Origin of the sequence: Coleofasciculus sp. E2-BRE-01 (assembly GCF_040221695.1) — a bacterium.
In the GTDB taxonomy this organism is placed as follows: domain Bacteria; phylum Cyanobacteriota; class Cyanobacteriia; order Cyanobacteriales; family Coleofasciculaceae; genus Coleofasciculus.
The window spans coordinates 1-57671 of the sequence record NZ_JAVKEA010000141.1; the positions used below are offsets into that span (position 1 = coordinate 1).

General features: G+C 44.9%; 50 protein-coding genes (1 of these 50 running past the window's edge). 35 read left to right on the plus strand and 15 right to left on the minus strand.

Going from position 1 to position 57671, the window contains the following annotated elements:
• The first annotated feature begins 542 nt into the window (after positions 1-542).
• A complete protein-coding gene (locus RIG66_RS17010) occupies positions 543-815 on the plus strand; it encodes a hypothetical protein (RefSeq protein ID WP_446379959.1) in 273 nt (90 codons plus the stop codon).
• Here RIG66_RS17010 and RIG66_RS17015 read toward each other — a convergent pair.
• Both RIG66_RS17015 and RIG66_RS17020 read right to left on the minus strand, forming a co-directional pair.
• Positions 799-1668 (minus strand): sugar kinase, encoded by an 870-nt coding sequence (locus tag RIG66_RS17015; protein ID WP_446379960.1) that lies wholly within the window; start codon positions 1666-1668, stop codon positions 799-801. The two genes, RIG66_RS17010 and RIG66_RS17015, sit on opposite strands and share 17 nt — an antisense overlap.
• Before the next feature lie 105 nt (positions 1669-1773).
• Positions 1774-2349, minus strand: a complete 576-nt coding sequence (locus tag RIG66_RS17020) for a hypothetical protein (RefSeq protein ID WP_446379961.1) — start codon at positions 2347-2349, stop codon at positions 1774-1776.
• A 257-nt stretch (positions 2350-2606) separates the two neighbouring features.
• On the opposite strand from RIG66_RS17020, the gene RIG66_RS17025 reads away from it, so the two are divergent.
• From RIG66_RS17025 to RIG66_RS17050, 6 genes are all read left to right on the plus strand, one after another.
• A complete protein-coding gene (locus RIG66_RS17025; protein WP_446379962.1) occupies positions 2607-5807 on the plus strand; it encodes a cyclic nucleotide-binding domain-containing protein in 3201 nt (1066 codons plus the stop codon).
• A gap of 89 nt (positions 5808-5896) precedes the next feature.
• Positions 5897-7249 carry an MFS transporter gene (locus tag RIG66_RS17030; RefSeq protein WP_446379963.1) on the plus strand — a complete coding sequence of 451 codons (1353 nt, stop codon included), beginning with the start codon at positions 5897-5899 and terminating at the stop codon, positions 7247-7249.
• A gap of 302 nt (positions 7250-7551) precedes the next feature.
• Complete coding sequence (locus tag RIG66_RS17035; protein WP_446379964.1) at positions 7552-11376, plus strand: tetratricopeptide repeat protein; 3825 nt, start codon at positions 7552-7554, stop codon at positions 11374-11376.
• A 647-nt stretch (positions 11377-12023) separates the two neighbouring features.
• A complete protein-coding gene (locus RIG66_RS17040; RefSeq protein ID WP_446379965.1) occupies positions 12024-15152 on the plus strand; it encodes an MFS transporter in 3129 nt (1042 codons plus the stop codon).
• Between the two features lie 249 nt (positions 15153-15401).
• A complete protein-coding gene (locus RIG66_RS17045) occupies positions 15402-15668 on the plus strand; it encodes a UPF0175 family protein (protein WP_446343423.1) in 267 nt (88 codons plus the stop codon).
• Positions 15665-16135 carry a DUF3368 domain-containing protein gene (locus tag RIG66_RS17050; RefSeq protein ID WP_446379966.1) on the plus strand — a complete coding sequence of 157 codons (471 nt, stop codon included), beginning with the start codon at positions 15665-15667 and terminating at the stop codon, positions 16133-16135. Before RIG66_RS17045 ends, RIG66_RS17050 begins: the two co-directional genes overlap by 4 nt.
• A gap of 64 nt (positions 16136-16199) precedes the next feature.
• Here RIG66_RS17050 and RIG66_RS17055 read toward each other — a convergent pair whose 3' ends face one another.
• Positions 16200-17288 (minus strand): hemolysin family protein, encoded by a 1089-nt coding sequence (locus RIG66_RS17055; protein ID WP_446379967.1) that lies wholly within the window; start codon positions 17286-17288, stop codon positions 16200-16202.
• Between the two features lie 263 nt (positions 17289-17551).
• Complete coding sequence (locus RIG66_RS17060) at positions 17552-17692, minus strand: hypothetical protein (protein ID WP_446372777.1); 141 nt, start codon at positions 17690-17692, stop codon at positions 17552-17554.
• 289 nt (positions 17693-17981) lie between these two features.
• On the opposite strand from RIG66_RS17060, the gene RIG66_RS17065 reads away from it, so the two are divergent.
• On the plus strand, positions 17982-18938 hold the full coding sequence (locus tag RIG66_RS17065; RefSeq protein WP_446379968.1) for an SGNH/GDSL hydrolase family protein: 957 nt from the start codon (positions 17982-17984) through the stop codon (positions 18936-18938).
• A 222-nt stretch (positions 18939-19160) separates the two neighbouring features.
• Here RIG66_RS17065 and RIG66_RS17070 read toward each other — a convergent pair whose 3' ends face one another.
• Positions 19161-20231, minus strand: coding sequence for a Gfo/Idh/MocA family oxidoreductase (locus tag RIG66_RS17070; protein WP_446380015.1), 1071 nt, complete (start codon positions 20229-20231; stop codon positions 19161-19163).
• Between the two features lie 478 nt (positions 20232-20709).
• Between RIG66_RS17070 and queC the strand changes: the two genes are divergently transcribed.
• The 8 genes from queC to RIG66_RS17110 all read left to right on the plus strand — a co-directional run bounded on the left by queC (position 20710) and on the right by RIG66_RS17110 (position 29313).
• Positions 20710-21393 (plus strand): 7-cyano-7-deazaguanine synthase QueC, encoded by a 684-nt coding sequence (gene queC, locus RIG66_RS17075; RefSeq protein ID WP_446379969.1) that lies wholly within the window; start codon positions 20710-20712, stop codon positions 21391-21393.
• A 26-nt stretch (positions 21394-21419) separates the two neighbouring features.
• A complete protein-coding gene (locus tag RIG66_RS17080) occupies positions 21420-22781 on the plus strand; it encodes an extracellular solute-binding protein (protein ID WP_446379970.1) in 1362 nt (453 codons plus the stop codon).
• Between the two features lie 18 nt (positions 22782-22799).
• Positions 22800-23165, plus strand: a complete 366-nt coding sequence (locus tag RIG66_RS17085; RefSeq protein WP_446379971.1) for a Lin0512 family protein — start codon at positions 22800-22802, stop codon at positions 23163-23165.
• Between the two features lie 286 nt (positions 23166-23451).
• Positions 23452-23841 carry a nuclear transport factor 2 family protein gene (locus tag RIG66_RS17090; protein WP_446379972.1) on the plus strand — a complete coding sequence of 130 codons (390 nt, stop codon included), beginning with the start codon at positions 23452-23454 and terminating at the stop codon, positions 23839-23841.
• A 273-nt stretch (positions 23842-24114) separates the two neighbouring features.
• Positions 24115-24681 (plus strand): cytosine deaminase, encoded by a 567-nt coding sequence (locus RIG66_RS17095; protein ID WP_446380016.1) that lies wholly within the window; start codon positions 24115-24117, stop codon positions 24679-24681.
• A gap of 114 nt (positions 24682-24795) precedes the next feature.
• Positions 24796-25740 (plus strand): SDR family oxidoreductase, encoded by a 945-nt coding sequence (locus RIG66_RS17100; RefSeq protein ID WP_446379973.1) that lies wholly within the window; start codon positions 24796-24798, stop codon positions 25738-25740.
• Between the two features lie 344 nt (positions 25741-26084).
• Complete coding sequence (locus RIG66_RS17105) at positions 26085-27770, plus strand: vWA domain-containing protein (protein ID WP_446379974.1); 1686 nt, start codon at positions 26085-26087, stop codon at positions 27768-27770.
• Between the two features lie 247 nt (positions 27771-28017).
• Positions 28018-29313, plus strand: a complete 1296-nt coding sequence (locus RIG66_RS17110) for a protein kinase domain-containing protein (protein ID WP_446379975.1) — start codon at positions 28018-28020, stop codon at positions 29311-29313.
• Between the two features lie 97 nt (positions 29314-29410).
• Here RIG66_RS17110 and RIG66_RS17115 read toward each other — a convergent pair whose 3' ends face one another.
• The 3 genes from RIG66_RS17115 to RIG66_RS17125 all read right to left on the minus strand — a co-directional run bounded on the left by RIG66_RS17115 (position 29411) and on the right by RIG66_RS17125 (position 32745).
• The gene (locus RIG66_RS17115; RefSeq protein ID WP_446379976.1) at positions 29411-30751 is read right to left on the minus strand and encodes a flavin-containing monooxygenase; all 1341 of its coding nucleotides are present in this window, start codon (positions 30749-30751) and stop codon (positions 29411-29413) included.
• On the minus strand, positions 30741-31562 hold the full coding sequence (locus RIG66_RS17120; protein ID WP_446379977.1) for an SDR family NAD(P)-dependent oxidoreductase: 822 nt from the start codon (positions 31560-31562) through the stop codon (positions 30741-30743). Before RIG66_RS17120 ends, RIG66_RS17115 begins: the two co-directional genes overlap by 11 nt.
• A gap of 193 nt (positions 31563-31755) precedes the next feature.
• Positions 31756-32745 carry an SDR family NAD(P)-dependent oxidoreductase gene (locus RIG66_RS17125; RefSeq protein WP_446379978.1) on the minus strand — a complete coding sequence of 330 codons (990 nt, stop codon included), beginning with the start codon at positions 32743-32745 and terminating at the stop codon, positions 31756-31758.
• Positions 32746-33058: 313 nt separating this feature from the next.
• Here RIG66_RS17125 and RIG66_RS17130 point away from each other — a divergent pair, with 313 nt between their 5' ends.
• Positions 33059-33661, plus strand: coding sequence for a hypothetical protein (locus RIG66_RS17130; RefSeq protein ID WP_446379979.1), 603 nt, complete (start codon positions 33059-33061; stop codon positions 33659-33661).
• Positions 33662-34083: 422 nt separating this feature from the next.
• Here RIG66_RS17130 and RIG66_RS17135 read toward each other — a convergent pair whose 3' ends face one another.
• The 4 genes from RIG66_RS17135 to RIG66_RS17150 form a co-directional block, all read right to left on the minus strand.
• A complete protein-coding gene (locus RIG66_RS17135) occupies positions 34084-35373 on the minus strand; it encodes an alpha/beta hydrolase fold domain-containing protein (RefSeq protein ID WP_446379980.1) in 1290 nt (429 codons plus the stop codon).
• 107 nt (positions 35374-35480) lie between these two features.
• The gene (locus RIG66_RS17140; RefSeq protein WP_446379981.1) at positions 35481-38135 is read right to left on the minus strand and encodes an EAL domain-containing protein; all 2655 of its coding nucleotides are present in this window, start codon (positions 38133-38135) and stop codon (positions 35481-35483) included.
• 638 nt (positions 38136-38773) lie between these two features.
• Complete coding sequence (locus tag RIG66_RS17145) at positions 38774-39151, minus strand: hypothetical protein (protein ID WP_446379982.1); 378 nt, start codon at positions 39149-39151, stop codon at positions 38774-38776.
• Between the two features lie 80 nt (positions 39152-39231).
• Positions 39232-39483 carry a hypothetical protein gene (locus RIG66_RS17150; protein ID WP_446379983.1) on the minus strand — a complete coding sequence of 84 codons (252 nt, stop codon included), beginning with the start codon at positions 39481-39483 and terminating at the stop codon, positions 39232-39234.
• A 118-nt stretch (positions 39484-39601) separates the two neighbouring features.
• Between RIG66_RS17150 and RIG66_RS17155 the strand changes: the two genes are divergently transcribed.
• The 4 genes from RIG66_RS17155 to RIG66_RS17170 all read left to right on the plus strand — a co-directional run bounded on the left by RIG66_RS17155 (position 39602) and on the right by RIG66_RS17170 (position 40713).
• A complete protein-coding gene (locus RIG66_RS17155; RefSeq protein ID WP_446342566.1) occupies positions 39602-39838 on the plus strand; it encodes a helix-turn-helix domain-containing protein in 237 nt (78 codons plus the stop codon).
• A 142-nt stretch (positions 39839-39980) separates the two neighbouring features.
• The gene (locus tag RIG66_RS17160; RefSeq protein ID WP_446379984.1) at positions 39981-40223 is read left to right on the plus strand and encodes a helix-turn-helix domain-containing protein; all 243 of its coding nucleotides are present in this window, start codon (positions 39981-39983) and stop codon (positions 40221-40223) included.
• A gap of 49 nt (positions 40224-40272) precedes the next feature.
• Positions 40273-40509 carry a helix-turn-helix domain-containing protein gene (locus tag RIG66_RS17165; protein ID WP_446379985.1) on the plus strand — a complete coding sequence of 79 codons (237 nt, stop codon included), beginning with the start codon at positions 40273-40275 and terminating at the stop codon, positions 40507-40509.
• A 12-nt stretch (positions 40510-40521) separates the two neighbouring features.
• Complete coding sequence (locus tag RIG66_RS17170) at positions 40522-40713, plus strand: hypothetical protein (RefSeq protein ID WP_446379986.1); 192 nt, start codon at positions 40522-40524, stop codon at positions 40711-40713.
• A 119-nt stretch (positions 40714-40832) separates the two neighbouring features.
• Here the strand turns inward: RIG66_RS17170 and RIG66_RS17175 are convergent, their stop codons facing one another.
• Positions 40833-41036, minus strand: a complete 204-nt coding sequence (locus tag RIG66_RS17175) for a hypothetical protein (protein WP_446379987.1) — start codon at positions 41034-41036, stop codon at positions 40833-40835.
• A gap of 159 nt (positions 41037-41195) precedes the next feature.
• On the opposite strand from RIG66_RS17175, the gene RIG66_RS17180 reads away from it, so the two are divergent.
• The 12 genes from RIG66_RS17180 to RIG66_RS17235 all read left to right on the plus strand — a co-directional run bounded on the left by RIG66_RS17180 (position 41196) and on the right by RIG66_RS17235 (position 53738).
• Positions 41196-41402 (plus strand): helix-turn-helix transcriptional regulator, encoded by a 207-nt coding sequence (locus tag RIG66_RS17180; RefSeq protein ID WP_006105643.1) that lies wholly within the window; start codon positions 41196-41198, stop codon positions 41400-41402.
• A 208-nt stretch (positions 41403-41610) separates the two neighbouring features.
• Positions 41611-42822 carry an RNA-guided endonuclease InsQ/TnpB family protein gene (locus tag RIG66_RS17185; protein ID WP_446379988.1) on the plus strand — a complete coding sequence of 404 codons (1212 nt, stop codon included), beginning with the start codon at positions 41611-41613 and terminating at the stop codon, positions 42820-42822.
• A 306-nt stretch (positions 42823-43128) separates the two neighbouring features.
• Entirely contained in the window at positions 43129-44304 is a 1176-nt protein-coding gene (locus tag RIG66_RS17190; protein ID WP_446379989.1) for a DUF262 domain-containing protein, read from the plus strand.
• Positions 44305-44307: 3 nt separating this feature from the next.
• Positions 44308-45360, plus strand: coding sequence for an MAE_28990/MAE_18760 family HEPN-like nuclease (locus RIG66_RS17195; protein ID WP_446379990.1), 1053 nt, complete (start codon positions 44308-44310; stop codon positions 45358-45360).
• A 210-nt stretch (positions 45361-45570) separates the two neighbouring features.
• A complete protein-coding gene (locus tag RIG66_RS17200) occupies positions 45571-46596 on the plus strand; it encodes a serine/threonine protein kinase (RefSeq protein WP_446379991.1) in 1026 nt (341 codons plus the stop codon).
• Between the two features lie 203 nt (positions 46597-46799).
• Entirely contained in the window at positions 46800-47462 is a 663-nt protein-coding gene (locus tag RIG66_RS17205) for a TIGR00266 family protein (protein ID WP_446379992.1), read from the plus strand.
• Between the two features lie 97 nt (positions 47463-47559).
• Positions 47560-48237 carry a TIGR00266 family protein gene (locus RIG66_RS17210; RefSeq protein ID WP_446379993.1) on the plus strand — a complete coding sequence of 226 codons (678 nt, stop codon included), beginning with the start codon at positions 47560-47562 and terminating at the stop codon, positions 48235-48237.
• 78 nt (positions 48238-48315) lie between these two features.
• Positions 48316-49014, plus strand: coding sequence for a TIGR00266 family protein (locus tag RIG66_RS17215; protein WP_446379994.1), 699 nt, complete (start codon positions 48316-48318; stop codon positions 49012-49014).
• A gap of 155 nt (positions 49015-49169) precedes the next feature.
• Positions 49170-49784, plus strand: coding sequence for an REP-associated tyrosine transposase (locus tag RIG66_RS17220; protein ID WP_446379995.1), 615 nt, complete (start codon positions 49170-49172; stop codon positions 49782-49784).
• Between the two features lie 33 nt (positions 49785-49817).
• Positions 49818-50621: a M48 family metallopeptidase gene (locus tag RIG66_RS17225; protein WP_446379996.1), complete on the plus strand. Its 804-nt coding sequence runs from the start codon at positions 49818-49820 to the stop codon at positions 50619-50621.
• A 315-nt stretch (positions 50622-50936) separates the two neighbouring features.
• Complete coding sequence (locus RIG66_RS17230; protein WP_446379997.1) at positions 50937-52310, plus strand: cytochrome P450; 1374 nt, start codon at positions 50937-50939, stop codon at positions 52308-52310.
• Between the two features lie 54 nt (positions 52311-52364).
• Entirely contained in the window at positions 52365-53738 is a 1374-nt protein-coding gene (locus tag RIG66_RS17235; RefSeq protein ID WP_446379998.1) for a cytochrome P450, read from the plus strand.
• A gap of 44 nt (positions 53739-53782) precedes the next feature.
• Here the strand turns inward: RIG66_RS17235 and RIG66_RS17240 are convergent, their stop codons facing one another.
• Both RIG66_RS17240 and RIG66_RS17245 read right to left on the minus strand, forming a co-directional pair.
• A complete protein-coding gene (locus RIG66_RS17240; protein WP_446379999.1) occupies positions 53783-54241 on the minus strand; it encodes a dTDP-4-dehydrorhamnose 3,5-epimerase in 459 nt (152 codons plus the stop codon).
• A gap of 304 nt (positions 54242-54545) precedes the next feature.
• Entirely contained in the window at positions 54546-54752 is a 207-nt protein-coding gene (locus tag RIG66_RS17245) for a hypothetical protein (protein ID WP_446380000.1), read from the minus strand.
• A 77-nt stretch (positions 54753-54829) separates the two neighbouring features.
• Between RIG66_RS17245 and RIG66_RS17250 the strand changes: the two genes are divergently transcribed.
• Together RIG66_RS17250 and RIG66_RS17255 are read left to right on the plus strand one after the other, a co-directional pair.
• Complete coding sequence (locus RIG66_RS17250; protein ID WP_446380001.1) at positions 54830-55312, plus strand: hypothetical protein; 483 nt, start codon at positions 54830-54832, stop codon at positions 55310-55312.
• A gap of 1065 nt (positions 55313-56377) precedes the next feature.
• On the plus strand, positions 56378-57671 hold the 5' portion of the coding sequence (locus RIG66_RS17255) for an ATP-binding protein (protein ID WP_446380002.1). Its footprint extends 545 nt past the window's final position; the window shows 1294 of its 1839 coding nt (coding positions 1-1294); its start codon is at positions 56378-56380; its stop codon lies off the right edge, out of view.

Here is a 57671-nt window from a genome sequence, read left to right on the forward strand (position 1 = left end):
GAACCGACTCCTGTACAAAGGAAGGCTTTAGATTTATTGGGCGTCAGCCTGATTTGTACCCAGTGACGCCCAAAGCCAAATCGCCCTAAGCCAAGATAGGCATACGGTGTAGCGATTTGTCAAAGGGGAACTTCAGTTTAAATGTATGGCATCACCTTGCTCAGGAAAAATGTACCCTTGCTCCCCCAACTCCCAGACGTGCCATGGCACGTCTCTACATTGGCTTCCCCAGCTTCAAGAGCTCCCCCTCACCACAATACTTATTCAGCAGCTCTTAATTTATAGGTTCCTGTTGCCAGTCAATCCGGATTTAGTCTTACAGTTGACCTTAAACTTTTGTGATCTACCTCACTCAATCAAACGAATTGTAATCACAAAGTTATAGCGTTTTGGTTACACTAAAATCCAAACGTAGTCACTTTACTAAGGAGACTTGAATTACCTTAATATTTGATGATTATCACTAATCAGATAAAATGTCAATCACTTTAGTTCGAGAACAACTATCTCATAGTAGAAGGGTTGAATTTATGCGGAGTAACATGAAACTTCAAGTCCAACTTATACCGGGTGCGATCGCGGATTTATTTGCTCAAGTCAGTTGTTCGGGCAAAATTACGCTGGCTGATCGATATGGACTCATGGCAGCTATGTTAGAAGACTCGATCACACAGGAAGAGAGAGAGTCCATTGATAGACTGCTGCGGGCGTTTCGCAAGGGACGAATGCAAATGGTTAATGAGATTTCAGCACAGCCGTATTGTTCTTGTTCAGAGTCACCTTTAGCCATCGCTAACTTCACGCTGAACCATTAAACGCCATCCACTGGCGAGTGCCAAAAAATTGGCAAGAGTGGGCAGCAACGTTTGCTGAAGCGGCTAGGGCATCAGTAAAGGTATGCTTAAGGATAGAGTGACAGAATGCTCCATGAAAAACATCACCAGCTCCCAATGTATCAACCGCATCAACACAAGGTACTGATAATTGACCCGATGTTCCACTGGAGAAATACTCAATTGGTTTTTCCCCATGGGTAATTGCAATGTGGGGAATTCCAGCGGCGCGAAGATAAGCGATCGCGTCTTGGTGAGTATCACAGTCTGGGGGATAAAAATTCGCCGAGCAAACGGCATAATCGACAAAGGGCAAAAGATTCTCTAATCCAGGTTTCCAACTCCCCCCATCGAGGACAACTGGAATCTGACGGGATTTTGCCGATTGCGCGATCGCACGACTCACTTCCATTTGATGACCATCAATCATCACAATGGTAATATCTTGGTCAATATCCGGCGGTACTTGCTCAATCCCTGCTTGAATCTTCGCCGCATTAATCGAAACCACCGCGCGATCGCCACTCCCTTGAGTAACAATAATTGAAGAGATGGGTGGGGGATTGGTTGCTGTCGGATCTAAATCCGCAATAGTTACCCCCTGATCTTGCAAATCGGAACGGATCAGGGGTGTAATCGGGTGAGTTCCCACCACCCCTAAGATTGTCGCGCGATCGCCTAAATAACTAAACGTAACCGCCGCGTTTGTTGCTGGACCCCCAGCCGCCACGGTATAGTCAGAAGCGGCAATTTTTTCATTTTGACCGGGTAGCTTAGGGCTAAGGTACACCAGATCTAATGTTACCATGCCAACAAAAAGTCCATTGTTTGCCATTGACTATCTTTTGAGAACTATCGGGTAACCAGATAATCATAAGGCTTGACTCGATATCGCATCAATCTGATCTTCCTCATCTTCCTAATCTTCCTAATTTCCCATTCAAGGAATTCGTTGCACAGGTAAACCCGCAGGTCCCAAACCCTCAAATATCAAGACCTCACAAGAGGGTAGCCCTGAAGTCGTATAATCACAAGTATAAGTAGCTAAGGGTTCGGCTCGGTCATTGAAGACTCTGACATTGTAGTTATAGTCTCTAGCAACCGTTCCGAAATGATTAATAAAGCTGTATCGTTCTAAATAGTTGAGCAGTGTCCAAGGTTGACGGCTAACCACCAAATCAACCCGTTGTTTATCTTGGTAAGCGAGCCAGTTCACGAGCAGTTTACCGCCAAATTCATCAAACTGCTCTTCTGCCCACCAAAGGCTAGGAATTGTAATGTTTTGCTGGGATATTGTATTGGCTGTAACTATGTTGGGGGGTAGGATAGTATCGGGTTCTAAGAATTCTGTTTCTAGAGGAACTAAGGACGGTATTGGTGCAGAATTGCGTTGAGCCGTTGCTGTTGGTGTAATGAACAGAAGTGAAGAAATCCCGATGAAGCAAATTTTTAATAGCCCTAATTGACTGAACATAGCTTTGATACTAAGTAGGTTGGTGGAAATAAACTCAACCATGTTAAGTTATGTTAACAAGCCTCAAACCCTTACAAATGACGAATGACGAATGACGAATGACGATCCCCTAATGCTTTTGACAATCACCCGCATTTTAACCGGGTGATTCTTGAGCTGATTCTGCCTCTGGTTACCCGCTTCAACAATTGAATTGGGTAAGCAGCGTTTGTTTCCCCAATTATGTTACGTTATGTAAAACTAGATCAAATCCTGACGAGACTTAACTGGATAATGCAATACTCTTAACCCGAATGCCCATGCTAAGTCAACTGATTGAGCAACGTTGTGGTCTTTCAATTTGGAAGGTACAACGGCTGGCTCATTTATTATTTCTGGGGGTGACGATTCTCACCTATAACATTTTGGCGATGACGATCGCTAATTCCCTGTTTCTGAGTCATGCGGGATCAGAGAATCTGCCCCTGTTTTATGTGCTGATTGGGTTAGTCTCCATGCCCGCTTATGCGGTGTTTTCCCAAGTGGTTGACCGTTTTAGCCGTCCCCAGCTTTTCCGCTATATGTTGGTCTTTGCCATCGCTATGGCGCTGGGAATGCGACTGTTGATCACCCTGGATACATTATGGGTCTATTATCTCATCTTTATCGCGATTTTCTTCCAATGGGATTTGTATAACAATATCTTATTGCCCAACCTATTGATGGATTATTTCACAGCGTTGGAGTACAAACGCTATGCGCCGTTTATGGGGATGGCTCAGGCGGTGGGTATCCTGTTGGGCGGTGGTTTGACCAGTTTGCTGTCCCAGTTTTTCACCACGGAAGATATGCTGCTGAGTTTGCCGTTTGTCTGTGCGGTGGCGATCGCGCAACTGATTTATCTAGAACGCTCTCAACGGCGCATCGAGACAAATCGCAGTCAAACCCCGGTGAACTTAGTGGAAGCGTTAAGGACGTTTCCGGATTTGGTCAAGCGCTACCCAATTATCCTATTTTTGGCAAGTAGTAGCTTTCTGTTAGTGATCATCTATATTACATCAGAGTTTGAATATTTAAGCATTTATGCCCAAACCTTCACCAATGACAGAGAATTAACCAGTTTTCTGGGATTGCTGAGAGTGGCGAATAGTATCCTACAGATGGTAATCCTCTACTGTTTCACTCGCCCTCTGTTGCAACGATTAGGCGTGGGACGAATGAATCTGGTTTATCCAGTGACAACATTAGCCAGTTTACTGGGACTTGCGTTTAACTTTAATTTAAAAGCCGCGATCGCGACCAATGTAAATAGTGATGGATTATATAAAGGGATTAACTTACCCGTCCATCAATTAAACTATAATGCCGTCCCTCCAGAATTCATGGGGCGAGTGCGATCGCTCAGTGATGGCTTATTTTATGCGATCGGGTTGACGTTGGCTGGGGGGCTGTTGTGGATTGTTCAATCCTTTCTCACCCTAGAGCAGATTATTTGGATTGGCATCAGTTTAACCGGGCTATTGCTGGTGGTGCGCTTCTTTTTAGGCAATAGCTATGTCCAATGCTTAGAAGTCATGTTACGCTCCGATGCGGTGAATCTGGATGAAATTGGTGAGGGATTGATGCAGTTACCGCCCCAATCCAGTCCGATGATTCACGATTTGCTCAACAGTGATGAACAGTACACGCAAATTAAAGGACTAGAATTAGCCGCAGGTTTGGGACAACCGAGCCAATTTTTCGCCGATGTGCAGCAACTTTTACCGGAAACCGATCCGGGTATCCGACGCGGAATTGTCAAACTGTTTAGCCATAAATCGGATTTAGACACCATCCATCACTTTGAACGGCTGTTAGACGCCCCAAATCCCCAGGTTCGAGCCACGGCGTTAGAGGTATTAATTGCCAATCAGCAGCCCTTGGAACAGGAACAACTCCGCTCTCGCTTGGGGGATATTAGTCAGGAAGTCAGCCTCTTAGCCTCAGTCGCGGCGACTCAAATGGGAGCAATTAATAATCCCCAAATCAAAACTACCTGCGAACAGTTATGGCAATCGGACTTAGATAGTATCACGGGACAGGCAATTGTGCGGGTGGTGTCTTGTAGTGGTAATCCGGAATTAATTCCGCCCCTGAAACAGATTCTCACCCATGCTACCCCAGAGGTGAAACGGGAGGGATTAGAAACCTTGGCAACCTTGGCGTATCCGGGGGATTGGGAACTGGCAGAATTGGCTGTCTCAGAATTGGAACATCCCGATCCCTGGGTACGGGCGGCGGCGTTTAATTTGTTGGGGATTACGCGCTGTAAAGGGATGTTGCGCTATGTGGCAATTGGTTTGGGCGATCCTCACCCCCAAGTGCGTCGTTGTGCGGCGGTGGCGCTGGCGACGTATGGGGAACCGGGATTGACGTTAGCCCAAGATAGTTTATCTTCGTCTAATGCTGATATTGTAAACGCGGCGATCGCGGCAATTGGTCAAGTGCGGACGAAACAGGCGAGTGATATCCTGTTCGAGTATCTGAGTCCGGATTTTCAGCAGGTGACACACAGCCGTCAATGGCAACAACAGATTCCCCCAAATAATCCCAGTTGGCAACCTTTAGCGATTGCGATCGCGGATTATCATCAACGGCTGATTCAACGGGTTCTCTATATTCTCTCCTGTCTGGGTCATTCCCGTACTGTGAATGTGGTGCAACGGCTGCTCTATTCCACAGATTCGCGGGATTTAGCCAATGCGATTGAAACCTTGGCGTCGTTGAGTCATCGCCGCTTTGTGCTTCCCCTGATGCCTGTTTTGGAACAATTGATTAGTGATGATCAACCTGGAACTCGGATTCGGGTTAATTCTCAGTGGATGCGAACCAAGGGATATCAGCTACTCCTGGAAGCCCTAGAATCGCGCGATCGCTGGATTAAGATTGGCGCGTTGATTGCCTTAGCCGGGGTGCCTTCTGCTTTAATGAAAGATCCAGACCCCTTAGTTAAAGCCGTAGTCCAGCAAGTTTTCCAGCCCCTTGATCAGCAGCCGTCACTCAAGGATTTCTTTATGAGTCGTCTACTTTTACTCAAAAATGTTGCTCTGTTCAAAAATTTATCCCTCGATGAACTGCTTCTGATTGACCAAACCCTAGAACAAGAGCATGTTCTGGCGGGTGAAACCATTTATACTGAAGGGAGTTGGGGCAACCACTTCTATATTATTGGTGAAGGAAGTGTCCGTTTGGTCAAGGATATGGACGAGGTGCAATGTGATCTGAAATACTTATCAGCAGGGCAGCATTTTGGGGAGGTGACGTTATTTGATAATGCGCCGCACTGGGATGGTGCGATCGCGGTGAAGGATTGTACGTTGCTCAAGTTAGAGAAAAACCGTTTCATCAGTTTGATCACCCAACGTCCTCATATTGTATTAGAAATTTGCCGATTTTTGAGTCAGCGCCTGCGAGAAACCGATAAATATCGGCTGGCTAGAAAATTACCCTCATCATTGGAGGTTCCTGTAGAAAGTCGATAATGATCAAAGGCGATCGGGCTATACAGGGTGATTAACCTGAACAGATGATGATGAGCGATCGCCGATTGTCGTCAGACAACTGATTTGTGATGAAAAAACAACCGTTAAATTTTTGGCAGCTCTGGAATATGAGCGTTGGATTCTTCGGCATTCAATTTGGCTGGGGACTCCAAATGGCAAATATGAGCGCCATTTTCGAGTATCTGGGTGCCAATGCCCATCAAATTCCCATTTTGTGGTTAGCCGCCCCCCTGACGGGGTTAATCGTGCAGCCAATTATTGGCAATATGAGCGATAATACCTGGGGACCTCTGGGTAGGCGACGACCGTATTTTTTGATTGGGGCTATTTTGAGTACACTGGCGCTGATTGCCATGCCTCATTCATCGGCATTGTGGATGGCAGCCGGATTACTCTGGATTCTAGATACCTCAGTCAACATTAGCATGGAGCCGTTTCGGGCGTTTGTTGGGGATTTAGTGCCGAGAAGCCAACGGACGATGGGATTTGCCATGCAGAGTCTGTTTATTGGTTTAGGCGCGGTGAGTGCGTCAGCATTACCCTGGATTTTAAATAACATCTTTCACATTCCCTCTCTCAGTAGCAATAAAGGGGCAATTCCCTTAACTGTGGAACTCTCCTTTTATATTGGTGCTGCCTTTTTCTTTGGTACGGTATTATGGACAGTTTTTTCCACAGAGGAATATCCCCCGAAAAATCTAGAAGCCTTTGAGAAACAGCAAGAGAAAAAAGGCGGTTTAATTAACAGTATCCGCGAAGCTTGGATCGCGCTGCAAGAGATACCCCCAGTGATGAAACAATTAGCGTGGGTGCAGTGCTTTACCTGGTTAGGAATGTTCTGTTTCTTCCTATACTTTCCCCCCGCCGTCGCCTGGAATATTTTTGGCGCGACGAACCAGCAATCATTACTTTATAACGATGGGATTGAATGGGCAGGAATTTGCATTGCCTTCTATAATGCTGTTTGTTTTGGCGTCTCTCTGTTATTACCGAGAATGGCACAAATTACCAGTCGTCAAATCACCCATAGTTTTTGTCTCCTCTGCGGGGGTGCAGGGTTTCTGTCATTAATGGTGATTGACAATCAATATTGGCTATTCCTATCGATGGTGGGAGTTGGTATTGCCTGGGCAAGTATTTTGACTCTGCCTTATTCGATGTTAATTGGCGGTTTACCCCCCAAACGCACGGGCATTTTCATGGGCATTTTTAACTTCTTTATTGTCTTGCCTCAGATTGCCGTATCCCTGGGGTTTGGTTGGGTGATGGATAACTTTCTGGACAATAATCGCCTCTTAGCCATAGTCATTGGCGGTGTATTTATGGTGATTGCGGCATTTTTGACCCAACGGGTAGAAACCATTCCCGCACAAGATTTACCGAAACCAGAGGTTCAGTTGTCAGAAGAAACAGCCGTTTAACCGTAGGGGCTTGGTCACCAAGTCCCTAGTTTGATATGACGCAAAGCCTCTATCGTAGGGTGCGTTAGCGTAGCGTAACGCACCATTTTAGCGTAGCGTAACGCACCATTGGCGCGATTGTCGGGATTGTTGGCGGTGCTATCACTGTTGCTGAACAAATTCGCAAGTGGTATCAGGAATACAAAAAAGGCAAAGCTGGGAAAAAAATAGACAAGGTACTGCTAGTTAGAGGAGATCGGCGATTGCTATTGAAAGATGCCACAATTGAGGAAATTAGGCAAATCCTGGAAGACTAAACCGCTGTGCAAGTCCTTCACCTTGACCTCAAACCCGTTGGGGACAATGACGTAGAACTACGTTATTTTTCTGACAATCCCAATGACTATAAGACGCGATCGCTCCCTCTGGCAGAAATCACCGACCTAATTGGGCTAGCGGAACGAGATTACTACGTTCGTTTAGCAGTTGACTATACCATCACTGGGCGTAAATTATACAACTGGTTAGATGGGAGCGATCGCTTTCTGCAACGATTGCTGAATCAATCTCGTCGAGAGGGGATTGTTTTAGCCATCAACGCCGCCGAACAACTGGCACATCTGCCCTGGGAAGTGCTGCATGATGGCAGTAGTTTCCTGGTGCAGAAACTGCCTGCGGTTATTCCTCTACGCTGGGTATCATTGAATACTCGGAAACTGGAAATTGATGCCGCACCCAAAAATCGGGCGCTGAATGTCCTGTTTATGGCAACCTCACCGTTAGGGATAGAACCCGTCTTGGATTTTGAGGCGGAAGAGGGGCGAATCCTGGAAGCGACAGCGCGTCAACCTTTATCGCTAACAGTAGAAGAAAGCGGCTTTTTGTCGGAGTTGGGGTATTTAGTTGGTGATTACGACGAGGGGTACTTTGATGTCTTGCATCTGACAGGTCATGCTACCTTTGTTGATGGAGAACCCCGCTTTTATACAGAAACGGAAATAGGTGAACCTTATCTTGCCAGCGCTGAAGATATTGCCAAAGAACTACAATTTCGACTACCCAAACTGATATTCCTCTCCGGTTGTCGCACAGGGCAAGCCGGGAAATTAGGGGCTATCCCTTCCATGGCTGAGGCATTGCTGAACTTAGGCGTAACAGCCGTTTTGGGTTGGGGACAGAATGTTTTAGATCAAGAGGCGGCAACGGCGGCGGCTGCATTATATCAGGCGTTGTCAGCCGGAAAAACATTAACACAAGCCGTTGCCCTGACGTACCAAGAATTGATTAAAAATAAGGCACGGGATTGGCATTTGTTACGGCTGTATGCGGCGGAAACGTTGCCAGGGGCATTAGTTACACCTGTAAGAACCCGTGGGCGCAAACCTGCACCGCCACCCACTGTGGCTACACAGTTTCTAGACACCGCAGGAACCGTAAAAGTCCCCACTCGTGAAAGTTTTGTCGGGCGTCGTCGTCAGTTACAAAATTGTTTACGGGCGCTGAAACCACCATCTGAGGATATGGGGGTATTGATTCATGGTATGGGTGGTTTGGGTAAGAGTAGTTTAGCAGCAAGACTGTGCGATCGCCTGAGTGAATTTCAACGTCTGGTTTGGGTGGGGAGAGTGGATGAACCTAGTCTAGTGAACAAGTTAGCGGCGGCGTTGGATAGTTGGGAATTAAGGGAAGCGTTACAGGATAACAGGGAAGAGTTGAAGTTTCGGCTGCGACGGCTGTTTCGACTGTTAGAAGAGGATGCCGCAAAGCCATTTTTGCTAGTCTTAGATGATTTTGAGGTGAATCTAGAATCCCGCAATGATGGGTATGTGCTGCAACCCGAAGCGGCAGAGGTTTTAGAGGCGTTAGTCTGGGCAATTCAAGATAATTATGCCCCTCATCGCTTAATTATTACCTGCCGTTACGATTTTGAATCCAGCCAGTTGCAATATTTTTACAAGCAAGTAATGGATTCGCTGCGGGGGGCGGATTTGCAAAAAAAGTGTAATCGCCTCACTGCTTTTAATTCTGAATCTCAGGTAGATGAGGCATTACAGGTGCAGGCGCAACGGTTAGCGGATGGAAATCCTCGCTTATTGGAATGGTTGGATAAGGTGTTATTGAATTTAGAGTCTCCCCAGCTTGCTTTAAATAGGAGGGAAAAGAGTACAGTGGCGGAGATTTTGGCACGTTTGGAAGCTGATCCGGTGGAGTTAAGAGAGAAGGTTTTGGCACAGGAATTGCTGAAACAGATAGATCAGCCGATGCGGGAAATGTTATCGCGGGGATTGGTGTTTGAGTTACCCGTACCCAGGGAGGCGTTTATTGCCGTTTGTTGGGGCGGGTTTAGGGACAAACTTACTGGAAATATCGATAACTCTGAAGCCAAACCAGCCCTGAATAATGTAGATGAATATATTAATCGGGCGATAGCGTTGGGATTGTTGGAGGTTAGTCCTGATGAATCATTAAGAGTACCGCGTATTTTGCCATTGAAGTTGCCGGAAGATGCGGAAAATTTGCACAAGCAAGCGGCTGAGGTGCTGTATCATATTTGGTTTGAAGAAGTAGATAGGATGGAACTACGTTGGCTTGGGAATATTCCTTTCTTATTAAATCCTCCAAGCGATTTTTACACAATTTGTAATAACACATTAAATGGGAAAATTAAAGAAATTAATCGATTAGCCTTTATCGGAAAAGAAAAGAAAATTGTAGTCAAGACAGGCTCGACTATAGCCAAACTGTGGAATAATCATAACCGATGGCATGATGTCGTAAAAATTTGCCAAGAAACTTTGGTGATTGCTGAAGACTATTGTATTTTATATAACTTGGCTGTTGCTGAACAGTTTCTGGGTGATATTGATCAAGCAATTGAACATCTTAAAAAATCGTTGGAATTATGCCCGTTAGAGGATAAAGCAGTCAAAGCATCAATTATTCATGCCTTAGCGAATATCAAAACCAGTCAGGGAAATTTTCAGGAAGCCAGTCTCCTCTATGAGCAATCATTAGCATTAAAAGAGAGTGTCGGTGATGTTGGGGAAATATTAGTGACCTGGGAAAGTCTAGGAACCCTAAAAATGTTTCAGGGAGATATTGATAAAGCTATCGTTCTATATCATAAAGCTCTTGAATTAGAAAATAGTAATCCAATTAGTGATTCAACAAAGGTCAAAGCCTCAATATTACATAACTTAGCAAATGCCTATACTCAAAAACAACAACTGGAAAAAGCATTAGAGCTTCTTTGGGAATCTATTAAACTTTCTGAGATGAGTGGTGATGTTTATTACAAAGCGGCAAGTTTGCATCAATTAGGACGTGTTTGCGATATGCAAGGAAAAGTAGAAGATGCAATTAATTTTTTATGCCAGTCTCTTGAACTAAAAAAAACAAGTGGTGATATTGCTGGAAGAGCGGCAAGCTTATCAACTCTAGGTCAATTATTAGCCGAAGAAAAAGAAGATTTTACAAAAGGGTTAGCCTACTTAAACGAATCACTTGAAATTTACAAAAAATTAAATTTTATCCAGGATATAGACAAGATTAAAACCATTATTTATGACGTGAAGCAGCAACAAGCAGTAACGCTACACAATACAGCAGTTACTAAAGTTCAAGAGGGATGTTTTGATGAAGCTATCGTCCTTTGTCAGAAATCTCTTACTCTTACAGAAAGTATCGATGATATCAAAAATAAGGCAGCCACATTGAGAATGTTAGGACAGCTATTAGCAGAGGTAAAAGAAGATTGGGAAACAGGACTAGATTATTTACAGCAATCTATAGAAATATTGCAGCGTCTCCAATCGCCTAATATCACATTAATGAAAAAAATCACTGTCAGAGTACAAAATGAACTGGCAATAATCAAAGCAAACCGGAAAGAGATATCCGAAGCGCTCATGCTTTTTCAGCAGTCCTTGGCAATCAATGAAAGCATTAGTGATGAAAATGAATATGAAAAGGCAATGACATTGATGTGCTTGGGATGGTTAACAGCGATTGCCCAGGGGGATTATGGCACAGGATTGGATTATTTGCAACAATCCCTAGAAATATTGCAGCGTCTCCAATCTCCCGATGCTGAAGGAGTGAAACAAAGAATCGCTTACGTGCAAAAGATGGCAGACGAGAGGCAATAACCCACATCTAAACCATTCTATCTAATGGTAAGGGCGTTGTAGGGGCGGGTTTAGGGACAAAATTAACGGACAAACCAATAACCTTTCTACAAAACCCGCCCTTCCCCAGTATGTAAGCCAATCGATAACCTCAATTCCAAATCAACCCCGATGTAATAGGCTTTTTTTGAGGTTAATCAACTGTATACCAGGTTCGGATCAGGGCGGGTTTTGTTGTTCAGTTTGATGTCTGTCTGCTAATTTAATTCCTAAACCCGCCCCTACATTTTTTGGATGCGATCGCGCCTGGGATTAGGGTGGGTTTTGTTGTCACGTTTGATGTCTGTCTGCTAATTTAATTCCTAAACCCGCCCCTACATCTTGGGAATGCGATCGCGCCTTGAATCAGGGCGTCATCGAGGTTTAATCCGCCTCAAATATAATAATTATACACAACCTGGTTTTATTTTATTGCCATTTGTACTTGGTAACGCCAAACCCTATTGGGTGACATCGTGGATAGGAATCAGACTTGAGAAGGAGTTAACTTTAGCAGTCTAGCGATAAACCTATAGTTAGGCGTCTTATGGCGTTACAGAAAGACGTGAACAGAGGTGACGATAACGCCACCTTTGCGCCTTCTATTCTATATTAAAAAGGAAAAAACAATGGTTCAACGTGTGGCAATGATGCTGGAGTTGTGCAACACACATCTGTGGCTAGCTAAAGTTTCAGCCGCTCCAACGGTGTCTCCAGTCGCGAATACTCCAGAACAGGCGGCTTTGGTCTTTTCCGGACCGCAGTTTTTTATCGCCTTGATTGCTGGGATACTCATGGCGTTTGCCTTCCAATTTCTGTTAACCAATTTCACCCTTGCCGCAGGCATTTCAGCGGCAGATAATCCATTAGAGGACGCTGAAACCTGGGGTGGCAAGATTAAGGCAGTTGAATTCAAACTAGGAGCATTGGCTTTAGTTACCGTCAATATTGCCTTATTCATCGCCTGTTTTCTGGCGGTAAAACTGACCCTAATTAACAGCCTGACTCTGGGAGCGATTACAGGCGTGGTGATTTGGTCTGCCTACTTCTTGCTGCTACTGTGGGTGAGTTCGACGGCAATGAGTTCTGTTGTGGGTTCCGTTGCAAATACGGCGAGTTCAGGCTTGCAAGGAGTCATCGGTGTAGCCACTACCGCTTTGGGTGGAAGAGCGGCAAATGCTCAAATTGTCAATACAGTTGAGGAATCTGTAGCAGCCGTTCGCCGTGAATTGAGTTCCACGGTTGACCCTACCCGCCTCCAGGAAACTGTACAAGACTACGTGGCAGATTTGCCTATACCCAACCTCGATCTCAAACAAATTCGCAATGATTTGGAAAATTTGCTCAGTGGTTCAGAATTGAGGTCTATCGCTGAAAGTGATATTCTGCAAAACGTGAACCGTCAGACGTTCGTCGATTTAGTCAGCAGTCGCACCGATTTATCCAAACAAGATATTAATGGGATTGCCGATCAACTCGAAGCCGCTTGGCAGAAGGTATTGGGTCAACAAAACCAAACCGAACCCCAGGCAAAACTGCTCAATTTCCTCCAGTCTGCCAGTCCCGAAGAGCTAACCTCAGATCAGCTTGGTGATAAGCTGGGACAACTCGTGGGCGTTGGAGCGGGTAAATCCGATGGCGGTAATGGCAATGGTGGCTTCGGGGAGCAAGCCGTGCAAATGGGTGTCAGCGCTTTAATGAATAGAGTCCTGTCGCGGACGGATTTGTCTGACGTAGATGTGGAAAAGATTTCCAGCCAGTTGCAACAGTTTAAAGATCAAGCCACAGAGCAAGCTAAACATCTTTCCTCTGAGGTGGCTGAGCGAGTCCCTGGACAATCGTTTAGTACGATTAAGTCCGATGTAGAAAACTACCTGATTAATTCTAAGCCTTGGCACTTGAACCGAGAGACAATTAAGCAGGAATTTAAAGACGTTATCTATGACGCGGAAGCTGCTCCCAAGGCAGTTCGGCAGCAATTAGAGCGACTGAATCGAGATGATTTCGTGAACCTGCTGGAATCACGGGATAATTTCACCTCTGAAAAAATAGCGGATATTGCCGATCAGTTAGAAGGTATCCGCCAGGAGGTTCTAGAAACCGTTCAAGATGCGGAGTCGGAAGAACAGTCCCAAGACATCCGCACTCGCGTGGAAAATTATCTACGCCATACCGAAAAGGAAGAACTGAATCCGGAAGGGATTGAGCGGGATTTCCAAGCACTTCTAGATGACCCCCAGGCGGGTATTGACGCACTCCGCGATCGCCTATCCCAGTTTGACCGTGATACCCTAATCCAACTGCTCTCTCAACGGAAAGACTTTAGTCAAGAGGAAATCGAGCAACGGGTTAGTCAACTTGAGAGTACACGCGATCGCGTTTTGTCCCAAGCTCAGGAATTGCAAGACCAAGCGAAATCCAAAGCCGATGAGCTGCGCGGTAAGGTAGAAGACTATCTACGCCATACGAACAAAGAAGAACTGAATCCCGACGCGATTGAGAACGAGTTACAAACGCTCCTGGATGACCCACAGGCAGGATTCTCGGCATTACGGCAAAGGTTATCTCAATTTGACCGGGATACGCTAGTGCAATTGCTTAATCAGCGCGAGGATCTCAGCCAGGAAGAGATTAATCAGGTCATTGACCAGTTCCTAAATGTGCGGGATACTATCCTGAATGCACCACGAGAATTAGCGGATAATGCGAAGGAGCAGTACGAGCAAATCACCCATAAGATTGCTGAATATCTGCGGAACACAAATCTGGAGGAACTCGATCCAGACGGGATTAAGCAGGATTTAGCGAAACTCCTAGATGACCCGAAACAGGGAGCGTTAGCAGTGCGCGAACACCTCGCTCAGGTTGATCGCGAAACCTTGGTCAAACTCCTCAGTCAACGGGACGACTTAAGCGAGGAGCAAGTTAATCGAATTATTGACCAAGTGCAAAATGCGATTCAAAGCATTGTCAAAGCACCGCGACGCTTGGCAAGTCGTGCTAAAGATAAGGTACAGGATGTCCAAGCCAATTTTGAAGCGTATCTGCGGAATACGGATAAGGAAGAACTCAATCCTGAAGCCATCAAGCGGGAGCTACAACAGTTATTTAATCAGCCATCAGAAGGCTGGAAGAATGTGAGCGATCGCCTCTCTCACTTTGACCGTTCAACGCTGGTGGCGCTGCTGTCACAACGGGAGGATATATCCTCCGAGGAAGCGAACCAGATTGCAGATAATATTGATTCTGTCCGCAATCAGTTAGTCGAACAAGCACAAGCGGTTCAGCATAAACTGCAATCGGCAATTGACAGCATTTTTGCCCGAATTCGCACCTACCTCAACTCCCTGGAGCGTCCCGAACTCAACTATGAGGGGATTAAGCGAGACATCCGTAAATTGTTTGATGATCCAGAAGCCGGATTTGATGCGTTGCGTGATCGGCTAGATCAGTTTGACCGAGACACATTGGTGGCTCTGTTGAGTTCCCGCGAGGACATCTCCCAAGCCGATGCCAATCGGCTGATCGAGCAAATTGAAGGGGTGCGCGATCGCGTACTCAGCCGCGCCGAACGCCTGCAAGAGGAAGCTCAAAAACGGGTTAAACAACTCAAGCACAATGCGAAGAAACAAGTGCAAGAAACCCGAAAAGCTGCTGCAACGGCGGCTTGGTGGTTGTTTGGTACAGCGCTGACTTCCGTCGCAGTTGCGGCTTTTGCGGGCATGTTAGCCGTAGGCGGTTTAGCCATGTTTAGTTAGCTTATCAGGGCGGGTTTCGTTGTTCAGTTTAAGGTTTGTCTACTCAGTTAATCCCTAAACCCGCCCCTACATTGTTTGGATGCGATCGCGGAAATAGAAATGACGATTTATAATGTCACCAATCCCACCGTACCGCCGTATTCATCTACGATGATGGCAATATGAAAACGCTGTCGTAACATACAGCGCTACTAACACCGTCAAAAGTCTCCTCTGCGGGGGTGCAGGGTTCATGTCATGAAATAGAGTATGCAAATCACCATTGAAATTCCTGATGAAATTGCCCAACGACTCGACCAAACAAGGGGGAGTCTCTCCCGTCGTCTGCTAGAAGTTATTATTGCTGATGCTTACCACTGTGGCAAAATAAACACGGCTGAAGTGCGTCAAATACTCCAGTTACCATCTCGTCTTGAAACTCATGCCTTTTTGAAGCGGATGAGAGTTTATCTGAACTATGACGAATCTGAATTACAACAGGATCTTAAAACTCTTAAGGAGTTCAGATCTACATGATTGTTATCTCTGACACTTCTCCAATTTGTTATTTGTTGCTAATTAACCAAATTGAAATATTACCAGTCTTGTACAATGTTGTGACCATTCCTCAGACTGTTGCAGATGAACTGAGTGCGTCTGAGTCACCTCCTGTAGTGAAACGTTGGATAGCTCATCCTCCCAGCTGGCTTCAGATCCGGCTACTCAGCACTTCTCAAGGTATTGAACTGGACAAACTTGATCCGGGTGAACGAGAGGCAATTTTACTAGCAGAAGAACTTAAAGCCAATCTGGTTATTTTGGATGATAAAGCAGCAAGACGAATTGCGTTGGAACGCGGATTAAGAATTATTGGACTTTTGGGTATTTTGAAAGACGCGGCTAGAGCTGGTTTACTAGATTTAGAGATAACTTTTGAACAGTTGCGAGAAGTTGGCTTTTGGGTTGCACCAAGTTTGTTGGAACAATTGCTGAAAGATAATTAATTTAAATTCGGTCAATAGTCCTCAAACCTTTACGAATGACCAAGGACAAATGACAAATGACAAATTAGGTTCTAGAACGATTCGGAACCAGGCGATCGCTCTCATCATAAATTTCACCCACCAGTTCCTCTAAAATGTCTTCTAATGTCACTAATCCCACCGTACCGCCGTATTCATCCACGATGATGGCAATATGAAAACGCTGTCGTAACATATCCTTGAGTAAATTCGCCACTCGATTGGTTTCTGGCACATAAATCGGTGGGTCCATCGCAGCCGTCACGGAAATATCCCCTTCTTCTGGTTGGGCGACTCTTAAATACTGAAGCGCTCTCTTCAGGTGAACGATGCCGACAATTTCATCTTTGGATTCTTCCTGAACTGGAATCCGAGAATATCCAGTTTCTAAACAAAAATTAACTAAATTTTGCAACGTCTCCTCGTGGGAAATTGTCCGCATTTCAATCCGGGGTTTCACCACATCGCGAGCGCTTAAATTGTCTAACATCAACGCTTTACTCAACAGTTGATGCTTATCCAGATCGAGAATTCCTTTCCCCCCTAACACCTCAATCATTAACTTAAGATCCCGCACCGATTCCCCCTCTTGGACAATCCCCCCCTGGAAAAAGCGAATCGCTGCCTGGGCAATAGTTTCCAAAAAATAAATAATGCCAAAAAAGGATAAAAATCGCGACAGCCAATAGATCGGGCGAACCACAGTCTGGAACACAGGCAAGACATTATTAATTGCCAAGGATTTGGGCGTAATTTCCCCGAAAATCAAAACAACAAACGTGACAACCGCAGTCGCAAGTCCTAACCCTGCATTTCCCAGCCACAAGGCAAACAGATTACTGGTGAGAATTGCCGAAAAATTATTGATTAAATTATTGCCCACCAGCAGCGTCGTAATAAAGCGTGATCGCTTCTCTAAAACCAGGCGAAATATACCACTGGGATCACCTTTGTCTTTAATCAGCGCCCTCAGTTTCAGATTATCTAATGCCGTGATTGCTGTCTCTGAACCTGAGAACATCCCCGACAGCACAAACATCACAATCAGTACGGCAATATCAAGCCAAACATTGCCCAAAAGAGGACCGATGTCTGACGCCGCAAGTAAATAAATGGGGATTGGCAAGGCAATCATGCTGAAATGGCGAAATTTTGGCGAAGGCTATCTTACCAAACCCTTAGGGAAAATCGGGCAGGGGAAATGGGGCAAACAAAGTAGAGGGCAGAGGGCAGAAGGGCAGGGGGTTTTAGTCCCTTAACGTTTGTTGACATACCGGAATTGATTGGTGCGTATTCGCGATCGCGAGGAACCTCAGCGGCAATCTTTGGGTTGGCAAACAGACAGAGAGTAGGACGTAACGTGATCAGTATCCTACTCCTTTTGCCATAGATTGACAGTTAACCCACATTGTAAGCCGTCTGTAATGCCCACCAAAGTAGGAACCCAATACCCCCCAGAACTAACACCGTCGAAATCACGATCGCCAGAGGACTATCTGCTCCCTTAAACTTCATGATGCCACGATTTAGGTCTGACATATTCTGTTACACACTCCTATTCTGATTGAAGGGATTTCCCAACTTGAATATATCCTGCCTTGACGGTTTTGATCACAAAATTCCATTTAGGGGTTGCTGAATTTTAATCTGTGTCTATCTACTTCTCGACATTTTCCCCCTCATCCCCTAACCCCTTCTCCCAAGCTTGGGAGAGGGGCTGGGGGTGAGGGGTTGAGCTTAAGCACGATAATATCGTACCCCTACACCCTACTCAGGCTAAATTAGGGTCAATAGTGGTCATTGTCGATCAAATGAAGGAGAGGATTGGGTGAAAGCGTTATTAATCATTCTCGGAGTGTTGCTGGGATTGGTGGTGGCAGTAGAAATCGGCTTGCGTTTACTCTTTGGCTTGGGGAAACCGCCAATTTATATAGCCGATGAGCAAATTGGCTATTTATTAGCCCCTAACCAAAAGACGACTCGTATGGGTAATCGGATTGCCATTAACGCCTATTCCATGCGAAGTGATGCGATTACACCAGAGCGATCGCCCTCTACGCTGCGGGTTTTACTCTTGGGTGATTCTATCGTGAATGGGGGCTGGTGGACTGACCAAGACGAAACCCTTTCAGCGCAGCTTGCCACTCAATTGACACCGTTCAAGTCCCAGAAGGTGTTTGAGCAAATCGAAGTGCTTAACGCCTCTGCTAATTCCTGGGGACCTCGGAATGAATCGGCGTATCTACAAAAGTTTGGCACGTTCAACGCCCAAGCTGTCGTCTTGGTGATTAATACCGATGATCTCTTTGCCACAGCCCCCACCCCGATCCCCGTGGGACGCGATCGCAATTACCCCAGCCATAGACCCCCATTAGCCCTGATTGAGGCAATGAACCGTTTTTTGCCTTACGAATCTCCACCCGAAATGGCGGCTGTCCGTGCGGAAAAAGGCGATCGCGTGGGGTTTAACTTAGATGCTATTGGTCACGCTTACAGGCTTTCTCAGGAGGCAGGGGCGGAGTTTCTGCTCGTCATGACTCCCCTATTACGGGAAATTGGCGAACCCGGACCCCGTGATTATGAAATCAAAGCCCGAAATCGCCTGAAAGCGTTTACCGAAGCCCAGCAAATTCCCTATATCGACGGTTTACCTCTGTTCAACAACGCGCCAACCCCAGAAACCTGGTATCGGGATCACATCCACTTAAGTCCCCAGGGTAATCAGCAAGTCAGCGAAGTCATTGCGCGATCGCTTGAGCGTCATTTGTCATTGATAAGTAGGTAGGGGCAATAAAAGTTAACGGCTGAGATCGTCATTCGTCATTCGTCATTTGTCATTTGTAAGGGTTTGAATAACATTCACCGAACTCAACATAGTTCGGTTTATTTCCACCGACCTACTTACAAACCACAGCCTGATTCAGACAAATTGCCGTAACCCTTGTTATACCGTAGGGTGGGTTGAGCGAAGTCGAAACCCACCAGCCTTAATTCAGTACCATTCCGATTAAGACACCGCAATCATGGGAGATTTGAGTTTATCAGTCTCTCGGTCTACCTGATGCCAAACTTGACCATCCAAAGCCATCTGCTCCACTAAACTCGCTAAACGCAGGGCTTTCAGCGCCTGTTCACCACCAACAGAGGGTTGATTTCCGCCACGCACACAGTTGACAAAATGTTCTAACTCGGCGTAAAGCGGTTCGATATTACTGGTGTAAACCTTTTCAATTAACCCATCTTGGCGATAGAGAACCTGACCATAGTCGGTTTCACAATTAGCCGTCGTTTGCCGATGAATCAGAATTTCGTTATTGAGAAAATCGGCTTCTGTGAGGGAATTTTTACAATGGGCGGCAATGCGACGGATTTTGCGATGGGTCACTTTACTTGAGGTAAGTGTTGCCACAATGCCATTAGCAAAAACTAAATTAGCGGTGACATAATCTAAATGCCCCGACTCAGAGGCATTGCTACCACTAGCCGTTAATCGGATGACCGGGGCATCCGCCAATTCCATCAGCAGGTCAATATCGTGGATCATTAAATCCAGAACCACAGATACATCATTGGCTCTGTGGGAATAGGGACTCATGCGATGCGCCTCTAGTGCCAGCAATTTCTCCGTCTTCAAGACTTTGCTAAGTTCTTGAAAGGCAGGATTAAACCGTTCAATGTGACCCACTTGCAGAATACATTGATACTCAGCAGCAGCGTTGACTAGGGATTCTGCCTCAGCGATACTGGCAGCAATCGGTTTTTCGATTAAGGCATGAACCCCTGATCGCAAACAGGTCATTCCCACTTCATAATGTAGTCGGGTGGGTACGGCAATACAAACCGCATCCACATAAGGGAGTAAATCGCGATAATCTTCAAAGAAGCGAACACGGTATTTACTTGCCGTGTCCAAACCCCGTTCTACGTTAATGTCTGCCACGCCTACCATTTCCACGTCTTTCAAAAGACTCAAAACGCGGGCATGATGCTGTCCCATGTTACCAACGCCAATCACGCCAATTCGGATTGGCTGCGGCAGGCTACGTTGGACATGAGTATCCAGATGTCTTTGATACATGCTATCTTGCACTCTTATATGCTCCTCCACCACGGGAACTAAGTCAATTTACTTATGTTGAGCCGCCTTAAACCATCCAGATAGTACCACAGCACCTTTAAATGTGAAGAATTCCAAAGATTGCCCCAATTTGCCAGATAACGGAAGTCTTTCGGACGGCTATTCTGTTTTCATTGTGGGTTTACGGTTACTTTAGGTGTAGGTAAATGTGTCAGTTTTTGGGTTGTCCATTTTGGGCAGAGGGGCAGAGGGGGAGCTGGGGGAGATGGGGAAGATGGGGGAGATGGGGGAGATGGGCGAGATGGGCGAGATGGGCGAGATGGGGGAATTGTAGGGGCGGGTTTTACCGCTAACGTTTGCTTTGCACCCTGATATAACTAAACCCGCCCCCACCTAACCGTTCAATTATCACAAATGACAAATGACAAATGACGAATGACAAATGACAAATGACAAATAACAAATGACGGGGGTAAAGATGTCGAAAGCTGTAGTTTTATTGTCTGGTGGATTGGATTCGTCTACAGTTCTCTATCAAGCTAAGGCAGAGGGCTATGAGTGTTATGCGATATCCTTTAACTATCAACAGCGACATCAACGGGAACTCGAATCCGCGATCGCAATTGCTAAAGGTGCAGGTGTCAAAGACCATCAGGTGGTACGCTTTGACTTAAGCCAGTGGGGAGGTTCAGCCTTAACGGATGATACCCTCGATTTGCCCCAGACGCGATCGCTCCAGCAGATGTCCCAGAGTATCCCCATTACCTACGTCCCCGCACGAAATACCATTTTTTTGAGTTTTGGGCTATCCTACGCCGAAGCGATCGGTGCTACAGCTATCTATCTGGGTGTTAATGCGTTAGATTATTCCGGTTACCCCGATTGCCGTCCTGATTATATCCAAGCCATGCAGGAAGTCTTTCGCCTAGGCACAAAACAGGGGCGCGAGGGAGAGCCGATTCAAATTATCACCCCGCTAATTCAGCTAAAAAAAACAGAAATTATCGAGTTAGGCAATAAACTGGGAGTGCCTTGGCAAGAAACTTGGTCTTGCTATGCTGGGGATGAGGTGGCTTGTGGTGTCTGTGATTCTTGTCGCTTGCGGCTTGCCGCTTTTGCTGAACTCGGACTACAAGATCCCTTGTCTTATGAAAAAGTTTGACCCGTCACCTTGTTCAAGGACAGGTTATGAAAACTAAGCAGCTTGTGAAAAAACTGGGGCAATTTAGCCGACGACTTAATTCCCGTTCCATCTGGATATTCGTTGCCGTTATCCAAGTTTTACTATTATTACTAATCTATTTAACCTGGTCCCCCACGCATTTAACCTTATTTGTTCCGGCTGATGAAGCGTCGGCTTGGCAGTCGTTAATCACGGATTTTCACCAGAACTATCCCAAAATCCGGATTAACTTGAAAACGAGAACTAACCTAGCAGGTGACGTAACCTATCGGCTGAAGGAAGATTTTGTTCGGGAGTGCCAAGCGGGAAATTCACTTTATGATTTAGTCTATACAGATATTATCTGGATGCCGGAGTTTGCTGCCAAGGGGTGTCTGGTTAATCTATATGAATGGACGGCTAAAGATACCCTCATAAACGAAGGATTTTTACCAAGTGCGATTGATGCAGGAGAATATAAAGGTCAGCTCTATCGGATGCCTTTGCGTTCAGATATTGGTCTCTTATACTACCGCAAAAATTTACTGGGTAATACTCAGCCACCTGCCACCTTACAGCAATTGAAAACCCTTGCCCAAAGTTGGAACAATCAAGGGAACTCTCAAGGCGTTTATTTATGGCAGGGATGGCGGTATGAAGGATTGGTTGCTACCTTTGTCGAGGTATTAGAAAGCTATGGCGGATTCTGGATTAAGCCGGAAAGTTTAGAGGTGGGATTGGAGCAACCTGAGGCTGAACAAGCTGTCCAGTTTTTACTCAATACAATTCGAGATAATATTTCGTCGCCAGAAGTTATCTTATACAGCGAAGAGGAATCATTGGAAACGTTTAACCAAGATCAGAATACGATATTCCTGCGCCAGTGGCCCTATGTATGGAATCAATTTACTGATCCCGCTAATATCGGCGTACAAGTCTTGAATCTTTCAAGCAATCCAACTAATAATAATTTACGTCCAAGTGGCTGTAATGGGAGTTGGGGCTTAGGCATCGCGAAGAATTCAAAGCATCAAGATAAAGCCTGGAAAGCGATTCAATACTTTACCAGTCAAGCAGCCCAGAAAAAGTTAATTTTAGAGAAAGGATATTTACCCAGTCGAGAAGCGTTATTTGATGATCCAGAAATTACAGCGAAATATCCCTATTTACCGTCGTTGAAAGAGGCAGTAAAAAATTCAATATTGCGCCCTCCCATTCCTCAGTATGATCAAGCCTCTTTTATCTTACAGAAATATCTGAGTAAATTAATTACCAGAACCGCCCTTGCTCAACGAGTTGATAATAACGAGATAACCAGGTTGATGCAGGAAGCCGCCAATGAAACGCGCCAACTGTTAAATTTAGATGCGATCTCAGTTCAACGTTGAGGTAATCAAGAAAGCACTATGACTCGCAAACGCTTAATTATTGAAATGGGTATGGGGGTAGACCAACATGGACAAGAACCCACTGTAGCTGCATCTAGGGCTGTGCGGAACGCGATCGCGCACAACGCCTTACCCGGTGTCTGGGAAGTTGCAGGTTTGAGCGATCCCAATCAAATGATTGTAGAGGTGCAAGTCGCCGTACCTTATCCGGATCAAGTGCGACAGGAAGAGGTTCTCGCTGTATTACCCTTTGGGCAAAAATCACTCACCGTACAATCTGGGGGAATGGTGGTTCAAGGTCGAGCCATTCCTGAACTCAATGATAAAAATGACGAAATGCTAATTGCTGTTGCCGCCGTTACCGTTTTCGTGGAAACTGAATAGTTGAGTTAACCCAATCAAAATTATGGAGTGAATATCTCCACGACTTACCAACTCAATTTAGAGTCATTCATAAAGACAATATTAAAGACAATATTAATTATCTGTAGGGTGGGTTAGGCGGAAGTTTAATCTAGACAAATAACCCCTTAATTGAGATATCCGCCGTAACCCACCAATAAAAACTATAATTGTGTATTAAGATTGACTTGATCAATCATCCCTGAGTCTTAGTATTTCAATAATACCAATTTTACTCTAGACGTATTCAGCAATGGAGAATAAAACAATGTCAACAAAACCGATTGAAGCACTCGTCAGAACCTATTTTACCAAAGTGGCAGCGATGAATCCCGACGGTTGGCTGGACGACTTTGCTGAAGATGCTGTCAGTTATGATCCGGTAGGACAACCTCCCACGAAAGTTCATGAAGGATTTCAGGAATTTTTTGCTCAGCTACAGGGAGTATTTAAACAACTTGAAGCAACAATCGAGCATATTTTTGTGGCGGGTAATGAAGCTGCCGTTAAGTGGACAATGCAGGGACTCAGTAAGAGTGACAAAACCATAACCTTTGAAGGAATCACCGTTTTTGAGGTGAATGAAGCGGGTAAAATCCAAAGCACTCGTGCTTACTGGAATCCCGCCGATATGATAGCGCAACTTAAAGGAGGTTGAATTGGGGAATGGTTACGGCTGTAATGGATATTGTTGGCAATAAGCAACTCTATTGAAAGAACACGAATCATGAATTTAAAAGAACGGCACGGAGATAAGTTATTTGGTAATCTAACAACTAATGGAAGTGGTTAAATCGAACATGGTAAAAAAAAATTACAGCCGTTCAGAAGGTTAACTGCTAAAATCAAAATTCGTTTAGTCCATCGCAAAACCCAGTGGACTCTGACTATTCAGGGATGGATAGTGACACTGATTTGTATACTTTCTCTAATGCTATTCACCCTCAACACTATCTATCCATTCCTGGCGGTTAACTCTCCCGTGGCGGCTGATGTCATGGTGGTGGAAGGCTGGATACCCGATTACGCCATTAAAGACGCGATCGCACTCTTTCAACGCGGGTCTTATAATTATCTGATTACCACAGGTTTGCCTGTTTCCAAGGGATATTATTTAGCCGAATACAATAATTTTGCCGAACTCACCGCCGCCACCTTTATCACCTTGGGGTTTAATCCAGAACAATTAGTGGCTGTTCCCGCCCCCAATGTGATTAAACATCGGACTCAAGCTAGCGCCGTCGCCCTACGGGAATGGTTATCGACATCCGAATTAGAGGTAAAATCGATTAATCTCTATTCGTTGGGACCTCATGCCCGTCGAAGCTGGATTATATTTAAAGCTGTATTAGAACCAAAAATCCGAGTTGGTGTGATTGCGGCTGAACCTCAAGAGTATGATCCGCAACAGTGGTGGCAATCTAGCGAAGGAGTACGAACTATGATTGGGGAAGCGATCGCCTATCTCTATTCCCTATTTGTCGATTGGCAGACTTAAATTCTCTTTTGGTCAACACTAACACAAAATTGCCGTCCATTATCTAAAATATTTGCGATTACACAAAAGGATAGTTACATTGATTTTAATAAATTTATCAATCTAAAGGCAGCTATGCATACCACAACTAATGGAAAAACCATTCTTAGCAATGATGCTCATGAAATGGCAACGCACGGTGCAGAGTCTCTTGGCTCAGAGCAGCCGCACGGCGATGTTGTTAAGAAGGTGGCAATTATCGGTTGTGGCTACGTGGGAACGGCTGTCGCTTACCATTGGCAAAAACAGGGTCACTTCGTCACAGTAACGACTACGCGGGAAGAGCGCGTTGCCGAACTTGAGGAAGTAGCTGATCAGGTTGTAATTATGCAAGGAAATGACGCCAAAGCTGTTCATTCTCTGGTACAAAACCAGGATATCTGTCTACTAAGTGTTGCTCCAACCAGCACTCGTCAGGTGGAAGCAGAAGTCTATCGGGAAACATACATTCCCACCGTGAAAAACTTGGTCGCCGCCTTGACGAAAACTTCCACATTTAAGCAGTTAATTTACCTAAGTAGCTGCTCAGTATACGGAAACAAGAATGGCGAGTGGGTTGATGAAACGTCTGGGGTAGATACAGATAATGAATATAATCAAGTGCTGTATGAAGCCGAGCAGATTCTGTTAAATTCAGTCCCTGAAGACTTAAGCGTTTGTATCCTGCGATTGGGCGGAATTTATGGTCCGGGTAGAGAGTTGATCAAACGGTTAAGCCGTCTGGCTGGGAAAACTCTACCTGGAAGTGGTGAAAGCTTTGCTTGTTGGATTCATTTGGATGATATTGTGACAGCGGTGGATTTTGCCTATCAAAATAGACTCAAGGGCATTTATAATCTGGTGAATAATTTACGCTGGACTAGCCGAGAATTGTGCGATTATGTTTGCGATAACCAAGGTTTAGAAAGAGTTATTTGGGATGCTACCAAACCTAGTTTTCGCGCTCTGAATGCACGGATTAATAATCAGAAGATTAAAGCCGCTGGTTACCAGTTGATTCATCCAGAGACGATTGTTTGAATAAATAGTCAAGGATAAGTGACGAAAAAGAGCCAGACTCATAATACTCGATATCCTCTTCTGTGAAGTTTAATAATAACATGAGGAAGTTACAGTTACAAAACACTAACTCCAAATTGCATAAGTCGGGAAGCCTGAGAGATAAGTGCATAGGCTATATCATTTAGGGTTGTAACCCGCTGGGAAAGCCGGAATTTTCTGGACTAATCGCCGATGTTACAGTTTTGGCAACCACGGACTCAAATTCCCCGCTTCAATAGTAAAACAAAGAGGTTACAGCCAAAAATGTTTAGTTGTTAAACTTTTGTATAGAACAGACTGAGCCTCAGTCTGAAGGGGGAATCATGAACACCAGACATAGAGCGATCGCAACTTTAGGACTAGCCGCTATATTGGGAGCGCTTACCGTTGCTTGCGAAGGGGGAGAAGGAGGAAACTATACGTCTGAAGCTCCTAGCGAACAGGCTCCCATGAAAGTCTCACCCGAGGCAGCTTCCCTCCCAGAGACTCAATCAGATGCAGAGAACTTGCCGGGGACTAGATTCGCGCCGCAAGCCCAGCAATCACAGAGTTTAGATCGCCTCCAGGGTCTACGTCCAGATCCCGAAGCATCTAACCGCGAAACCTACAGTACCATCCCAGAAAATCCCTTTTTAAGCGCTAACAGCAATCCTCTCTCTACGTTTTCCATTGATGTTGATGCAGCTTCGTATAGTAACGTGCGGCGCTTTATCAATGAGAATCGACTTCCACCCCCCAATGCGGTGCGACTTGAGGAATTAATCAATTATTTTACTTACGATTATCCCCAACCTAAAGAAGATAAACCTTTTTCTATCACCACAGAAGTTGCCGAAGCGCCTTGGAATTCCAAACACAAATTAGTTCACATTGGCTTGCAAGGAAAAATTATTTCGACCGAAAATTTACCTCCCAGTAATCTGGTCTTTTTGTTAGATGTTTCCGGTTCCATGTCGGACGCCAATAAACTCCCCTTACTTAAAGAAGCATTCCGGTTACTCGTAGACCAATTGCGAGATGAAGATAAGGTTAGTATTGTTGTCTATGCAGGTGCGGCTGGGACAGTGCTACCGCCAACACTTGGAAACCAAAAAGACACTATATTAGCAGCAATTGATAAACTCGAAGCTGGAGGATCAACGGCTGGAGGTCAGGGAATTAAACTGGCGTATAAATTAGCTCAAGACAATTTTATCGAATCCGGTAATAATCGCGTGATTCTCGCTACTGATGGAGATTTCAATGTCGGTATCTCTAGCGATGAGCAATTAGTTAAGCTGATTGAAGAGAAACGAGAGCAAGACATTTTCCTTACCGTGCTAGGATTTGGCACAGGGAATCTCCAAGATGCCAAGATGGAAAAAATCGCCAATAAAGGCAATGGCAATTATGCATATATTGACAATATCCTAGAAGCGAATAAAGTCCTAGTCAATGAAATCGGTGGAACCTTACTCACCATTGCCAAGGATGTGAAAATTCAAGTGGGATTTAACCCGGAAAAAGTGCAAGGCTATCGGCTAATCGGTTATGAAAATCGGCGACTGCAAAATGAAGCGTTTGAGGATGATAAAAAAGACGCAGGCGAGTTAGGTGCGGGTCATTCTGTTACCGCCCTCTATGAAATTATTCCCGTGGGTGTGAAGAGTGATGTTTCGTTATCGGATGTTGATCTCGTAGACTCTCAACAGAAAACTGATGAATCGATGACCTTTTCCGGGAATGAGTTAATGCAGGTGAAGTTACGATATAAGCAGCCGGATCAGGATACATCCCAACTGATTACCGCACCTGTTGTGGATAAAGGATTAACCTTAGCCCAAGCCTCGAATAATTTTAAATTCTCCGCTTCGGTTGCTGAATTTGGTATGGTATTGAGAGAATCACAGTACAAAGGGAATGGTAATCTTGATCATGTTTTACAGCTTGCTAGTCAATCTCAAGGAGCAGATTTAGATGGATACCGAGCCGAGTTTATTCGGTTAGTCAAGCGAGCGAAATCGCTATAAGTCGGTGGGCAAAATTAAGGTTAATCGCGGCTATTGTCATTGGTCATTTGTCATTGGTCATTTGTTATTTGTTTTACTCGCGGAAAAGCTAGATTAAGTAAAGGGCGACCCAATTAAATTGAGTGGATACAGTTGTTTAGTTAGACAAGCGGGTCGCCCCTACATCAGCATTAACGGTGATGGGTCGTTTGTCAATATTTAACTGGCTTCAACTTGGATCAAAACTAAAAAAAATATTGATGTCGCCATGAATTCTATTATTCAAAACTCAAATAATAACTACCCAGAATTTTCCCGGCAAGGTTATCTGATTCAGCGGGAATTGGGACACAACCGCAGTAGTGGGCGGGTAACGTACTTAGCCACCCATCAATCTACCGAACAACCTGTAGTGCTTAAACAATTTCAATTTGCCAAAACGGGTGCGAATTGGTCAGATTTTGACGCCCATGAACGGGAAATTACGCTGCTGCAACAATTGGATTGTCCTAGTATTCCTCAGTACCTGGATGCATTTGAAACGCCGGATGGCTTTTGCTTAATTCAGGAATACAAGCAAGCCCCCTCTTTAGCCGTTCCCCAATCCTTTACCCCAGAGGAAGTTAAACAAATTGCGATCGCACTCTTGGAGGTGTTGGTTTACCTACAACAGCAAGTTCCGCCAATTATCCATCGAGATATTAAGCCGGAAAATATTTTAGTTGAACGTTCCCCCCAGATTAAGGTTTATTTAGTCGATTTTGGTTTAGCGCGTGCGTTTGGGGATGATTTGGCGGCGAGTAGTGTGGTGAAGGGCACGTTAGGATTTATGCCACCGGAACAGATGTTTAATCGTCAACTCACGGAAGCGTCTGATTTATATGGATTAGGAGTAACGTTGATTTGTTTACTCACTCAGACTAAATCGGCTGATATTGGCAATTTAATGGATGAGGACTGTCGAATTAACTATAAATCCCTAGTATCGGGTCTGAATCCTCAGTTTATCACCTGGCTGGATAAAATGGTCGCACCCAAATTGCGCGATCGCTTCCCCAATGCGGCGACGGCGCTGGCGGAGTTGTTACCGATTGATGTAGTGGGGAATTCGCCAACTTCGGATCAATTTCAGCGACTCCAGTCTGGGATTACGCCGATGTTGCTGTTGAAAGTTGGGGTATTGGCGGTGATTGGTACAGGTTTCGCGATCGCATCCCGAATTACCAATCCTGTAGCCTTTGAAAATCCTCAAGCCGCAGTACAGCAATTGCAGCAAACGGGTGAATGTGCTGGATGTAATTTGAGTGGCGCTGATTTGAGGGAAATGGATCTGAGAACCGTTGATTTGAGAGAGGCTAATCTGAGTGAAGCTAACCTCCAGGGAGCGAATTTGCAAAGTGCTAATTTAGAGAATGCCAATTTGAATGGGGCGAATTTGATTAATGCGGATCTTAAGGGCGCTTACCTAAAAAACGCTGATTTAACGGCGGCAAAGCTGACAGGGACTAAGCTTAAAAATACGGATCTCAGAGGTGCGATTATGCCTGGTAATTTGACCCAATAGATAAGCCCTATAGAGCCAGTCTACCCTAGGAATTTAGTCCCTAAACGCGCCCCTACAACGGGGGATAAATTCATTGAATTTTTCTGTCTTTTTTGTGTCATTGTTTAGCCGGGAGTGGACGGTTCTCAAAGTTAGGATACTTGGCATCAACTTTAGCAGCTTTTTTAGCAATCCGGTTAAAGAAAAAATGAGCCAGTTTTAGTTGCCTAAAAATCTGCTGCGGATCAGACAGATGTGTCGTTGGTAACTCTTGTCCCATTTCTTTCAACACCAATCCTAGCGGCACATTGATTTCATCCTGGAGTTGCAGGCAACGGGTAAAATAGGGACCGTAAGCTGCTATCAATGAGCCAACCCCGCCCCGCGCTTGTCCCCACCCAATGTAATAGAGTCCCTTGTAATCCTCAATAAACGAGCTACCATAACATTTAACCACAGATCCTTCAACGCGCTGAAGTTCCTCCGGTAAGAAGGGATAGGCAACATGATAACCAGTAGCACAAACAATTAAATCAAATTCCTGCTCGCTCCCATCGACAAACTCGACTTTTTTTCCCTGAAGCCGACGCACTCCAGGTTTGGCAAGAATCCGACCATGTTTAATATAATACGGCACTTCATTATTTAACGTGGGGTGTTTCTCAAAAATGCGATGGTTCGGTTTAGATAAACCATAGTCTTGATGAGTTCCAAACGTCAGACGAATGATGCCGGACATCGCCAGCCGTTGAAACCATTCTGGCATCCACCATCGCAGGAGATCAGCCGTCGGCACTCCCATAAACGTTTTGGGAAGAAACCAGACGGATTCACGCATACTTAAAACACTCTTACGGCTTACCCGTGCGGCTTCGGCGGCAATATCACAGGCTGAATTTCCACCACCAATCACTAGCACCCGTTTACCCCGAAGTTGATCGGGTTTTTTGTAATCTTTAGAATGAATAATCTGCCCGTGAAATTGTCCCTCAAATTCCGGAAACCGTTTGCACCAGTGATGTCCGTTACACAGTAATACACCTTTATAAATCCGTTGTTCTCCATTGGCAAAGGTAACTTCCCAGAGATTGTTTTCAATTGGTCGAACATACTCAACAGTACGATTGAGTTCAATCTGCTCCCGTAACTGAAAATGATCGGCAAAACGATTCAGATAATCCCGGATATGTTGAGCGCTGGGAAAATCTGGATAATCATCGGGCATGGGAAAATGAGTAAATTGGGTAATAGTCCGGGATGAAATAATATGGGCAGTTTCATAAACCCCGTGATACCAATTACCACCGATATCATCACTGCCATCCACCTGATCATAGACAATACCCGCCGCTTTCAGGGCTTGAGCCATACCCAATCCCACAAACCCTGCGCCGAGAATCAACTGCTTGTGACTGGTATTAACCTGCTGTACGGTTGAGCGAGAATGACTAACTTGCACCACGATTTAATCTTTTGGCAAACTCATTACTGATCCAGTCTAATAAGCCAGGAGTGTATCGTTTGAAAAGCTGGACATTTTGCGCGATCGCATCCGGGAAAACGTGCAGTTGCTCCCGCCGAATGCCTTGAAGCGTCGCCGCCATCACCTTCGCCGGATCAGTTGTCCAGGAGTCTGGCACACCTTGATGCCCTTGAGCGAGTGTGCCATGCCGTTTAGCTTGCAGAATGGGGGTACGGCTAAAAAATGGATAAACGGCTGTCACTTTGACATGGTAGTCCTTGACTTCATTGAATAGCCCTTCACTAAATCCCCGTAACCCATATTTACTAGCAGAATAATGGGTCAATCCTGCGAGTGCAAACCAACCCGCGACGGATGAAATATTCACAATATGCCCTTTTTGACGCGCAATCATATCCGCCACAAACAAGGAACTTAAACGCATTGGTGTGATTAAGTTCACCTGCATCAACCGTTCCCATTCCGGTGCTGGAACTTCGTCCATGCGACCAAACAAACCTATTCCAGCATTATTAATCAAAACGTCAACTGGGATATCTAAGGCTTTGACCTGATGATACAGCGCTTCACAGCCCTCACGAGACGACAAATCAGCCTCGACGCAAGCCAGTACCTCCCCCGTGGCGACTTGACGCTGAATATCCGCCACCCGTTGATGTAGCGCGGGTTTATCCAAATCCGTTAAGATTAAGCGGCTACCCGCCATCAATAATTGTCGGGTTAACTCTTGTCCAAAGCCACCGACGGCACCGGTAATCAGAATAACGGCTGAACGTAGCTGGGTCATCTGTTTATTGTAGTAGGTTGGTCATTTGTCATTTGTCATTCGTCATTTGTCATTTGTCATTTGTCATTTGTCATTCGTCATTTGTCATTCGTCATTCGTCATTCGTCATTTGCTCCCTCCGCTTCCCCAGCTTCCCCAGCTTCCCCAGCTTCCCCAGCTCCCCCAGCTCCCCCAGCTTCCCCCACCACAACACTTATTCAACAGCCCCTACTTTCGGTGAGCTGAGTGATTGTAGCAGTAGCAGTGACCAAGGTACATTAATATTAGGCATCAGCCAGGGGTATTTTCTCAGGGCGGGAAAGACAAGAGGAAGTAGGAAACGCAGCGATCGCAACGATACAGGACGTTCCCCGTTTTTGTCTACCAATCCGTAATGTTTAGCCAACTCCGCCACAATCTGCACCCGCCCGGTTCGTCGCATCACCGTGGAATCTGCGGCTAGCGCTGCAATCACTCGTCCGGTGAGTAACGGTGTTTCCCAGTTGTACCTCTCTTTTATCGCGGAGTTTTTCGGGTTAGCCGCCGTACTTTCATCCATATTGGCAGCAAACTGAGTAAACTTTTCTGTACCCACAATTCCGGGCCAAATTGACAGAGATACAATGTTCTGGGGTTTGAGTTCAATCGCCATATCTGCGGCTAGGCGATCGCACGCTGATTTACCTGCACCGTAGGGGGGACTAAAAATATAGGATAAACTACCCCAAGACGAGATAGTACAGATAAGTCCTTGCTGATGGGGGGTCATCATCCGGGCGGCAAAAATACTGGCAACATAGTGGCTCCGCAGCCCGACATTATTGCAAGCATCCCACAAACTCGGTTCACTCTCCCAGAACGGCTTTCCTGAAGCATCCGTTAAGGCTTGTACCCCGGCGTAAGCATTATTAACCAGCAAGTCAAGTTGTCCCTGTTCATCCTGGATACGCTCAAACAGCAAACGCACTTGCTCATCGTCACTGTGATCCACTTGCATGGGAATACATACGCCACCGGCTTCCTCAACGGCGGATTGGGTTTCCTGGAGACTCCCGGATACACCATTATCAGAGGTTGAACGCTCCAGGGTGCGCCCTGTAATATAGACCGTCGCCCCAGCTTCACCAAGCGCGATCGCAATTCCCTTACCTAGACCTCGCGTTGCGCCTGTGACTACTGTGATTTTACCCTCAAGGTGTTTCATAATTGTTTTTTTTAATAAGCATTTTTGGATCGCCGAAACCCTTTATATACCGTAGGGTAGGCACTGCCCACCAGCCTTGTCAGTGCCATTCAACTGAAAGATCTGACCCCTCCCGACGCCTCCGAGAGCAAGGGTAGGGGGACGGAAGGATGATCTAAAAGGGAAGAGGGGGATCTATTCGGGAAGGGGGCTGGGGGGTTAGGTTTTTCGACTTTACCAACAGCATCCAGTATTATCAGTTTACCCAATCATTTTCGCACTATTAGACCCCTAATCCTAGAAAATACGTTCTTCAACATTTAGAATCATTAGTATGCCCTACAGTAAATTTACGCTGAGTAAAGTTGTAGAAGAGTTTCAACTCACAATCATTGAAGGCGAGCGCTTTCTACCAGACGTTCCCCCAGTTCAGCCAAGCCCATTACTCCAAGATACGCTAAACGAAACAATTCCTTGGGCAATCGCCGTGAGCAGTGAAAAGGCGCGTTCGGAAGGGATTATTAATCCAGTCTTATTAGAAGTAAAACGACAACTCAAGGGACAAATTAGTGTTTTTTCTGGGGAAGAGTTCCCCGTGCAGCCAGATGTTGACTTGACGGGCTATGTTGATTTTTTAATTAGTCGCTCTCCCGAACAATTATTTATTAAAGCCCCGGTGATAGTTTTGGTGGAAGCGAAGAAAGAAGACCTGAAACCTGCCCTGGGGCAATGTTTAGCAGAGATGGTGGCAGCTCAACGCTTTAATCAACAGAAGCAGCAGCCGATTTCAACGATTTACGGAACCGTGACGAGTGGTACAGTGTGGCGGTTTCTCAAACTAGAAGGGCAGTCAGTTGTCATCGATTTGACAGATTATCCACTACCGCCAGTTGAGCAAATTTTGGGATTTTTGGTTTGGATGGTGCAGAATGGTTGATAAGTGGGTGGACACAATTAAAGTTAACGGTTGAGATTAGGGAACACCTCGGACTTCGGCGTGAGCGCGGACCCCTGAGCCTGTCGAAGTTCAGTCGAACGCTTCGCTCGGTGTGTCACAGGGAACAGTAAGGAACAGGGAACAGGGAACAGTAAGGGTTTGAGGGCAATTTATAAAACTTAATACAGTACCGTTTTCTTTTGTCCGACTACTTATTCCTATCACCCTAAAGGTTAGGACATTCTGGGCATCTGTTAAACCTGTAATCTGAGTAATATTTATTCCTTGATAAGGGGGTTGAGAAATCAACTCACCAATATTTACTCGACTAAACCTATATTGAAAGTTAATAATCGGATATGATATAACCTGTTAAAACGGGTTTGAGCTTTTAGCGGGAACTTTAGTTCCCAGCTTCATTTTCAAGAAGACTTCAACGCCCAAGCCAGAAATCGCTCCGTGTAGTACAATGCCAACTGATTACTCACACCATTAAAAACCGCATCAAAGGCATGTTCAGCCCAGGGAATTTCTAACCAAACAGCACAATTTCCAGCCGCTTGTAATTGCTTGTAGAGTTGGCGTCCAAACTTTGCCTTAATGATATGATCTCGACCCGCGTAAACCAAGAACGTAGGCGGCAGATCGGATTTAATATAACCAATAGGAGAAGCTTCCTGATAAAGTTCTGGTACTTCATCCGGTGTTCCGGCTAAAAAGGCGCGGAGAATCGCCCGAATGTTGAGCGGGTCAGGAAAGGGCAAGTCATGGTATCCTTCTTTTAAATCAACAGGTCCGTAGTAATTCACCACAGCCCGAATCGGAATTGTATTTAGATGATAAGCCGCAAGTGCTGCCAGTTGCGCCCCTGCCGATCGCCCCATAAGAGCAATTCGTTCCGTATCAATTTCCAACTCATGAGCATGGCTTTGGATATAGGATAAAGCTGCCTGTACATCCTCCAGTTGAGCCGGAAAGTGATATTGGGGAGCATGGCGGTAATCAATAGCGATCACAGAGTAGCCCTGATTTGCCATGTATCGGTTAAATGTCTCATTATTATCGGGAGTTCCAACTTGCCACGCCCCACCATAGATTGTAATAATCGCTGGATATTTACCAACAGTCAACGGTCGGTAAACATTAAGTTTAAGGTTGACCCCATCCGGCTGAGAAAATATAATCCCTCGGTCAATGCGAACCTCCGCGATCTGCTGAAAGCAGCAGCGCTTCGCTATCGCAATCCCCCGAAACGCATCGGCTAAACTAAAAGGCTGGGGACGCATGGGTGTCGGTGCATCCTGATGAATTGTTGCCCAATCCTCTACACCCAGATCCCTCTGCATTTGAGCCGCGATTCGTGCATTCACTCTTGGAAACTGAATTAACGGCAAAAGGCTGAGAATTAAACCAATCAGGCTACAGATTACGGCAAAATTGTCAAGTCCGCCTTCGTGTAAATTTAAGATAGCTAGTATTAGTGCGATCGCATTCACACCCAGCAGCCAAGGACTCGCTTCTGGTGCAGCCACGGCTAGCGGTAACATCCAAAACGTAGGTGCTGGGACAATCACCCAGAGACTCAGAAACACTCCGACTCCACTCAGGAACAAAGGAAAAAACAGCGAGAGTAGGACTATGCCTAACAAAACCAGTGCTGTTTTCCCTTGGATGCTTTGCCGTGTGCTTTTGTCCCAGTTAGCTTGAAGCATGGGATGAGAAATCGAGGATTACATTCTTATCCTATATCTGCTATGTACAACGAATACAATTCCAGACATAAAAATTCGGCTCATGTCAGAAAACGGAGATAAGATTATTATCCTAGATCATTCTCTATAGATACAGAAGTTTTGACTTCATTTTTAACGCTCACTGAATGACTCAACTGACGCTCCAACTGAACCGATTTTCCTCGAAGTAATTCTCTAGCGCAATCACTGTCTACAGGTTTTGAGAATAAAAATCCTTGACCATAGTGACATTGCAACGCCACTAAAGGCGACACCTGTTCCAATAACTCAATTCCCTCAGCAACCACATCCATACTCATAGTTCGGGCGAGGGTGATAATCGCTTGAACTATTTCTGAGTTCTCTCCTAACGCACCAATCCTACTGATAAACGAGCGATCAATTTTTAGCGTACTAATCGGAAAATTATGCAGGCGACTTAAGGAAGAATAGCCAGTGCCAAAGTCATCAATACACAGGTGAATTTGCCGTTTTTTCAATTCCAACAGTAAATCTTTGACCAGTTCCGGATTATCGATGACCACACTTTCGGTAATCTCCAACTTTAAACTACCAACCGCAATATTAGTTTCCTCTAATATTTGGTCAATTTGCTCCAATAAATCCGATTGCGTAAACTGTTTACAGGACAAATTCACATTCATCGTCAACGGTTGAGGACTGTGAAATTGCTGCTGCCAAATACTGAGTTGGTGACAAGCTTCCCGCAGTATCCACCACCCCATAGGAATAATTAATCCGGTTTCTTCGGCGATGGGAATAAATTCGGCGGGAAAGACTAACCCGCGTTGCGGATGTTGCCAACGTAATAACGCTTCAAAGCCAGTAATCTGATGAGTGAGTAGGGAGACAATGGGTTGATAATGAACTTGAAATTCTTGCCGTTCGATCGCACGCCGCATATCGGTTTCTAGCTGTAATCGATCAACCGTGCGACTCAACATCTGGTTATCAAAGATAGCATAGCCCGGTTTGCCTTGGGAACGGGCGCGATGCATGGCGGTATTGGCGTTACGGAGTATATCTTCAGGCGATAAAATCCTGCGATCGCGATTCGTATTTAGGGCAATGCCAATGCTGGTTGTCATGAACACGTCCCGCCCTTCTAGATTAAACGGTAATGTCAAGGTTTGCTCGATCGCATCTGCCACTTGAATGGCATCACAAACCCCCTGAATCCCCTCTAGCAGGATAGCGAACTCATCTCCGCCTAAACGGGCAATGGTATCCGTGGGACGCAAGCAGTTTTGTAAGCGCTGTCCAAACTCTTGCAGCACTTGATCCCCCAAATGATTCCCCAAACTTTCGTTAACCACTTTGAAGCGATTGAGATTGAGTAACACCACGGCAAATCGATAGGATGGAGAATCCCGGTTCTCCCCTTGACTCGGTTGGGCGCGTCGTCCGGCTTGCTGCAAGCGATCCATGAATAAGGCGCGGTTCGCTAGTCCGGTGAGGCGATCGTAAAAGGCATTAAACAATAATAGTTCTTCTGCCCGTTTGCGATCAGTGATATCTAAGGCATAAATGCGAATGCACTCAATTTCGGGAACGTAATGCAGGACTTGTTCATAAACAATTTCCCCAATTTTTACCTCGCGTCTCAAGGAACTTTGCTGCTGCATCAATCGAATCATCGAGGGCATTTCTGCCAAAAATGGATGTTCAGCTTCACTCTCTAATAATTCGGGCAACAAGCGCATGGCTTCTGGGTTAAGATAACGCACCCGCCCTGCTAAATCAATTTCGACAATGGGATTGGGGGTCAATAGGGGAAAGGAGGCTAAACGGGCTGTTTCTTGATGGGTGAGACAATGTTCGTTTTGATCCCGTCCGATGGCAAAAAAGAAGTCAAGTTCACCAGTTTTCTTAAAAACCTGTTGGCTACGCCATTCTACCCAAAGTTCTCGACCCTCTTTGGTCAGGACTCCGGTTTCATGGACGGTGGGCGATTTTAATTCTGACTTTTCATGAGGAGTTTTGATTAATTTGGCAAAGGGTTTGCGGTCAACGTCTCGAAGAAACGTGGTCACAAAATCTGTTCCCTTCACTTCATCCAGGGTATAACCCAACGCTTCCAGTAATCTAGGATTCATCATCCGAGTTTTGCCCTGGGGATCGATGGCGACAAAAAAGCCACCATGGGTTTCGACTAAATTTTGATTAAATTCCTGTTGCTGGTGCAGTTGTTCGGTTAACTGTTGGCGTTCCATCACCAACCCCAACTGTATCGCGATCGCACTCACCCATTCCATCCATTGGCGATCGCCAGGATGAGAGTGGCGGGTAAAAAATGTTAAAACAGCGAGTACCCGATCATCGAGGAGAATCGGGATAGCGCCTCCAGCTTGAAACTCTTGCGGCTGATCCGTGGCGCTAAGCAGAGTGAATTCGGCATCCGGATCAATCCTATTTGCCTTGGTTTGGTCAATCCATTCTGGTTGTTTTGATTTCCACACCCGTCCGGGTAAGCCGATATTGGGGGGAAATGTCAGTGTCTCTCGTATGTGTCGAAAGGATTGTAGTTGAGAGGGATCACCAGACCAGGCTTGGCTACAGGTTAAACTGTGAGAATTAGGCGTCGGCAGCCATGCTTCACCATAATCCCAATGGGTCACTTCACAGACACGATGCAGCACCAGATCCAATGCTGAGTGAAGATCTGGAACGTTGGCGATTGCCGGAATCAGAGATTGCAACAGACGGAATTGTTCGGACATGCACTAAAATCCTTTTATCATAGATGCTTTCACGGAGCGCGATCGCGATCGATATTGATATCGATGTGAATAATCGCACTTGTTTGATGCTCTACGATAGATGCAGCCCTTACATCCAGCCTTAGCCAGAAGATTTTGGGCAATAAGTCGGTTGGGTCAGATCTAGAGTTTCTAAATGTCTGAGTCCTGACGGGGAAACGTTCTGTCTAGTTCCTAGCTGTCACTGACTTGGAACATCGCCGTTGTTTGGTCGTTGGCTCGGCGATCGCTCCTTATTTTGACTTAGCCCACCATTTGCTTATTTTCTATTGTTATGAATAATTCAGTATTTCTTTGTATGTTCAATCACTGGGTCAATTGATTTACATCACAATGACGATGTGATTTTTATAAAGGAAACCGCCTAAATTACCCTAAATTAACCCTCTCAGAAATTCTAAGTTTGATGAAGATAAACGGCGAGACTACTGCATTCAATGTTTAAGAAAGATTTATCCGATTACTTCAATTATACGGCTTAGGGGTGATGAAGTCTGGCGATTCAATCCCTAATTTCACGTTAAGGATCTCCCTATCCTATCCATATTGTTTACAGGTTCATCCTGGTAGGGCGACAGGACAAGGGTTTGAGGCTATTTTTACCATGACTTCAACGGTAGTGATATCACCATTGAACGTCTAGATAACTCGGTGTAGCGTTGCTGGCACATAGTTTGAAGCCGATCCCAGACCTGTTTTGTATACCGTTGGGCTTCTTGCTGAATCAATGACCAGAGAAGGTTTAGGGCTTCTATCGTTGGACAGAAGCGGATCAGGGTACGGCAAGCCGCTACCCATTGTTCGAGATTGCGATAACTCACAAAATAACCACCCCGTCCTTGGATATGTACCCAAAGAACATTGTGCCATTTTTCCCAGTTGAGGATGCGTTGGGGATCAATATTCAAGTATTTGGCGATTTGGTTGAGAGTGATAACAAAGGTTTGGGGATTAATACGGTGTCGGATTCGCATCATAGCTATTTTTGGGTTTTCGAGGGGGTTTGATTTTTCCCCCTTCCCGAATTGAGAAGGAGGTTAGAGGTGAGATCTATTCATTAATCGATCCGAAGGCGGCGGTAGAGAACACTCATCACTTCGCCAGGATTCTGGGTGGGTTGGGGCTTACTCCACTCGCTGACGTGGGCGTAGCCGAGGTGATAGAAGGTGTGAATGGTTCGGGTGACGCCTTGGGGTGAACTGATAACGATCACTTTTAGAGGATGTCGGTTGTCTGGCGGGGGTGTAGATGGTAGAGGAGTTGTGGGATTGGGAGTTGGGGAGGAATCGCGGATAAAGTCTTGAGTCATTGGAGTTGTCCTAATTTTTGTGGTTTGTGTTCGTTTTTATGAACGTAAGGTCAGTTTAGCACAAAGTTCATAGTTATGAACATTTACTGAGTCATAAGCCTCTGACACTATAGAAACCATGGGAAAAGCAGGTGAAGCGCTAAGGCAGGTATTGCAGACGTACAAAATCAGCCAAAATAAATTGGCGGTGACAATGGGTATTGGTCGATCAACGGTTCACTACTGGTATCAAAACACTCAAGATCCGTCCGCTGAGGCAGTCTTGGAAATCAGGAAGGCACTGCGGAAGATTGATCCGGCGGCGGCGCAAGAGTTTATTCGGCTGTATTTGGATGAGTCAGATGAGGATGAATAGTAGTTTTGGGAATTAAGCGACGCTATCTTCTGTCATGGAATCATGCAATTGTAGTCCTTAATGGTCTACGTCTAGCTGCTCATAGCCTAATCTATTAAGGAGCAGTTGACTCAGTGGTTAGGGTTTGCCACAATTCAGAGTCATGGGACAAGCAGGCAAAGCCTTGAAAAAGGTGCTGGAAACGTATGAAATTAGTCAATATCGATTAGCAGCAGAATTAGGGATTGGACGCTCTAATGTATACCGTTGGGTCAATGAGGTGAGAGATCCCACGGCTGAAACTGTGAAAGATATTGTGCAAGTGCTGCGGAAGATCAACTCGGCGGCGGCGACGGAGTTTATCCGACTGTATTTGGGTGATGATTCGGCGGATGATGAGGAATAGTCATTGGAGGGTTAGAGGTGATCAAAGGTATTAGATCACCATAGAAGCTATGGGAAAAGCGGGTGAAGCGCTCAGGCAGGTATTGCAGACATACAAAATCAGCCAAAATAAATTGGCGGTGACAATGGGGATTGGTCGATCAACGGTTCACTACTGGTATAAAAACACTCAAGATCCTTCCGCTGAGACAGTTCTGGAAATTAGGAAGGCACTGCGGAAGATTGATCCGGCGGCGGCGCAAGAGTTTATTCGGCTGTATTTGGATGAGTCAGATGAGGATGAGTAGGGGCGCATAGACGTGCATTGGTGTCAACTTAAGGTGAAAGCTCGGTTGAGCAAGGGTGTCGGGTGTCGGGTGTCGGGTGTCGGGTGTCGGGTGTCAGGATGGAATTGTCTGTTGTCGGCTGAAAAACCTCACACCTACCACCATTCACCTCACGGATACATCCACAATGTTTTTTTCATACAGGCTCCGTTTAGTACAGAGTGAGCCAAAAGTGCTCGCTTTCCCCCACACCCCACACCCCATACCCCACACCCAGTATCCTATCGTGGGTAATGTGGCTTAAGTTGACACCCATGACAGACGTGCGCCCTTACACTGACGTGCTAGCAGCGCGAGTTCGGCTGATACTCTGGTGGTAAGCCCGGATTAAACATCACCACAAATTGGGCATTCGGCATCAGACGGCGAAGTATGCGAAGATAACCATCAGCATCGGAACGGCTACGATTCTGTGCTACAGTGACTCCTTGCATTTTGGGTAGTAGGCGAACCAGCACCCAAGGATAAAGGCGTTCTTTGTAAGGCATAATAAATGTGTCTCCATCTGAAATTAGAGCCAGAGCCAGTGCAAAAAGGTTGGTCGCCCCGAGGCACTGGCTTTCTGACCATCTGAAGTTATGCCTTCATACTACGGGCAAATCATGGTTAAGTCAATTTAACCATGAGGATTTTGGAATAAAACAGTAATGACGAGTGTGGGGGAAAAGCTTAAACGCCAGCGTGAATCACTGCATCTGACGCAGCAGCAAGTCGCTGATCAATTGGGTGTGACGGTAACTACTGTGAAAAATTGGGAAGCTGGCAGACATATCCCAAAGCTATACCCCATCCAGACAAAAGCATTGTGTGATTTGCTCGATTTAACCTTAGACGAGTTGGCAGAGTATAGTTAAATAAACTTAACCAATTTGATTTTGTTAAGTCGTTTTTTAAGAAAGGAAAAATGGCTAATTTGGGAGAAAAGCTGAAACAACGACGAGAATTGTTGAATTTGACCGAAAAAATGGGTTCAGGCTCCTCGTCCTTCGACAGGCTCAGGAACACCTTCCAGGACGACTTTTTGTGCTACAATAATGTTGATGTAGAGTTTTTCCACGTCAAATGCTGGTTTTTGAGTTTAAGGCTAAAGGAAAGACAACTCAATACTCAGCGATCGATGAAGCGATTCAAACCGCTCAATTTGTCCGCAACAAATGCATCCGTTACTGGATGGATAACCGAGGCGTTGGACAAAAAGACTTGTATCGCTACAACACGGCGCTAAGAGCTGAGTTTTCCTTTGTCAAGGACTTAAACAGCCATGCTTGTCAAACGGCTGTGGACAGAGCGTATTCGTCAATTGCTCGGTTTTACAGTAATTGCAAAAAAGCTATTCCGGGAAAGAAGGGTTATCCAAAGTTTAAGAAAAACTGCCGTTCAGTTGAATACAAAACTAGCGGCTGGAAGCTTTCTGAAACTCGAAAACAAATAACCTTCACAGACAAAAAAGGGATTGGCAATCTCAAGCTCAAAGGGACGTGGGACTTAAACTTCTATCAACTTGAGTCAATAAAGCGGGTGCGGTTAGTCCGTCGCGCTGATGGCTACTATGTACAATTTTTGGTTAACGCCGAGAACAAGGTAGAAAGTCAGCCGACGGGAAAAGCCATTGGCTTAGATGTGGGACTCAAAGAGTTCTATACCGATAGCAATGGTCAAAAAGAGCCAAATCCCCGATTTTATCGAGAAGGCGAAAAACGTCTAAGCTTCCTAACTAGACGAGTTTCGCGCACAGAGAAAGGCTCGACCAACCGAAAGAAAGCCATTAATCGATTAGGGCGATTTCACCTCAAAATAAGTAGGCAGCGCGAAGAACACGCCAAGAGAGTGGCGCGTTGCGTAATCCAATCTAACGATTTGGTCGCTTATGAAGATTTGAGGATTAGAAATCTGGTTAAAAATCATTGTTTAGCCAAATCGATCAATGATGCAGGTTGGTATCAGTTCAGAAAATGGCTGGAGTATTTTGGAGTTAAATTTGGCAAAATAACCATTGCGGTTAATCCTGCCTACACCTCTGAGCAATGCTCTAACTGCGGTACAGTAGTTAAAAAATCCTTATCCACTAGAACTCACATTTGTCGATGTGGATGTATTTTGGATCGGGATTGGAACGCCGCCATCAATATTCTGAAAATAGCCTTAAGTACGGCGGGTCACGTCGGAACTTGGATTTTGAATCCGAACGCTTCTGGAGACTTAGCCTCTACTGTTTTAGGCGCAAGCCTATTTCAGCAAGCCGGGTCTATGAAAGAAGAATCTCCGTCCTTATAGGGCGGAGAGTGTCAAGCAACGGTAACTGGCTCATGAATTAGATGTAACGATAACAACGGTGCAAAACTGGGAAGCTGGCAGGCACATTCCCAAGCTATACCCGGCACAAATGAAAATATTGTGTGATTTGCTAAACATCACCTTGGAAGAGTTAGCCGAGTGGCATAGTTAGTTGAGTTGGATGATTAGGCGGTGCGTTATGCTGCGCTAACACTCCACTACTGGATCGGCACGCTTACGTTGCTGCCATCGAGTTTTCAGTATCTCTATAATTGATAATAAACGCCATTTTGGAGTATATCGCTAATGCCACTTGCGCCAGCCGAAAAAAAAATGTGGGAAACTCCCCCAGAGACAGATCCCAAGAAAAAGTCTGACGATGAGATTAATGCCAAATATGAGAAACGAGAAAGAAGAATACTCACGGAAATGAATCGTGAGAAGCTGCCTAGTTTTGTCAATGCGCTCAAGAAACCTGGCTATATAGAGCTTAGACCATTTTTCCAGCGGCGAAACCGTTGGGATAAAAAAATGCAATCGCGCTTAATTGAGTCATTTATGCTCAACATTCCAGTTCCACCTATTATCCTATATGAAAAAGAATATAACTCCTATGAACTCATTGATGGTGAACAGAGAATCACTGCAATTCAAGATTTTTACGAAAATAAACTTGAATTAACGGATTTGGAACTTTGGTCTGAACTTGAGGGGTACACTTATAATCAACTTCCCCTAAACATTAAAGCTGCACTTGCTCGTCGCTCCCTTTCATCTATAGTGCTAATCACGGAGTCCGCCTCTGACCCTGAAGAAGCACTTCTATTAAAACAGATTGTCTTTGAACGCCTTAATACTCGAGGAGTTGATCTAAGCCGTCAAGAGGTACGGAGTTGTTTATATTACGGGAAATTCAATCAATTATTATTTGAGCTTTCTCAAAATCATATATTTACAAAAGCTTGGGGAATACCTATTGGCGACAATGAAGCAATTTGGAGAAATCGTTTATACACAACAATGGAGGATGTGGAATTAGTTCTTCGCTTTTTTGCTCTAAGACATTCTCATAAAATGGATGAAAATTTACAAGATTTTCTAGATAAATATATGATTAAAAGTAGGCGTTTCTACGACAAAGATATTGCTAGTTTAAGAGATACATTCTTAAGAACTATTTCTATTGCACACCAAATATACGGAGACAACTTATTTAATCCTAAACCCTATGAACCCAAAAATATTACCTTTAAGAATCAGCCGTATAAAACTTATTACGAAGCAGTCATGGTAGGGTTTAGCAATCATTTAGATAGTGAGGATGTTTTAATTGCTCGGAAATACCAAGTAATTGAAGCAACAAAAAAACTCCTTCAAGAAGATAAAGATAGACTTTTAACAGGTGGAGGAAAAACGAAAGCGGATATTCAGAAACGACTGGAACTATTCGATGATATGCTTAATCAAGTCATCAACGAATAAGTCATGATGTTTCAGGAGCGTCTGAAGACAGTACAGAGAAATATTTCGACTGTCCGTTCTATTATCCAAGTTAACGAAAAACTCATAAGAGCTGCTTTTGGAGATAAGAGTATAATCACACAGGAATGGGGAACGGAAGCAGACTCTATCATTGCCCAACTAACACAGGATGCTCCAGAACCACGGGATTGGCGAATTTACGATCATTGTGCTGTAGTAACACGGTTATACGCTATTTATGAACGTTTTGTTGAAGACTTAATTCGAGAATGGATACAAGTTCTGCCAGATTTATTTCCAGTTTATGCAGATTTGGAAGAGATAATTTGTAATACACATCGAATAGGTGTAGCCCGGTTACTGTTGGATATAACAAAAAATAGATTTGGACATCTTTCTGTTGAAGAGGTTATTCGAGGATTATTTCATGGAGCTAGTGGTACTGGAGAAAAGTATGAACTACTCCCAGATGCCTTTCTATTGCATGAGCAGAACTTACGTAAAGATACTTTAGATAAATTATTCGCTGATGCTGGTATTTTCAACGCTTGGAGCTGGGTTAAAAAGCATAGAAAAATTAAGCATTTTGTTGAAGAAGTCCGAGGGAGTGAAAATACAGCAGAGGGAGAACTAAATGAACTTATTGACTATCGAAATGATGCTGCCCACGGTGCTTTCATCGATACTATATTAAGTTCAAATGCACTGCTAGAATTATGTGATTTTGTTGAAGCGTTGTGTCAAGCGCTTGCTGAGTTAGTCACTTGTCAAATCATTAAGCAGCAAACATCAACAGGTCAGGCTCAAGAAATTGGTCGAATTACAGAATGGTTTAAAAATTCCCAAGCAGCAGTAGCCAAGGTAGAGGAAACAACTTTATCAGTTGGAACAAGGGTTTTTCTGATGGGCGAAGCCTACTGTCAATTGGCAACGATTAAAAGCATTCGCATTAATGATGCTGATCAGGAGTCAGTACAGACAATCCGTGGCATGGAAGTGGGATTAAAATTTGATGTAGAAGCCCGAAAAAAATTGCGTTTATATGTGGTTAAATGAGCGAGGGCGAATCTGTCAAACTAGGACGATTTGGGCAAGGGCGATCGCGCCCCTAATCTCAACCCAAATGAGCGAGATTATTCTCTGATTAATAAATTAATGAGTCATATCACCGCCCGTCGATAACCTCAGTTATTGTAAAATTTAGCGAATAGCACATTCTCTTCAGACTATGCCAAAATCGATGATATGTATCATTAACTTTGAGCAATGACTTGGTCTTCTGGACAGAAGTTGCATGGCAACAATTATATTCTGGAAAAAGAATTAAAACGCGGACAATTTAGCGTTACCTATCTGGCGAGCGATCGCAAAAAACATCAATGGGTGGTTAAAACCCTGAGTGATCAGCTAATCCACGACTTCAACCAACCGGAAGTCGATCAAATTCAGGAAACCTTTTTGTGCGAAGCGGTAAAGCTGGTAAAATGCCGACATCCTCATCTGGTGCAGGTTATAGAACCATTGGTCGAAGGACATCAGGTTGGCATTGTCATGGAGTATCTGGATGGTGCCGATTTAGCCAGCCACGCCCAAAAGGGTTTACCAGAGTCAGAAGCGCTGCTTTATATTCAACAAATTGGCGAAGCGCTGAAAGTGATTCACGAGGCGGGGTTAATTCATCGAGATGTCAAACCCAGTAATATTCGATTACGCACTGATAAACAAGAAGCCGTGTTAATTGATTTTGGGTTAGCGCGAGGATGTGAGGATGCGTCAACCACGGTTGATACGCATACAGCCGATGGATTTGATGCCTTAGAGCTTTATAATGTGGACACTCCCCTAGGAGCTTATACGGATGTTTATTCATTAGCGGCAACGCTATACTTTTTAGTCACAGGAGAAATTCCGCCCAAGGCAATGGATCGCTGTATGTCGAAAGCGCGATTAATTCCACCAAAACAGATTAACGAACAAATTAGCGATCGCACTAATGAAGTGATCCTGATCGGGATGGCGTTACAGGTTGATGAACGCCCCCAAACCATCCAGGAATGGTTAGATTTACTGGGATTGCAGCGCCAAATCACTGGATCAGGACGCCAGAAGTCACCCATGATCTTAATCGGCGCAATCATCGCCGTCGTTGGTGTGTTAGGTTTAATTGCGGCTTGGTTCTTGTTCAAACCTACAGCCATCCCTCAACAACCCACACCCGTGCAAACGCCAGTCTCGTTAATTTATACGCCTGTCAGTAGCGTTTCCCCAATCACCTTTTGGTCAAACGGTTAACGGACACCCTCTGTCTTCGTCAGGGAGGATACCAAGTTCGCTTAAGTAACCCCCTTTATCCCTTGGGTACTTTTTCTGTGGAACCTTCTGCCCTCTGCCTGATTATATTTTTTTAACCAGGGTTTATTTTTTTTACAAAAGCTGGACATTAGCACCATTACTGTCAAACTGAATAATATCTCTACGTTGTAGGAGAGTTGGCAGTGGAGTATGAAATTCGCTACAAGCCAGCCTTTGCCGCTATTTTCGTGACACTCAATCCCGGTGACCGAATCACGGCAGAAGCAGGTGCGATGACCAGTATGGATGGTAGACTCACCGTGAAGACGGAGTTTTCGGGTGGCTTTATCTCAGGCTTACTGAAAAAGTTCTTTGGCGGAGAATCATTATTTGTAAATACATTTCATAATCAAACGCAACAACCCTTAACTCTGGTTCTTACCCAGTCCACCATTGGCGACATTGTTGGTGTGGACTTGCGCGGAAATTCTCTCTGCTTTCAACCCGGTGCTTATATTTGCCATACCTCTGGCGTCAAACTGGGGGTGCGGTGGGCGGGTTTGAAGAGTTGGTTTTCTGGAGAAGGATTGTTCAAACTTCAAGTGAGTGGTCAGGGTAAGGTATTCTTTGGTGCCTATGGTGGATTAACGAAAAAGCGGGTTAACGGTGATTTTATTGTTGATACGGGTCATTTAGTCGCCTATGAACCAACGATTCAGATGAATGTTGGTTTAGCGGGCGGTTTATTGGGTTCAATGACTTCTGGTGAAGGATTCATTAATCGACTTACGGGGACAGGAGAAATTTACCTCCAGTCTCGCAGTATTAGTGGTTTAGTCAGCTATTTACAATCAAAAGTGCGTTAGTCAGTAGCCGGACAGGAGAAAATAGCACGGGACTAAGTTTTATAAACAAGTCTCAAACCTTTACGAATGACATAAGACATAAGACAAATGACGAATAATGAATATTGAACTGTTGCATCAACCAGATAGTGCGATCGCGCGTGTTGTTCTGGACGCTAATGAAGAGTTAGTGGCACAAGCTGGCTGTATGATTGCCATGAATGGTTCCATTAATGCCAGTACCACGTTGCGCCAGGGAAAAGGTGGCGGTATTTTGGGCGGACTCAAACGCATGGTGGCGGGGGAGTCGCTATTTTTAAGTGTGTTCCGTTCACCAATTGCAGAGGGAGAAGTCTTTCTCGCGCCTAAACTCATGGGTGATCTTCTCGTCTATGAGATGAAGGGTCAAGAGTTAGTGGTTCAGGCGACATCCTATCTGGCGAGTGAGTCAGGCGTTGATATTGATATCGGCTTTCAAGGGTTTAAATCTCTGTTTTCAGGTGAATCCATTTTTTGGTTGAGTCTTAGCGGTTATGGGGTTGTCTTGTTAACCTCATTTGGCGGAATTTATAAAATATCGGTCAATGGGGAATATGTTGTGGACACGGGTCATATTGTCGCCTTTGAAAAAAGTCTAAATTTTGATATTACCAAAGCCGGATCGAGTTGGCTAAGTGCCTTTTTGGGCGGAGAAGGACTGGTTTGTCGATTTAAAGGACAAGGAAATGTCTATTGCCAAACTCACAATCCTGGTGCTTTTGGTTCTCAGGTTGGTTCTAAACTACCGCCGCAATGAGCGGGTTTAGGTTGAGTCTCGTCCCTTCACAGCAAGTGGACTTAAATGGTGGGAAAAATAAATAAAGGATAAATCATTATGAGTCAGCAAATTTCTTATAAGATAGAGCATTCACCGTCTTATGCTTCTTTGGTGCTTAACTTAAAAACCAATGAAACAGTTGTAGTTGAATCCGGCGCTATGGCGGCAATGGATACCTGTATTAAAATGAAGTCCAGGGCTAAGGGTGGCTTGATGAAAGGACTTGGACGAATGGTGAGTGGTGAGTCCTTTTTCATCAGTGAGTTTACGGCTGAAGGCAAATCAGGACAATTGTATGTTTCGCCTGGAGTACCGGGAGATATTTGTCACTATTACTTGCAAGGGAATGGCTTAATGATTCAATCCTCTGGATTTGTCGCCGCCAGTCCCACGGTAGAGATAGATACCAAGTTTCAAGGGTTTAAAGGCTTCTTTAGTGGCGAATCTTTGTTTTTAATTCGGGTAACTGGAGTCGGGGATGTTTGGTTTAGTTCCTATGGGGCGATTGTGGAAATTCCTGTGGCTGGAGATTATGTGGTGGATACCAGTTATATTGTGGCATTTGAAGATACGTTAAATTACAACGTAGAAATGCTGGGCGGTTTATCATTTCGCGGATTACGAACGGGAATTTTGGGGGGTGAAGGATTGGTTTGTCGGTTCAATGGAGAAGGGCGGTTATGGGTGCAGTCGCGAGAACTGTATAGTTTAATTAATTTCTTAAATCCCTTCCGCCCGACGAAGAGTAATAATTAGTATGTAGTAAGCGCTTTAGCGCTTCTAGGCACTAAAGTGCCGACTACATACGTACATAGATAGGTACAAATAGCTTGTAGTAAGCGCTAAAGCGCTTTGAGGCACTAAAGTGCCGACTACATACATACACATACATACATACGAGTCAGAATATTATGTATGAATATCGCCGACTAACTCCCACACAACGAGCTGAATTAGTTCAGCAACGCTTGTCTCGTGGTTATCCACCTCACGCGCCTCCCCATGTTGTGACTGACAAGGAATTTTATCTCTTAACAGCAGCTTGTTATGAACACAAGTGCCATGTTAAGGATGAATGTCGCCGCCAAGAGTTACTCAATTTGCTATTTGATGCGTTCGTAACGGCTGGGATGGAAATCCGCGCCTGGGTTGTTCTGCCAAATCACTATCATCTCTTGGTACATCTGACTAATTTTGATGAGTTGAGTCGCCTGTTTCGCTTAGTACATGGTCGTACTTCTTATCAATGGAATCGGGATGATAATGTCACCCGTCGTAAGGTTTGGTATCGTTATAGCGATCGCGCTATTCGATCAGAACGACATTATTTTGCTGCTTTAAACTATCTCCATTACAATCCAGTTAAACATGGCTGGAGCCAATCTCCTTATGATTGGCGTGAAAGTAGCGTTCATTGGTATTTGGAAAATTTCGGACGCCAGTGGTTGAGAGATGCGTGGATTGAATATCCCGTGCGTGATTACGGTAAAGATTGGGATGATTTTGAGGAAGATGGTCATTATTAGAGCGCTAAAGCGCTCACTACGAACGAATTTTCTATGTCTAATGCTCCAACAAATCGCAATCCGCCGCCGAGTAATCGCCAACTCCTAATTTTATTGGGGTTATTTATCGGGTTTATTGTGGCTGTTTTCTGGCTGTTGAATCTGCTGGTGAATGGTTTAATTGGGATGATTCCGCCGAGTGTGGAGCAAAAATTGGGGGCGGTAATTGTGCCAGTTTACGAGAAACAAGCTAAACCTTCCCCAACTCAAGATACTCTGAACCAATTATTAGATCGTTTGGAACAGGAACTTCCCCCTGAACAACAAAAAGCGCGGGATTATCAGGTGCTGTATTTGCCAGAGTCTACGGTGAATGCGATCGCGTTACCGGGAGATGCTATTGTTATTTATCAGGGTTTACTGGAACAAGCAGAGTCTGAGAATGAATTGATGATGGTTTTAGCCCATGAATTGGGTCATTTTGCTCACCGGGATCACCTGCGGGGTTTGGGACGAGTTTTGCTGGTACGGGTAGCCTTAGCCTATTTCCTCGGAGATGCAGGAGCCTTACAATCAGCGGCTTCGGGGGCGGTGGAGGCAATTGCGCGATCGCAGTATTCTCAGGAACAGGAACAGGAAGCGGATGCGTTTGGCTTAATGTTATTGTATGACACTTACGGTCATGTCGCCGGAGCTACAGACTTTTTTGAACGAATGAGTGAGAAATCCGGAGACAATTTTGCTTTCTTGTCAACCCATCCCGCACCCAAAAAACGGGTGGAAGAGTTGGAACGTTTGATTGAAAAGCAAGGGTATGAAATCGGGACGCGATCGCCTTTATCAAAAACGTTGAAATAAACAATAAGCTTTTAGCCAAGAACTCAAGTTCTTGGCTAAAAGCTTAAGTCCATTAAAATGGACTAATATTATGTCTTAAGCTGTTCGGCATTTAAACCTTACTTAATGTCAATAATGACGAAAGGATGGTAGTGCGAGCATCTTGCTCGCTACTAATACCCAATTTAAATGCATGACAGCTTATCCAGTCAGCTTTAGCTGACTTGAACTTTTGGTTCCTTGGGTTTAAACCCACGGCTCGTCTGATAATCTTAGAGCAACATATCGGGAAAAATTAGGCAAGATAAAAAGAGTAGCCGCTAACAGCAAGACTCCATGAAACCACTCACAGGTCCGCGCACACCCCGATATCTGAGAATTTTCCGGATTATCAAGCTGATTTTTCGCCCCTTGGACTACCTAGATAATTATGCTCAACGGTATGGAGACATGTTCAAAATTGGCGGGGATAACGCTCCTCCCTTTGTCTATGTGAGCAATCCCCAGGCGATTAAAGAGATTTTTACGGCTGATCCAGAGTTATTTGAATCGGGTCGAGGAAATGGGGTGTTACGCTATTTAGTCGGGGATAACTCACTGCTGATGTTAGATGGTGAACCCCATCAGCGCCAACGCCGCCTGCTGATGCCTCCCTTTCATGGCGATCGCTTGCGAGAGTATGGTCAGCTTATTTGTGATATTACGGAAAGGGTAACCGCAGAATGGACAGTGGGTCAACCGTTGATCATCCGTACCTATACGCAAGAGATTACCCTGCGGGTGATTTTACAAGCCGTGTTTGGCTTGAATCAGGGAGAACGTTACACCCAACTGAGACAACTGCTGAGTACCCTTCTGGCATCCTTTGATTCTCCCCTCAGTTCCACTCTGCTCTTTTTCCCTTGGTTGCGACAGGATTGGGGTGCGTGGAGTCCCTGGGGGCGTTTTTTGCAGTTAAAGCAGCAGATCAAACAGTTGGTTTTTGATGAGATTCGCGAACGTCGGGAGCAAGGGGATGAGTCACGAACCGATATTTTAACCTTACTCCTATCGGCACGAGATGAAGCAGGTGAGCCGATGACGGATGAGGAATTACATGATCAGTTAATGACTCTTCTAATCGCCGGTCATGAAACTACGGCTTCTGCACTGGTTTGGGCATTATATTGGATTCATTATTTGCCAGACGTGCGTCAAAAGCTGCTTGAGGAATTAGAAACCTTGGATGCAGAGGGCGATCCGATGGCAATGTCTCGGCTTCCCTATCTGACAGCTGTCTGTCAAGAAACCTTGAGAATTTATCCCATTGCTCCGAGTACCTTTATTCGGATTCCCAAATCACCCATAGAAATCATGGGATATCAATTTGAAGCGGGTACAGCGTTGATGCCTTCTATTTATTTAGTTCATCATCGGGACGATATCTATCCCCAACCCAAGCAATTTAAACCGGAACGTTTTCTAGAACGGCAATATTCCCCTTACGAATATTTACCCTTTGGTGGCGGGAACCGTCGCTGTATTGGTTCAGCATTGGCACTATTGGAAATGAAGCTGGTGCTGGCGACTATTTTGTCACAATTTGAACTGGCATTAACCGATAATCGTCCCGTGAAGCCGATGCGTCGCGGTTTAACAATTGCGCCTCCTGGCAACCTGCGAATGGTTCTCAAGCAGCGTCGGCAACAGAAAGCCCCAGCGATGGTTTAGATCCTGCGATAAAACCGACTATCATTCAAATAATATCTCCCGGAGAAAGCAACGATGACACAACTGGATGGTCCTGGCGGATCTCTGATAATCCAAACACTACGGACAATTCGTTGGATTTTCCGCCCCTTCGATGTTCTGGAGGAGTATACCCAACGCTATGGCGAAACCTTTTTCATCTGGAAAAATGCATCACCTCCCGTGGTGTATTTCACCAATCCCCAGGCAATTCAACAAATTTTCATGGCTGATTCAACCCATTTAGAATCGGCGAGTGGGAATGGAATATTACTGCCCATAGTTGGCGAAAACTCACTATTTTTACTAGATGGCGATCGCCATCAGCGTCAGCGTCGCTTACTTATGCCTCCATTTCACGGCGATCGCATGCGTACTTATGGTGAGATAATTAATACCATTACTGAACAAGTCATCAGTCAGTGGCAGATTGATAAACCCTTTTATGTTCGTTCGGCTACCCAAGAAATTACCCTGCGAGTAATTCTCAGTGCAGTTTTTGGTTTACATCAGGGAGAACGTTATCAGAAACTCCGGCAACTTTTCAGTTCGATGCTTGATTCTATTTCCTCTCCTTGGACTGCCCTATTACTCTTTTTTCCCTCACTGCAATGGGATTTAGGGGCGTGGAGTCCCTGGGGACGTTTTATGCGCCAACGACGGCAAATTGACCAGCTTTTATTTAAGGAAATTCGAGAACGTCGGGAAACCGCTGATCAGGGGGGTGAAGATATCCTCAGCTTGCTTTTGAGTGCGCGAGATGAAGCAGGTCAATCCATGAGTGATGAGGAATTACGGGATGAGTTGCTGTCGCTATTATTTGCAGGTCATGAAACTACGGCTTCAGCATTAGCTTGGGCATTGTACTGGATTGATCATCTTTCAGACGTTCGGGAAAAACTATTAAGTGAACTGGCAACTTTACCTGCTGATGCTGACTCCAGCACCATTGCTCGACTGCCTTATTTAACAACCGTGTGTCAGGAAACTCTACGGATTTACCCGATAGTTTTAAATCCTTTTCCCCGAATTGTTAAATCTCCCATCGAAATTATGGGTCAAACCTTTGCTCCAGGGACAACACTCCTCCCTTCGATTTATTTGACTCATCAACGGGAAGATATTTATCCAGAACCGAAACGGTTTAAACCGGAACGTTTTTTGGAACGGCAATATTCTCAGTACGAGTATTTACCCTTTGGTGGAGGAACTCGTCGCTGTATTGGGTCAGCACTTGCTCTATTTGAGATGAAATTGGTGTTAGCAAAGATTATATCGAGCTGTGAACTAACTTTGGCAGATCAGCGTCCAATTAAGCCAACTCGTCGCGGTTTAACTGTTGCCCCTCCGCCAACAATGCGGATGAAAGTTACGCAGTTTCGGACTCAGAAAACACCTGTGATAGTTTAATCGAATCTGTTGCTAATTTCCGGCTGAATTGATCAACCTTTCAATTAACTTACTGGTAATAATTTGCTGTTAGCCGAACAATTAACTTCTCTTAACTTAGCTTTAGCTAATTCTAAATCGTAAGGGAACGGTGGTTTGATCGGTTGATAATCCCGTTCATGGGGTGTACCGTGACGCAAGACAGCATTCACCACCACACAAGTTTCGGAACTGAGATTAATTGCACCATGAAGAATCCCGGCGGGGACTTTTACGACTGTTGGCTGAGCGTCAATTAAAGGAATATAATCATACTGACGATTTCTTAGCACCACTAAGACAAAAGTTCCCCGCACAACTAAAAGTTGATCGGTTTGAAATCGGTGAACAAATAGATCTTCCACGGTAGCAGGTGGAATCTGCACCAGTATGGTTTCGTGACTCGATTGGGGGGTGTAAAAATCGACTGTTCCGCCTTTGACCGATTCCAAGGAACGAACTTCGATGTTGTTGATTAAGCCCATGATTACTATCCCTCTTTATTTATCTCTATTGTTAATATAGAGGGTAACTATGTTAATTTTTGTGGCTAAATTGACAAAATGCGCTAATTCATGATATTTGGGATTTGGGTCTTACGCGATCGCACAACGCGATCGCAAAAGCTGGCTTTACCGTTGCACCATCATTTGTAGGTGACGCTACAGCCCTCATCCTCAGCCCCTCTCCCAAGCCAGCCCTCACCCCCAGCCCCTCTCCCAAGCTTGGGAGAGGGGAGCAAGAGGGGAGCAAGAGGGGAGCAAGAGGGGAACAGTAAGACAGTTTGACCTATTTCCTGGGCTTGTTTACCGTTTTGAGCAACTCAGCAATTGACTTAAGCTGAGTTTGAGAGAAATATGCCATTGCCAGAATTACAGCAACCGCTACTCCGCCATTCACCATCAGGGAGCTGATATTCCCGGATTCAGGGGGTAGAGGCGGATCAGGGGGAGTCGCTGTAACTAGGATGACCTGTTCTTTGTTATTATTAGACATAAGAATCCTTTGGTCTTTCGAGACCATAAACGACGAGTAAACAAATTGAACTGGGGTATCAAGACTCCTCTGTTTTCTTGAACCGTGCTATTGCCATTTTGGGATTAAATCGCTGGGATGAAGGGATTGCTGCACTAGAGAACGCATTCCAACGTCTTACCCTTGACAATGAAGCTGACGCAGATGATGCCAAGTTAATTACGCACATCTTGTTCAACAGCAGTAACAATGTGGAGATATGGCGATCGCGCATCAAAACCCTCATCGAACTTTACCACAAACACCAGGTTATTTCTACATTAGGACAGGGACTTGTGAAAAGCGTTCCCACACTAATGTCAGAAATGGTTAGTGACAAAGCCGCACAAACTTGGCTGGAGGTGTGGCAAGAATTGGCAAGTGATTATCCTGAATTTCAAATCCCTCTCCGTCTTCTCGATACTGCTGTTCGCTATAAGGAAACAAAAGGCAATAAGCGTGTTTTGTTTAGCCTACCCATTGAAGAACGCAAGCTGATAGAACCTTTACTGGGTATAGCGGACACATCGGCGGTTAAGTAATCAGTCATGCATTGAAATTGGGTATTAGTAGCCAGCAAGATCCTCGCCCTACAAAGACTGCGCCATTCTTGACATTAAGGTTTAAATGCCAAACAGCTTAGTTATAGCAGTAGACACATCGATTAGGACAAACGAACTGTTGTAGAGACGTTCCGGCGGAAAGGCGAACATGATATGATATCACCTCTGAGAGTGATGGTTCCCCTTCTCCCCCGGTGGGAGAAGGGGTTAGGGGATGAGGGGGAAACAACAAAAGCGTGCGGCTAATCCATCAAATTAGGTATGCCGAGCCACTACAATTTGACTTCGGCAGTTAACTAATTCTCTCTATCCTTTCTAGGTATAAATTCATATTGATTCCTGCGCTCAAATGTTCGCAGTACCAATCACTTTTGCGAATTGGGATGATCCAAATCACAACACTAATGTGCTTCCTTACTTGCACCTCAAAAAAATAGAACTTACGCAATTTGAGGATACAAACCCTATTGATAGCGGCAAGGTGAGCATTGCCTACCCTACAGTCTTGAACGAACAAATATCTGGGCTTATTTCCAATCTGATCCGGACGTTTTTAATATTTTTTAATCCATTGATGACTTTTATTAAATATCTTTACATTACTTTATAAGTCGCGTAGAACTCTGCCACGCTGTCGTTGTCCCTCTAATCCATACGGTCAGCCAACTTCATTCATTGATAGCCCTTGAACGGAATTCTTTTTTCCCGCTTCTTCTCTTCAATCTTTACCCTAACTTTATTTGTTTAATCAATTTTAAATGAAAACTTGTTAAAAACTTTATCATTTTATTCCTACAATTAATAGATAGAGCGTGTAAAAAGGTAATGTATCTCGATGAAACAGGCAAACTTAAATTTCTATCTACTAATTGTCGCAAGATTCAAGTATTTTTGTCAACAATGATACCGATTAGCTAATGCAATCGTTTCTCGCAAATCATGCATCACTTCCCCTGGAAACCTTACGATCTATCTCACTTCTTGGCTTATCTTATGCTTTTTTCCAATTCCCGCTATCCCCCAGTCTCCCCCCAAAATACCTTAATGGGTCAGCAAAACCCATTAAATCTGAATAAGAGTTTATCCGATATTTTTCCTTTCACCTGGATCAAAGAAGGGATTCGCAACCTCAGCATATCTCAGAAAATTAGTTACGGCTACGCCTTGGCGATCGGCTTATCCATTCTGGGAACAACCGGAGGATTAATTCTCGGTAATTATTACCAAGACCAAGCCCAACAACAAGAACGGGTTGCTGATCAGCAGCACCATCTCCTCAGTAACCTGGAAAATGCGACATTGGCTGTGCGATCGCATCCGCAAGAACTACTCATAGCCTCGGTGAACCCTAGCCAGATTGAAGCCCAAAAGCATCAGTATTTAGCCGATGTGGATCGGATGAAACGCCTACTCTCTGAGTTAGATATCTTCATCCAAGACTATCCCGATGGCGTGGATGTGAACACGGCTGAATTACATCATCTGCTTCAGGAGTATGAAGCGAATATAGACGCCTACAATCAAGTGATTGAATCACTCTGGCAAATCAGTGAATCGGAGAACCTGAAGCCAGAAGAGGTTACTGCGATACAACAAGAACTCTTAAAGGCACTGCATCACCCCTCTACTAGCCAAGTGATGGCTCAATTCAATCACCTATCCGATCATGTCGAGGATGCCAAAACTAACGCAGAAGCGCAACAGTCTCAGGTACATCAACAACTAGCACAAGCAGAAGTCTTACGCCTGCGAATCATCGTCAGTAGTTTACTGCTATCAGTGGGTATCGCGGTACTCTTAGCCACGATTACCAGCCGTGCGATCGCGCATCCTATCGAAACAGTAACTCACGTTGCTAGTGCGATCGTCAAAGAATCCAATCTGGAGATTCGCACTCCTGTCACCAGCAACGATGAAGTTGGTTCATTAGCCACATCTCTCAATCAGCTTGTCCAATGGGTAGACGAGTCAACCCAAGACTTGGAACTAGCGCGTCAAACCTTAGAACAGCGCGTTGAGGAACGAACGCAAGAATTGACGCAAGCGCTGCAAGAACTCCAACACACCCAAGCCCAACTGATTCAACAGGAAAAAATGTCCAGTTTAGGACAGATGGTGGCGGGGATTGCCCATGAAATTAATAATCCAATTAACTTTATCTACGGTAATCTGGATTATGCCAAGCGATCGATTAACGACTTACTGATCTTGCTAGAACTGTATCGGCAAGAATATCCTCAGCCTAACGGCGCGATTCAAGAACAAAGCGAAGCGATGGATTTAGATTTCCTCATCGCCGATATGCCAAAAATGCTGTCATCCTTAAAAAGTGGGGCTG

What these genes read in the sequence shown, in the direction of transcription:
- RIG66_RS17135 (WP_446379980.1), bottom strand. Translation starts at nt 35,373, where the DNA reads ATGCTTCAAGCTAACTGGGACAAAAGCACACGGCAAAGCATCCAAGGG.
- RIG66_RS17235 (WP_446379998.1), top strand. Translation starts at nt 52,365, where the DNA reads ATGACACAACTGGATGGTCCTGGCGGATCTCTGATAATCCAAACACTA.
- RIG66_RS17195 (WP_446379990.1), top strand. Translation starts at nt 44,308, where the DNA reads ATGATGTTTCAGGAGCGTCTGAAGACAGTACAGAGAAATATTTCGACT.
- RIG66_RS17120 (WP_446379977.1), bottom strand. Translation starts at nt 31,562, where the DNA reads ATGACCCAGCTACGTTCAGCCGTTATTCTGATTACCGGTGCCGTCGGT.
- queC (WP_446379969.1), top strand. Translation starts at nt 20,710, where the DNA reads ATGTCGAAAGCTGTAGTTTTATTGTCTGGTGGATTGGATTCGTCTACA.
- RIG66_RS17210 (WP_446379993.1), top strand. Translation starts at nt 47,560, where the DNA reads ATGAATATTGAACTGTTGCATCAACCAGATAGTGCGATCGCGCGTGTT.
- RIG66_RS17090 (WP_446379972.1), top strand. Translation starts at nt 23,452, where the DNA reads ATGTCAACAAAACCGATTGAAGCACTCGTCAGAACCTATTTTACCAAA.
- RIG66_RS17145 (WP_446379982.1), bottom strand. Translation starts at nt 39,151, where the DNA reads ATGATGCGAATCCGACACCGTATTAATCCCCAAACCTTTGTTATCACT.
- RIG66_RS17225 (WP_446379996.1), top strand. Translation starts at nt 49,818, where the DNA reads ATGTCTAATGCTCCAACAAATCGCAATCCGCCGCCGAGTAATCGCCAA.
- RIG66_RS17180 (WP_006105643.1), top strand. Translation starts at nt 41,196, where the DNA reads ATGACGAGTGTGGGGGAAAAGCTTAAACGCCAGCGTGAATCACTGCAT.
- RIG66_RS17080 (WP_446379970.1), top strand. Translation starts at nt 21,420, where the DNA reads ATGAAAACTAAGCAGCTTGTGAAAAAACTGGGGCAATTTAGCCGACGA.
- RIG66_RS17230 (WP_446379997.1), top strand. Translation starts at nt 50,937, where the DNA reads ATGAAACCACTCACAGGTCCGCGCACACCCCGATATCTGAGAATTTTC.
- RIG66_RS17055 (WP_446379967.1), bottom strand. Translation starts at nt 17,288, where the DNA reads ATGATTGCCTTGCCAATCCCCATTTATTTACTTGCGGCGTCAGACATC.
- RIG66_RS17165 (WP_446379985.1), top strand. Translation starts at nt 40,273, where the DNA reads ATGGGAAAAGCGGGTGAAGCGCTCAGGCAGGTATTGCAGACATACAAA.
- RIG66_RS17070 (WP_446380015.1), bottom strand. Translation starts at nt 20,231, where the DNA reads ATGTATCAAAGACATCTGGATACTCATGTCCAACGTAGCCTGCCGCAG.
- RIG66_RS17200 (WP_446379991.1), top strand. Translation starts at nt 45,571, where the DNA reads ATGACTTGGTCTTCTGGACAGAAGTTGCATGGCAACAATTATATTCTG.
- RIG66_RS17105 (WP_446379974.1), top strand. Translation starts at nt 26,085, where the DNA reads ATGAACACCAGACATAGAGCGATCGCAACTTTAGGACTAGCCGCTATA.
- RIG66_RS17140 (WP_446379981.1), bottom strand. Translation starts at nt 38,135, where the DNA reads ATGTCCGAACAATTCCGTCTGTTGCAATCTCTGATTCCGGCAATCGCC.
- RIG66_RS17185 (WP_446379988.1), top strand. Translation starts at nt 41,611, where the DNA reads ATGCTGGTTTTTGAGTTTAAGGCTAAAGGAAAGACAACTCAATACTCA.
- RIG66_RS17110 (WP_446379975.1), top strand. Translation starts at nt 28,018, where the DNA reads ATGAATTCTATTATTCAAAACTCAAATAATAACTACCCAGAATTTTCC.
- RIG66_RS17085 (WP_446379971.1), top strand. Translation starts at nt 22,800, where the DNA reads ATGACTCGCAAACGCTTAATTATTGAAATGGGTATGGGGGTAGACCAA.
- RIG66_RS17050 (WP_446379966.1), top strand. Translation starts at nt 15,665, where the DNA reads ATGATTGTTATCTCTGACACTTCTCCAATTTGTTATTTGTTGCTAATT.
- RIG66_RS17020 (WP_446379961.1), bottom strand. Translation starts at nt 2,349, where the DNA reads ATGGTTGAGTTTATTTCCACCAACCTACTTAGTATCAAAGCTATGTTC.
- RIG66_RS17160 (WP_446379984.1), top strand. Translation starts at nt 39,981, where the DNA reads ATGGGACAAGCAGGCAAAGCCTTGAAAAAGGTGCTGGAAACGTATGAA.
- RIG66_RS17190 (WP_446379989.1), top strand. Translation starts at nt 43,129, where the DNA reads ATGCCACTTGCGCCAGCCGAAAAAAAAATGTGGGAAACTCCCCCAGAG.
- RIG66_RS17155 (WP_446342566.1), top strand. Translation starts at nt 39,602, where the DNA reads ATGGGAAAAGCAGGTGAAGCGCTAAGGCAGGTATTGCAGACGTACAAA.
- RIG66_RS17245 (WP_446380000.1), bottom strand. Translation starts at nt 54,752, where the DNA reads ATGTCTAATAATAACAAAGAACAGGTCATCCTAGTTACAGCGACTCCC.
- RIG66_RS17130 (WP_446379979.1), top strand. Translation starts at nt 33,059, where the DNA reads ATGCCCTACAGTAAATTTACGCTGAGTAAAGTTGTAGAAGAGTTTCAA.
- RIG66_RS17095 (WP_446380016.1), top strand. Translation starts at nt 24,115, where the DNA reads ATGCTATTCACCCTCAACACTATCTATCCATTCCTGGCGGTTAACTCT.
- RIG66_RS17010 (WP_446379959.1), top strand. Translation starts at nt 543, where the DNA reads ATGAAACTTCAAGTCCAACTTATACCGGGTGCGATCGCGGATTTATTT.
- RIG66_RS17100 (WP_446379973.1), top strand. Translation starts at nt 24,796, where the DNA reads ATGCATACCACAACTAATGGAAAAACCATTCTTAGCAATGATGCTCAT.
- RIG66_RS17030 (WP_446379963.1), top strand. Translation starts at nt 5,897, where the DNA reads ATGAAAAAACAACCGTTAAATTTTTGGCAGCTCTGGAATATGAGCGTT.
- RIG66_RS17045 (WP_446343423.1), top strand. Translation starts at nt 15,402, where the DNA reads ATGCAAATCACCATTGAAATTCCTGATGAAATTGCCCAACGACTCGAC.
- RIG66_RS17175 (WP_446379987.1), bottom strand. Translation starts at nt 41,036, where the DNA reads ATGCCTTACAAAGAACGCCTTTATCCTTGGGTGCTGGTTCGCCTACTA.
- RIG66_RS17025 (WP_446379962.1), top strand. Translation starts at nt 2,607, where the DNA reads ATGCTAAGTCAACTGATTGAGCAACGTTGTGGTCTTTCAATTTGGAAG.
- RIG66_RS17150 (WP_446379983.1), bottom strand. Translation starts at nt 39,483, where the DNA reads ATGACTCAAGACTTTATCCGCGATTCCTCCCCAACTCCCAATCCCACA.
- RIG66_RS17220 (WP_446379995.1), top strand. Translation starts at nt 49,170, where the DNA reads ATGTATGAATATCGCCGACTAACTCCCACACAACGAGCTGAATTAGTT.
- RIG66_RS17060 (WP_446372777.1), bottom strand. Translation starts at nt 17,692, where the DNA reads ATGTCAGACCTAAATCGTGGCATCATGAAGTTTAAGGGAGCAGATAGT.
- RIG66_RS17125 (WP_446379978.1), bottom strand. Translation starts at nt 32,745, where the DNA reads ATGAAACACCTTGAGGGTAAAATCACAGTAGTCACAGGCGCAACGCGA.
- RIG66_RS17215 (WP_446379994.1), top strand. Translation starts at nt 48,316, where the DNA reads ATGAGTCAGCAAATTTCTTATAAGATAGAGCATTCACCGTCTTATGCT.
- RIG66_RS17240 (WP_446379999.1), bottom strand. Translation starts at nt 54,241, where the DNA reads ATGGGCTTAATCAACAACATCGAAGTTCGTTCCTTGGAATCGGTCAAA.
- RIG66_RS17040 (WP_446379965.1), top strand. Translation starts at nt 12,024, where the DNA reads ATGGTTCAACGTGTGGCAATGATGCTGGAGTTGTGCAACACACATCTG.
- RIG66_RS17015 (WP_446379960.1), bottom strand. Translation starts at nt 1,668, where the DNA reads ATGGCAAACAATGGACTTTTTGTTGGCATGGTAACATTAGATCTGGTG.